Source organism: Paenibacillus sp. FW126-R14, assembly GCF_058789495.1.
This window is the reverse complement of sequence record NZ_JBYTBS010000005.1, coordinates 1-56,102: the sequence shown is the minus strand read 5'-3', so window position 1 is coordinate 56,102 and position 56,102 is coordinate 1. Positions and strand designations below refer to the sequence as shown.

Genomic DNA, 56,102 nt, shown 5'->3' with positions numbered 1-56,102 from the left:
TGCCCGCTGATAAGAACCATTTTCTTCTTGAAAAAAGCGGTAAGTCAGACCTGCGGTATGCGTCATCAATTGACGAATCGTCAGAGTCGCGAACTCGCCGTTTTGAAGACGTGGCCGAAACTCTGGAAGGTAGCGATCAACGCGGTCATCCAGCTGTAGGCGACCTTGCGCAACTAACACTAGAGCAGCCGTTGAAACGATAGGCTTAGTAACCGAGGCAAGCCGGAATAAAGCGTCTTCTTGCATGGGCTGGTTCGTCTCGCGGTCGGCATGACCAGCAGCTCGGCTATAAACCAGTACCCCATCAATCGCCACTTTAATGACAGCTCCGACCAGTCGCTTGTCTGCAAGTGTTCGATCGATTACTTCATCGATGCGACCTGGTAAACATGCTGGATTAATTTTATTTGAATGCAGCATACTCAACATTTTTCATCCTTTCGGAATAGTTAAAGCTTAAATCGCTTTACTATTGTAAGCTTATTATATAAAATAAGTTATATCGATTACATAAGGCAACTAAGTTAAATGAGTCATTTTACGATGAATTACAAGTTAGTTTATAAGAAATACCTTAAATTTAAAGGAGTCGATTCCAATGGATCATGTGGATAAGCAAATCCTTTTCCACCTTCAAAGCCAAGCGAGAATTTCTATGACGGAGCTAGGAAAATGTGTCGGTTTATCACAACCCGCAGTAACGGAAAGAGTTAGGCGCATGGAGGAAAAAGGGATCATCAGCGAGTATCGCACCATCATTTCCCCTGAAAAAATTGGAAAACATGCTGCTGCCTACATTTTGTTCCATACAAGGGATTGTAACGCATTCCTTGATTTCTGCCGCTCGACTCCCGATGTCGTCGAATGTTACCGTATAAGTGGAGAACACAACTACTTATTGAAAGTAGTAAGCGATTCCACACGAGCTCTCGAGGAGTTCGGAAATCAATGTGATAAATACGGGACCTACACGATTCTAATCGTGATGTCATCGCCTATTGATCATAAATTTCTTATACCTTCACTTGGAGAAGCAAACATAAACATGCTGAGCTAGATAGATGAAATGGAAATCACAAATAAAAAATAGAGGTGATCAGTTCATATAGTGAACTAATCATCCTCTATTTACGTAACTGCAAGGGTAAAGATTTTACCCATTACAAAATTGGTATATAATAGATTTTATCCCTTTCCTTAGTTGTTAAGGTTGTCGGAGCCCCACAGCTAGATCGAGTTAAGGAGATAATTTATATGTGCCACTTTGAAGATATGGATAAAAATTTTATTGAAAATTTAACTAGAACGGCGTATTCACGGCTAGAAGACACTCATTTTCAAGCTATTCCACCGCTGGACAGCGCGAGTAATGTAATATCCCCCATTGCACAATACTATATTGCACCGTTTATTTTTCGAGCACCGGAAATGTGTATTATAATTCCACTTACACATATCGATCTAAATGATGATGCACTCAGAAATTTGCTTTGCCATTTTCAAAATATTCATGTCGTAACGTCTAAGAGAATTCCCGTTGAACTAAGATTAGAAAATCTTAAACCTACATCGAAGGAACTCTTTACTTTGTTGTTGAGTGAAAAAAGGATTAATCCCTTCGTTTTAGATTTATACCAATTTCATGGTGAACATACCTCTTCGGGTGATTATAAGTATGTAAGATTTAATAATAAGTCTGTTAAGACTAGCTACGAAGATGCGATAAATCCAATTCACATTCAAGAATTCGACGAAATATGGAATCATATAAAACTACTATACTCTGATAAGAAATATCTGCATCACTATCCGAATTGGCTATACTCCGACCAATTAATCAACTCAATCGCATTAAATTATTTTTCAACAGTCTGCAAAGAAGTTTATTTGTGCGTAGATAATGTGACATCTCACATTATTGAATTAACGCTCTTTAACAATTAGAAACTGTCCACGAATAAAAAAAAACAGCTCGCCTATATAGGCTGAACTGTTCTTAATTTGGAAGTCAAGATTTGATAAAGTCTTGTCATAAATGCTTCAATTTGGGGCATCGGCGGCATTTTCACTGAAAGTTTTACTTCGCCTTTCCAGTAGAAGATTAAGATGCTGTTGCTTCTGCCATGAAACATTTCGACATCCCAACAAGCTTCGTTAAGCGCGTATTCTTCCAAATTGATCAGTAGCTTTGGTCCATCCGTGGATGGTACCAAACGGGCAACATGATTGCCGCAAAGCGAAATTACTTTCTGCTCTTCATGTAGTTCGGACTGCATGCTGTCTGGTCCTCCTTTTTGTTCATGTTTAATTAGCGCTATGATAGAGAAAAACCCCACCATTGTGTACCGATCGGAGGGGGTTCGAAGGTGAATGCCCAATCGTTCGGCAGCTGGCTGGCAACAAGTTCGTTCCAGAACAAGGTAGCCCCTATAGCTTTGCGTCGCTGACTTTCGTCAGTTTTGCCATGTCGTGATGTGTTGTAAAGTTTATTTACATGAAAATATCTACACTATCAAGAATAAGGGAAGTTGTTTTGAAATCGTATAGTTCTATAGTACTAATTTCGCCATTTTTATCAAGTAATTTCTTTTTTCGACGAATTTTTCAGGAAGTTTTGTAGATTGATGGCGCCTTTCCAATAGAATAGCGACCCTGCCATGACCACAACAGCCATGATCAGATACAAAACGCTTCCGCCGTAAGCTACAAGCAAAAACCCGCCTATCCACGGTCCCATGAAATGGCCGACATTCGTTAAGGTTTGAGCGCCAAAATATGTGCCTCGCATATGCTCGGGAGCTAGCTTGTCAATCAGCATGTTCGCCGCGGGATAATTTAAAATTTCGCCAAGCGTGAAGATCCCCATCGATACAATCATCGGAATCAGCGAATGCGAGAACGCAAAACCCACATCTCCTAAAGCAAACATCAAATTGCCAAAAATAATGGCGGCAAGCGGCGTATACTTATTGGAAATTCGAGTAAGCGGTATTTGTAAAGCAATGACCACAATCGCATTAACACTCATAAGGACTGCGAACATTTTGACGCCATCGGTGAAACTTTGCTCCAAATACTGCGAAAGAGTCACCATGACCTGCGAGTATCCGATCGCCCCGATGATCCCGCCAAGGATGTAGTAGCGAAACGTGACATCGCTGCGGATGACACGCAATGCGGAGGCGAACGTAACCGGTTGTTTCTTCTCTCCTTCGATCTGCTTAATGCCAAAAACGATGAGGAGAACGTATAGCGTAACCGCATAGATCAAATAAACAATTCCAGTTAGCAGGAATGGCAGAGACCCGTCCATCGTAGCAAAAAAGGCACCTAACAAAGGACCGACAGCTACACCGACATTAATGGCCATGTATCTCATCGAAAAAACGCTTAGCCGTTTGGCCGGTTCTGTCAGATCCGCCATCAAAGCTTGCGAAACCGGCTCGTAGAACGAGCGGCACAGACCGTTTAACATATTGAGCAGCATGAATAAGACCGGTAGTTTTACGAAACTGAAGCCGACAAACACAACGGCCCATCCGAAAAGAGCGGCCAGCATAATGATGCGTCTGCCGAATCGGTCCGATAAGTTGCCGCCGATAAAGCCCCCGACCGTTCCGGCCAAAGCTCCCATCCCAATGACAACTCCGATCATTACCGCGCTCATGGATGTATGTTTGGCTAAGTAGATCGCCAGAAAAGGCAGACTCATGGAAGACGCCGCTCTGGCCATGACGGTCCCCAAAATTAACGTATGTACAATCGGATGATAAGAACCAAGAAAACCGCGTAATCGATTCATCTGCCAAAACTCCTCTTGCTGCTAATTTACCAAAGGTTAAGATTATGAGATTAAGAACTCATTATACACGAAAAGCGGCAGTCCGTGTCCTTATTTCTTATTTTTTGTCGAACAAAAAAATTGGATCCCCGTACTCGAACGGGAACCCAGCTTTTTTACTCTCTTACTATGGTACCAATTGCCCATTTCAGCAAGCTGCTATAGGGAAGGACTGTCACCTCATCCGGGAAGTTATACGTTTCGCTGCTGACCGCTAACGGATAAGCCTCTTCGGTTTTGCACTTCACCAACTCGTAGGTTCTGCAGAAATAGCATTTTTTCTCATATACTGTTACGGCATCTACGGCAGAAATCCTGTCATAGTCTATCCTCGTCATAGGAAAACCAAGCCCCGTACCGATCAGCTTAACAAAACTTTCTTTCATCACCCAACGCCAACAAAGAAAGACGGCAGGGTCTTGAACACGCAGAAGCTCTTTACTTTCCGAAGGGGACAGAATGCTTTCTGCCAGCTGTGCAAACCGGGGGTCCTGCTTCTGAACATCGATTCCAACCTCACAAGAGGCCAGAACAATGGCAACCCATTCCCCTGAGTGAGAGATATTAAAGAAAATACGGGGCCAGTCGTAAAGGGCCGGTTTCCCTGAGGGGCTGTAGATGACACTCGTTTTGCTTTTATCCATACGCAGCTCATGCCGAAGCACATAGTGGAGCAAAATGTCCCCTGCCATCATTCTTTGCTGTTGATGCTTTTGCAGACATTTGGCAATTTTGGCCTTTCTGCCTTCATCGAGGAAGGAAGCGAATGAACGCCAAATGTCAACTCCCGTGCGATGACAAATCCTCGTAGCTATTACCTTCATTTGCATAGCGTTCTCCATATTGTGTGATCATGCGGCTGATGAATTTAGCATCCCGGTGTACCCATCCGATCAACGCCGATCCCCGGCAAGACTGCCAAGGCAGGCCTACAAAATACAACCCAGGAATCCATGTAACTCCCCGCTCATGAATGACCGTTTGATTGTGATCGAAAATCTCGGGAATACATATCCATGGATAGTCGAAACGAAAGCCGGTAGCCCATACTATCGTACTCGCTTCATGAAAAGACCCGTCTGCAAAAGAAACCAGTCTGCCACTCGCGCTTGTCGCTCTGGTCAATAGTTGGACCCTTCCGCTGGCAATAGCCTTTCTCAGATCAAAACCATAAAGCGGATCTTTCTTTTTCATGAACCGCCGCCCAATCCATGATTTCGGACTCTTGCTTAGCAGCCCAATCCTTTCATACCACCAAAAAAGGCTCCTGCCAAGCAAACGGTAAGGCAGATATTGAATTTGATGACCAACTGACAAATAAACTTTCCTCTGTTGAGAAATCTCAAGTGCAATCTGTGCGCCGGAATTCCCCCCGCCGATCACGAGCACATCCCCCTGTTCAGGAAGCATTTCAAGATTACGATAATTTGCTGTATGTATTTGAAACACTTCCGGGCTTAGAGACTGTGCAAGGGGAGGAATGAAAGGAGTTTGAAAAGGGCCTGTCGCCACAACGACTTGTTGAGCCAACCACGTCCCTTTGTTAGTCGTGATTAAGAATCGCCCCATAGCGTAAGAGAGCCGCCTTACTTGGGTTTCCAACTGGACGGGTATGGCAAAATGTTCTTGATATTGCTTTAAATACGCCGCCATCTCATCCTTTGCCGGATAGCCCCAAGGATCTCCCTTCAGGGGCAGCCCAGGCAAACTGCTATACTTACGAGGCGTAAAAAGGGTTAACGAGTCATATCTGTCTTTCCACGAATGCCCTATTTCCGGGCTATGATCCAAAATAATAAACTTCCGCGACTCCGAGCGTAAATAATACCCTGTCGAAAGACCTGCTTGCCCTCCGCCAATGACGACGACATCGATACTTTCCAAAGCAACTCCCCCAATTAACAAAAACAGGTTATGCCAGTTGACTCCCCCGAATGATTGCCCGCTATTTTCCAACACGATTGATGATTCCACGGGTAGCCCGGAAGCATATGAGATACTTTCCTATGTACGGAGCTTTCAGGCACATAGAGACCTTTAACAAACAATTGACACTGCAGCTGCAGTTTGCCAATTATGCTGCTGCCGTTGCAGACGATTAGTGAGTCTTCCTTCTGCGGCATCCAGGCAGGAGCTGACGAGATGCATACAACAACTTTTCCTCGAGTCTTTTCCGCCTCTGGTTTAACTAACGCAGGATAGTCCTGACGGATCAGCCGTTCGATGGCTTGCGGAAGTGACAATTGACCTTCCACGACCAACGCAGTCATACAGCCAACGCCCTCGCCCATGCAGCTTACAGGCTGCACTCCCCAATGCCGGAGCATCACAGCATGTGCATATTGTTTCGCAAAAGTTCGCCAATCTCCGAGACTCTGCAAGGACTCCGGCGCCAGTTGACGGTACAATTGGCTTACAACAAAATAAGCTTGTTGAAACACAGCATCGCCATTTAACTCTTCCAGCCCTGCATCGGCATCGCTCGTATCATGAGCCGGGAAATAATATACCGTCTGAGGCGGATTAGAAAGCACATGGCCATAGCTTTTCCACGGCAGGCTGCTGTCAGGTGTACTCACCTCATCCTGCAATGCTTTCATTAATGCCTCCTTAGATGATGCTGCAATGGCCAGTCTATGTTCATGATGCTTCCTGCCCTGCAGCAGCGTGGAACAAATAGATGGAAGATCAGGCTGACTAACATGCTTTAACCAGTCCGCATACGCTAGAGCCAAAGCCGATAAGCCCTCTTTTCTCGCTGCAGACAGCGTAAATAGGAAAGGAGCACTTTCCGCTTGCACCGGCAATCTGTGAGGCGGCCTGCCAAGAACAACATGCGCATTGGTTCCGCCAAAACCGAATGAACTGACGCCGGCATAAACCTCTTTCCCAGATCGAAGGTCCACACATTGCGTGGGAACTATAAACGGAAAGCTCTCATGCGGAATTTCGGGATTCCACTTCTGAAAATGCAAGCTCGGCGGAATAATGCCATGTTTCATGATAAGTGCCGACTTGATGAGTCCGGCTATTCCAGCTGCAGACTCCAGATGTCCGACGTTGCTTTTCACCGAACCGAGATAGACGGTACTGGTCCTGCCTCTTTCTTCGGCAAGCACTGCTCCCAATGCTTTCACTTCAATGGGATCGCCCAAATAGGTCCCTGTCCCGTGAGCTTCAATATAGCCAAGTTGACCAGGCTGAATTCCCGCGTTCGCATACGCCGATCTAAGCAGTTTCTCTTGGGCGGATTGATTTGGCGCAGTGATTCCATTGCTGCGCCCGTCCTGATTGACCGCACTCCCGGGAATGACGGCATATACCTCATCGCCATCCGCTAATGCCAGGGTTAGCGGTTTAAGTATGACGATCCCGCAGCCCTCGCCCCGAACATAACCGTCAGCCCGAATATCGAAGGTTTTACAGCGATCGTCCGCTGCAAGCATCCCCGCTTTACTCAAACTTGAAGTTACGGCATTGGAAAGAATAACATTCACGCCACCGGCAACAGCCTGTTGGCTTTCCCCCGACCATACACTGCAGCAGGCTTGATGTACCGCAACAAGCGAAGAGGAACAAGCCGTATCAATCGCCATGCTCGGTCCTTGAAGCCCCAGAAAATAAGACAGGCGATTAGCCGCTATGCAGAGCGCACTGCCTACGACCGAGTGAATATGCAGCTCATCCGCAGCTTCGAGCTCTCTCCTTCCATAATCGCTGTTGGAAATTCCGATAAATACGCCGGTACTGGTATTAACCAACGACTCCGGCAATATCCCTGCATCCATCAACGCTTCCCAGGCAACCTCAAGCAGCAATCGTTGTTGCGGGTCCATTCGGATTGCTTCCCGATAGGATAGGCTAAAGAATGGATAATCGAATCCATCGATGTGATCGAGGTAGCCGCCTTGGCGATCTATTTTCCGTTCACCCAACTTCTCTCGCTCTGCAGGATAATCGCGGACGGCATCCAAGCCTTGAAGCAGGAGCTCCCAGAATTCCCCGCTGCCAGAAACAGTAGGGAACCGGCATCCTATGCCAATAATGGCAATAGGATCACGTTGGCTTGGCACTTCGCGTGATGAGGCAGCCTCCTGCTTCCATTGATGCCTTTCATCCCTCCCCAAATAACCACACAATTCATGAATACTGGGGTAATCCCAAAATAACGTCGGGGAAACAGGCATATTAAGCGCTGCTCCCAATTCACCCGACAACAGCATGGTTTTTGCTGAATCCAACCCATAGGAGCTGAATGGTTCATGAATGTCAACCTCCTCTTCCTTCCGGTCAACGAGGAGAGCAATTTCACTTTTTAACCACTGCAACACTTCATTCGAGTTCATCATTGTTTCCTCCGAGCAGGATGCGCTCAACCTTGCTCAAGCTCACCTGTTTCATACCGTTTTTTCGTTAAACTGCGTTGAATTTTACCGCTGGAAGTCTTAGGAATCGTCCCTGTTCGAATCAACAGGAGATTGTTCAGGTGAATATCAAATTGTTCCCATAAGGCTCTGCGGGCCGCAGCCAACACTTCATTCTGAAGCTGCGTGTTTCTTTCGCCGGCTGCTTCTTCTTCCTTGCAGCGGCTCCTGAATTCCCGGTTGAGCTCGGCTACGACGACAATTTCTTCGGTCCCGTCCGAACATTGCCGCTGAAAGGCTGCAATATATTCCTTGCGCACTGCCGGATGGCAATTCTGTACGGAAAGCTCGATATCTTGCGGATATAAATTGCGGCCATTGACAATGATGATATCTTTGATTCTGCCTGTGATGAACAGTTCGTTGTCTTGAATAAAACCCAAATCGCCTGTGCGCAGAAAACGCTCGCCTGGGAAATTAGCCAACTCGCCATGAAAAGAGAGCTGCGAAGCCTCTTCATTCGCCCAATAACCTTGCGCTACGCTGGGCCCGCTCACCCAAATTTCTCCCACCATTCCATCGCTGCCCAAGGTGCCGTACTTATGACTCACGATAAGGATTCGCTGCTCGGGAACGACGATGCCGCAAGCAACAATGGCTCGGGCATTCGCCGACTCCTCAGCAACAACTACGGCAAGATCCAGTTCCAGACTTTCAGCATCAAGCCATAATGTCGTGTACGTTTGTTCCCGTTTATATCCAGAAATGTATAAAGTGCCTTCTGCTAATCCGTACGATGGCGCGAAGCTGTTAGCCTGAAACCCGTAGGGCACAAATGTGCGAATGAATTTCTTTAAGGTGTCTTCTCTTACCGGCTCCGCACCGTTGAAAGCCAATGCCCAGCTGCTAAGATCGATATCTCCGTCTATTTCCGGATTGAATTTCTCAGCGCACAGCTCGTATGCAAAATTCGGCGCACCGCTATACGTTGCTTGGTAACGCGTAATCGCTCGCAACCAGCGGATGGGCTTCTGCATGAAACTCACCGGCGACATATACACAAGCTCGCACCCTAAATATAAGGACATCAGCAATTGTCCGATCAATCCCATGTCATGATATGCAGGGAGCCAATTCATAATCCGAGTAGCTTCGGAGAGCTGAAAATACTTAGCAATCAATGACATGTTATGAATTAAATTGCCATGGCTTACCATGACGCCTTTGGGATTTGCCGTGGAGCCTGAAGTATACTGCAAGAACGCAATATCATCAGCCGTGCATGGCATGCAGTAAAATCCGCCGGTCGGGGCAAGATGATCCGTAGCTATAAGCTCCAAACGAGAAAGCAGCGAATCTTGGCTAGCACTTGATACTATGTCTAAAATCAGCTTGTCTGTGGAAAGCGCGATCTCCGTTCCCGCACTTTGGATAATCGCATCAAGTCTCGGCGTAGGACGCCTCATATGCGGAGGGTATGCCGGAATTGGAATCACTCCCGCATACAGACATCCCATGAATCCGGCAATGAACTCCAGCCCGGGCGGATAAATCAGCAGTACTGTCTTATGTTTTCTGCCGTACTTGCGAAGAGACGAAGCGATCATCATAGCTCGTTTGTTCAGCTCAGCTGCCGTCAAACTCACTTCTTGATTTTCCCCGTCAACCAAATAGGTGTACATCTTAATATCCGGAGTGACTAATGCCCGATATTGGAGCAGGTCCACAAGATTCGAATGAATAGTCGCTTTCAATAAGCCGCTGCCCATAATCTCCCTCCCCGCACTTATGAAATGGATGACGCGATACGATCGTATACATAAGCCGTTAGCGTATCAACAGACTGAAAATGGTGCCGCAGTTGGTGGAGCTTCGTTCGGTCCATGTGAAATCCGAATTGCTCCTCAATCCCCCCGGCGATATAGAAAGCCTCAACCGATTCCAAACACAGACCCTCGCCGAATAATGGCGCATGATCGATAATGTCTTCCGGAGCAATCCCTTTTAACTCCAAATTTTCAATGATAATTTTTTGTTTGATCACCTTGGCAATGGCTGCCTTATCATAAAGCCGTGATTCATTATCCATAGGAACTATCTCTCCTTATCATCAACTAGCTTGGCATACAATGATAGAAATGGACGAGTGACTGCTCCATACACTGTAGAAAATACTCAACATCCGACTCTTTCGTAAATGCCCCCATGCTTATGCGCACTGACGAGCGTATTTCGTCCTCATCCAACCCCATTTCTTGCAAAACGTAGGAGAGCTTTTTCTCTTGATTTGAACTGCAAGCGGAGCCGACAGAAACAGCAATGCCGAAGCGTTGATCCAAATAAGCGGCTAAAGCTTCTCCGCGAATACCGGGAATTCCGATATTCATGGTATTGGCCAACGTACTGTCCAAGTCCATGGACCCGTTGATCTTTAGATTTGGAACAAGCAGACGCAGCTGATCAATCATCCGATGTTTGTACGCAAACAGTCTGGCCTGCACGAACGCCATATCCATCTGAGCCAAGCGGCATGCTTCCGCCGCACCGATCAAAGAGACCACATTTTCGGTTCCGCTTCTCAAGCCCCTCTCTTGTCCGCCTCCGTGAATGAGCGGTTCCAACGCATACGCTTTATTTACGTACAGTCCCCCAACCCCTTTGGGACCGCACAATTTATGAATCGAAAAAGATAACGCGTCGACCCCCAACTCTTGCAGGCGGATTGGCATTTTCCCGACAGCCTGAACGGCATCCGTGTGGAAGAAGATGCCTCTTGATTTGGCGGCTGCGGCTATTTCTTGAATCGGTTGTATCGCACCTGTTTCATTATTAGCCAGCATGATCGTTATCAATTTGGTGTCCGGCCGAATTGCATCTATCACCGTTTGCGCGGAAATACAACCATTTTCATCAACAGGAACGTTTGTCACCTCGCCGCCAGCTGAATGACACCAATAACGAAGTGTTTCCCGTACGGACGGATGCTCAATGACAGAAGAAACGGCATGAAACGGGGACCCTAACCACCGGTTCAAGTACCCTTTAATCACCCAGTTATTGCTTTCGCTTCCACCCGAAGTGAAGTAAAGTTCATCCGGCTCACACTGCAAGAATGCCGCAATTTGCTGCCGTGCCGAAACTACCGCATCTTTGGCGCTCATGCCAACATGGTGAACGCTTGACGGATTGCCGTAGATGTCCAAAGCTTGTGTCATAACTTCGCGTACAAGAGGATGGAGCGGCGTTGTTGCATTATAATCAAAATAACGGCCAATCACGGCTTACACCCATCTGGAACATGGAAGGAGTCAAACAGTTTATTCAAAATATCCAAGCAATGCTTCTGGTTAGGCTCCAGCTCGCCAAGCAGCTCCGCCCTACTTGAAGGCGTCATGCCGCAGAATTCATCGATCGCTTTTCCTTGAACACTTTCGCTAAAAATGCTTGCTGTCGCGATCGACGTTGCACAGCCATACGCCCTATACTTAATTTCCTTTATTTTGCTTTCATGAAAATTCACAGAAACATAGATCGTATCGCCGCAGACCGGATTGCCAATTCGAAACGCCAAATCAGGATCGATAATATCGCCGATATTTCTTGGGTTCATAAAATGATCAGAAATGATTGCATTGTACATGTTTGAATTACTCTCCTTTTGTTAGGTTGAGTATCTCGCTATCCAATAGGACATTGCGTAATTCTTGCTTCCTTATCCGACATGAATTTCTCCAAATTGATTGCGCAGCAGCCTATCTCGGCCCCTTTGATGCGGTACATATAGTTCACGACCTGTCCCTTCCTGCCGCAGGGACATGGATTTTTATCCATATACACAAGATCGTCTGTCAAAATGAAACCCGGATACGATAACGAAGTAGGGTCATAAACAACTAAGCGTCCCGGCTCGCCCAGCGCCACCTCTTGATCGAATTGATCAAGACTGCGTATGGAGAAATGAACCCATGGGGGAATATGCTTGGCATGATGCTCACATTCGATGGCCATGAAATTCGTTTCGACCAATCCGAACATATCGCGAACTTGCCCTTGGTGAATGCCAAATGTTTGCGCGGTTTGCTCATAAAATTCAAGACGGTTAATCTCCCTGCCTGTGTAGCTCCTCCAACCGCCAAGCGTAATGATTTGTGATTGCCTGTCGAGTTGAATTTGGCGCCCATGTTCATGGATATAGCGTGATAGCCTTTCGACCAAGAAGGGCGGGCCGATAATATGACGAGTATGTACATGCTGCCAATCATTCAATTGCTGGAGGGCAGCCTCTGGATCAAAAGCATGACCGCTAATAAAAAATCGGCTGGAATCCAGCAATCCGGAGAACATGTTGATCAGCTTCACTAAGCCCATCTCCGGCATTTCTTCGGCAGATGGCGCCAAATAGACGCCCGCTCCGCCGAAAAATCGAAACATCTCGCGAAACATGGAGAACATACTGAGCACGCTTCGCGTCAGGGTTTGTTCGTCTCTGCGCGAGATGCTCGGTATTCCGCTTGTCCCCGTGCTTCTCAACTCATGCTCCACATCATGAATCGGCTTCGTTAATAGGAGTTGAGCATTGACGTCCTTGAATTTCCCGATTCCAATGGCCGGAATCAGAACGACATCTTCCATGCGTTGAATATCCGGCAAAGCCACCTTCTTCTCTTCGCAAATCTTCCGGTAAAGGGCATTATGCGTATAGTGATACTGAAAATTATGTTTAATTAGCTCTAGTTTCATCTCGTTATGCGACTCAATCGGCAATTGATAAATAGAACCGATAGACGCAATAACGCTGCCGACGGGATCTATTCCCATCTTTATCGATTCTTCAAATAACTCACGATATGAAGACATCATAAGCCCCCTTTGTTTTGGGTGAATTCCTCGTTCTTCCTGTTTAACAATACGAATGAAACCACCATAAATCCGATAGCTAAGAGAGCACCGCTCAAGTAGGCATGTTGAAACCCCGCCGTCCTGAATACGGGCGATGCACCGGCAGATTCAGCAGCCCTCCCGGCACTAACCGAGACGAATAGCGCAATTCCCATTGCCCCGCCAAGATTACGGAACATAGCGAAGGTACCGGAAGCTATATTCAATTGTTCTTCGGGAATGGATAGCGTGCTGAGCGTCAAACTGGCAATGGCTATTATGCCAATCCCAAATCCCGCCAAGGTCAGACAACCAATAAACAAGCCTATTGAAGAAGATTGCAAAGGAAGTGTTCCAAGCAGAACAAAACTAAGGATTGAAACGGCATACCCGATCGTAAGAGGGATTGAACTGCCGATTTTATCGATCATTTTACCTATGAAAGGCGCTATGAGCAGTAAACTGACAGATAATGGCGTCATGAGAAGGGATGCTTTGAGTGTGCTGAAATACAGGATGCGAGTTAAAAACAGGGGGGAAATCAACATGGTTCCCATTAACAGGAGACCGCCTAGCGTATTAGATAAGAGTCCGGTAACATAATGATGATTTTTAAAAATGGCTAGCTCCAATAAGGGATTTGCCCGTTTGGTTTGGGTCCATATAAATCCGCCAATCAGGAGTAAGGCGATCAGCAGCTGCCACCAGACGACCGGGCTCAACCAACCATGCTCCGCCACTTGCAGGAATCCGTTAATGCAGCAGAATAAGCCGATACTAAGCAAAATAGTGCCCCACCAGTCAAGTTTACCGGGCTGTAGTTGATCTTGATAAGATGTTAAAGCATTTCTTTGCAGAAACAACGCCATAAGGATAACAGGAATATTCAAATAAAATACCCAATGCCAGCTGAACGCTTCTGTAATCAAACCGCCAAGACTCGGCCCTACGGCAATTGCCAATGCGCCAACCGCGCTCCATATCCCCATAGCCGCTCCTACTTTTTCTTTGGGAACGATTGATCGAACCAAGCTCATGCTGGCGGGAATGGCCATTGCACCGCCGATCCCTTGGAGCGTCCTTGCTGCGATGAGAAGCGAAGCATTAGGAGCTGCAGCACATAGCAGCGAGCTCACCATGAATAACGTCAGTCCTAGTGAAAACAGCCTTTTCTTCCCGTAGAAATCTGCGATTTTCCCCATAAAGATGAGCAGAATCGCGACTGTCATGGTGTAGGCGTTCATGACCCATGCCGCCGTTTTTAGAGAAATGGCGAATTGATCGATCATCGTAGGCAGTGCTATATTGACAATCGTACTGTCAAGAAAGATAACAAATAAACCTAGACTAATCACGATTACCTGATACATTCCTGATGCTGTGGAGGGAGAACTTTTTCGTTCAACTTGCATCTGCAACTCACCTTCCGATCCTGATGTAAGCCATTCAACCGTCTTTGCAGGCAAGCAGCGAGTCCAACGTTGGTTGAATGGCTGTTAGACAAGCGCTTACCTCATTTCGACCGTTTCCGCATCTTGCTGATGACGAAAAACGCGCAGCAGCACACCAGCAAACATCCAACAACAACCATTGTGATCGTAGACACTGTACCTCCTCCTTTCACGGTTCACTTCCTCAGAGCTTCTAATTCGAAGCTACGGCATCCGAATGATAGTCAAAAGCGTTAAGCGCATTTATTCCATGCGTCAAGACATAACCTGCATTGGCAACACCGCCGACAAGCAGCCCTTCCATCAGTTCTTCCGCTGATCCGCCTAGCGCCTTAAACTTACGGGTGTGGTTGTCGATACTATACGCGCAGCCATTCACATGAGCGATCACAACTGCAATCAACTGTTTCGTTTTGGCATCGATAGCCCCATCCGCCATAGCGGTGGATTGGAATTGTTCAAAAGCGGCGAAGGTTTCTGGACGAGTTTCTTTAACCTGCGGCAGTTTGCTTGCATTACTCGTTGCATACAGCTCATTGGAAACGAGATCATGCATGGTATTCCATGCGTTTACGCTATGAAACAGCACCGTTTCCGCATTCACTGCGCCTGCCACAAGAATAGCTTCCACCACTTCTTCAACCGAGCCCTCCAGTTTCTTGAATTTTCCTGTGTGAACGTCAATGCAGTAAGGACACCCTGTGACATGCGTCACGGCAACGGCAATTAATTCTTTCGTTCTCGAAGCAATCGCTTTCCCGGCAAAAGCTTCCCCCATAAACTGAAAAAACGCTTTGGAGCCTTGAGGCACAATTTCTTGCAATTCTGCAACTCTTTTCAAATTGCTCCGCTCATACAAAGAATTAGAATGATTCATATTCATTTCCATATTCCTCCATTTCTTCGATTCGAATATTATGATATCTAACTTATTTTTGGATGTCAACACATATATATTTCGACTTTATTTTGTAAAATTTTTATAAAAATCCACACTTTTCGTACGAAATACGTTATAATTACCGTTGTAATCGTATATAACCGATTTATTTTAATTTAGATATCTAACTATATATTTAAAAAAACGCCTATAATCAAATTAGAAGCGCCCGCCAACCTAGCCTTGAAAATTGCTGTCAACACGCTTCATCCAATGCAGCATCAAAGCGATCTCTTGCTCGGAAAAACCTTGGCGTATCATCTTCTCGCCTTCCTCCACGATGGCCAAACAAGCCTCTTTAATCGAGGAGCCCTTCTCTGTCAAAAAAATCCGATTAATACGGGTATCCAACTTATCTTGCACGCGTTTGATCATCCCTCTCTCTTCTAAGCCGCGCAGCAGGAAGGTCATGGAGGCCGGTTGTATACCGAGAATTTGAACCATATCTTTCTGGGTGCAGCCTTCTTGTTCCCATAGAATCATAAGAACGCCGAGCTGAGAGTTCGTGACGCCCTGCTCATCCAGCCGCTGATCCAAATAATTGCAGGCATTGCGGTAATTCTTTTTTAACCAAAATCCAATAGACTCATGTAGTGTAGCTTTCATGTTGGTTCTCCCTTTACAAGTTGCTTCTCCGTTATATAGCCATTATATACGATCACCTCACTGATGAACATATTGGAAGCAAGCAGACTCAGCGCTCACTTCTGGACATTTTCCACTTCGCATGCCAATACGAAATCCAACCAGCCGTATAACAGATAAGACAGCCGAAAAACTTTGGCTTGAGCAGTGATTTTTGAGGATTGATCGGGCACGATTTCATGGTTGCACCCCCTTCCCCGCGATTTAATTAGATATCTAAATATATAGTAGGGCACAAAGAGGTTTATGTCAATATTTCCCACAAATAAAGGCACCTTCCCATAGGAAAGCGCCTTTATGTTCAACCTTATGCATCATTACTCGTCAAATCATTGGCAGGAATCGAGAGCCATGGACGATCGCTCCGCCAGTTGACCTCTACCTCCGTCTCGAAAAAGGAAGATAAGCCGGCGCTTGTCAGCACATCGCGTGACAGCCCCTTCGCAAACACCTCACCGCGGCGGATCAATAAGGTTTGATTGAAAATCGGGATAATTTCTTCAATGTGATGCGTCACGAACAATAATGTCGGAGCATCCGGTCCTTTCGCCAATTCTTGAATGCTGGACAACAAAGCTTCCCGGGAAAGAAAATCGAGTCCATTCGTGGCTTCATCCAAAATCAGCAGCTTCGGGGAAGCCATTAACGCTCGGGCGATCAGAAGCTTTTGCTTCTCTCCCTGCGAGCAGGATTGATAAGTGCGATCGTATAAATGCATGCAATTAAGGCGCTGCATAAGCGCTCTGGCTTGCTCGAAATCCGCCTCGCTCGGTTTCTCATACAGCCCGATGGAGGCATGCTTTCCGCTGATGACGACATGCTGGGTTTTGTCGGAGGCATACAGCTTCTCCTGCAGGGAAGAGCTTACCCAGCCGATCATTTTACGCAGTTCTCTTAAATCAACCGTTCCAAACGGATGACCAAGTACGGACATATGCCCTTGGCTCGGCCAGATGTAGCCATTGATCATATTCAGCATCGTCGTTTTGCCCGAGCCGTTCAAGCCCAGAACAGCCCAATGCTCCTGTTTGGACACCTGCCAGTTCACTTGGTTCAATATCGTTTTATTGTCTCTGTACCAAGAGACATTGTTCATCTCAATAATCGGCGTCATGTAGGATTACCTCGCAATTCATCATGCTTTTACCGCGTTTTGCGGCAAATCAACTTGGCTCAAATTCAGTTTTTTATCGGAGGGAAGGAACGCGGCCAACAGCCCGATTAACGGCAGGAAGGCACAAAGCTTAATGACGAATGAGATGCTCGTCGCATCGGCAAGTGTGCCCAGCACAGCTGAGCCTATTCCGCCTAAACCGAAAGCAAGGCCGAAGAACAGGCCTGAGACCGTGCCCACTTTGCCGGGCAGCAGCTCCTGAGCATAAACGACAATGACGGAGAAACCGGAAAGCAGAATGAACCCAATGCACGCACAGAGCACACCTGCCCAAAATAAATTGGCATACGGTAAGAGCAGCGAGAACGGAGCCGTGCCCAAAATCGAAAACCAGATCATGTTCCGTCTTCCGAATCGGTCCGCAAGCGGTCCGCCCATGAACGTGCCGACTGCTCCGGCAGCAAGCAAGGTAAAGATGAACAACTGCGCTTTTTCAACGGAGAGTTGATCGTGCTCGATTAAATAAAAAGCATAGAAGCCTGTCATGCTGGCCACATAAACGAACTTGGAAAATAAGAGCATGATCAAAATCGTAATCGCATAAGCCACTGTTTTACGCGGCAGCGTTTGTTTCAAGACCGCTGTTTTCCGTGATGAAGCAGAACGGCCGCTTCCCGCCTTGCGATACCATTTGGCTACGAAAAATTGGACGACAATCGCCGCCGCTGCGACTAGCGAGAACCAGATAATGCCGAATTGCCCGAACGGTACGAAAATCAGGGCTGTAAATACGGGAGCGAGCGCCTGGCCGATGTTGCCGCCGGTTTGGAAGATTGACTGCGCAAGCCCTCTGCGGGGTCCGGCAGCCAAATAAGCTACACGCGACGCTTCCGGATGAAGCACGGAGGAACCTAGACCGACAAGAATAACGGCCCCGAGCACTTGAACGAACGAAGACGCTACGGCGAGTAAAATCACGCCCAAAAGCGAGAAAAACACACCTGCGGGCAGCAAAAACGGCTTAGGTTTTGCATCGGTATACAGTCCGATCAAGGGCTGGAACATGGAAGCCGTTACGTTCAGCGTAAAGGCAATCCACCCGATTTGCGTAAAGCTGAGCTGGAGCGAATTATGAAGAATCGGAAACATAGCGGGAATAACGGATTGAATGGAGTCATTCAACAAATGGACTAAAGAGATGGAAAATAAAATCGCATAAACCGTTTGATTGCGTGCTGAAATTGATTCTGACATTGGTGCCAGCCCCCTTCATCATATCATCTGACGTTTAAAATGACAGGAGAGTAAATCTACTCCTTGTTTACATATTCTTTAAGCTGTGTGACGGTCTCATCCAGATTTTTCAAGGTCCAGTACTCGGCTGCCGCGACATCCTTATCTTTGATCGCTTGGTACATGTTCTCGTGGTACAAATGGTGGGGATCGTGTACCGTCTCGACACTTACCAGTTTATGCGACGCCTCCAAGAGCGCGGAAGTGAAGGAACGATACAAGTCGATGACGATGCTGTTTTTGCTGGCGATGGCGATGGCAAGATGAAATTTCACATCATAGCTTAAATACGTGACGGTATCGCCTTTCTCCAAAGCTTCAAACCGTTGATCCAGCGCACTGCGCATTTGCTCAAGGTCGTTCTCGTCGCGGCGCTCAGCGGCTAATCGGGATATTTCCAGCTCGAGCATCTTTCTCACTTCGTACACTTCGAGAATCTCGGCTCTGCGCAGCCGGTGGTCCAGCGGCTCCTGCATGACTGACTGTGCTTTCAAAAAAGTGCCGAAGCCCTGCTTTTTCTCCAGCAGACCGGCATGCACCAGCACCCTAACCGCTTCGCGGATGGTCGAACGGCCGACAGCGAACTGCTGCATCAGTTCCGGCTCCGTCGGAATCTTGTCGCCAGGCTTAATTTCTCCTTCCGAAATTTTCTTCTGCAGTTGATTCACCACATCGTCAACCAGCTTGGGTCGGTTCAGCGGCTGAAAAGACATTTTCGAATTCATCTGATCATCTCCTGTTTGGAAGAGTATAGCATAACTGATCTTGATTTTTCCAGATTAATTTTAGCATTCCCTAAAAAAAGAAAAACACTTCCCCGAGCTCTCTGAAGGAAAGTGCTTGCCGCCTTGACAGACTGCTTTTTAACTGGAACCACAGCTTGAACATGACGAACAAGAGGAGCCGGACGAACAGGAAGAGTGTGATGAGCAGGAACTGCCTCCCCCTTGATCTCCGGAGCTGTCATTGTTCCCTCCGGAATCCCAAGTGCCCCCGCAGCCCGATGAAGAACAACTGCTCTTATCTCGCGGTTCTACAGGTGAATTCTCCGGGAAGCTGGCATTCATATCGCTCGCATAGCTTGACGGATTCTGCATGGAGAAGAACATCATGGCGCCTGCGAGATAAACCATCGAGTTCGGGTTTGACATTGAATGTTCCCAGCCCGTATCCTCCAAACGGCGGCTCTTTGCGGCATTCCTTGCGTCCAGAACGGCTTGCTCAATCAAGAGGCGTATCGTTTCAGCGACCTCAGGATACCGGCGGGCTTGCTCCATATTGAACAGGCTGGCGGATATCGCATCCGCTTGGCCTTCACGGAGCAGCTCTGTGCGTTCAGCATCCAGCGGATTGCGGAAAAATCCGTTCCAGCAGCGCTTGCTGCTCGGCGCAAATTCAAACAGATGGGCATACATCCAATCAAACCAAGCGCGCTCTCCCGGGAGCTGCTTCGGTTCGCGTTCCGGAGCATGATGGATGACGCCGCCGGCGAATTGTTCACCGAATCTGTGATATTCCCGGGTGAACATCAGCATTTCATGCCAGATGTCATCAATCTCGCTGCTGAACATCGGCGTTTGTTTCATAATAAGGTTCATCAAGAAATAACGTTTAAGTTCAAACCATTTGCAGGCAAATTCATCGTCGGACATGCCCGGATTTTCTGCTTTTACCCGATATTGAAGCCTTTCGATAAAGTCCGGCGCAATGGAGCTCTCCAGCTTAGCTGCGACGCGCTCAAGCGGAATGCCTTCCAGCAAGCCTAGGCCTTGAGGCAATTCCGAGGCACGGAAGACTGGCTTAGCAGTACGTTTACCAAGTTGGCTGCGTTTGGACGGTTTAGGCGATTTTCCGAATAAAAAACGAAACATAAGCATCCCTCCTTTTTCAAATATACCACAGCCTTGTAAAGAGAAGAATAAGGCTCTTGGAAAACATTGCCTAGTAGGCCTATAATGAAAAAAAGGAGGCGTGCATAAATGAAAATAGCAGTCACCGGCGGCAGCGGGTTTATTGGAAAACATTTAATTGCGTACTTGCTTCAGCAAGGCCATGAAGTGATCAACATCTCGCGCACTCCCAAAAGCAGCGTTAGTGGCGTTCAAACGGTCACATGGGATCAACTGCAAAGCCATTCTGCTGGAATTACGGAGCTTGACGCCATTGTAAATTTGGCAGGCGAGTCCATTAATCAACGCTGGACAGCTGCGGCAAAGCAAAGAATTCTGAATTCCCGTTTACAGGCTGCTGAACAGGTAGCTCAGCTTGTTGAACGTATGAACGTTAAGCCGCAGGTTGTCGTCAACGCCTCGGGCATGTCCGTTTATGGCACGTCGGAGACGGCCACCTTCGATGAGCGCAGCCCGCACAATGCGACGGATTTCTTATCCGGTGTCGTTGAGAAATGGGAACGCGCGGCAGATCACATCCAGGGACCCCGCATCGTGAAAGTCCGCGTCGGACTTGTGCTGGATGGCAAAGAGGGCGCATTCCCCAAAATGGCCCTGCCTTATAAGCTGGGCGTTGGCGGCACCATTGGCAGCGGCAAGCAATGGCTGTCCTGGATTCACATCGAAGATATGGTGAGATTGATCGATTTCTGCATACGGAACGAGTCCATCAGCGGGCCTGTCAATGCTACGGCGCCAAGTCCCGTCACGAATAAGCAATTCGGAGCGGCACTCGCCAAAGCGCTGCACAGACCGAATTTGTTCCCACTCCCCTCTTTTATGATGAAGCTCATTTTCGGGGAATTGTCTGTCTTGCTTCTGGAAGGCCAGAAAGTGCTGCCCCGCGTACTGCTGCAGCATGGCTTCGATTTCACCTATACATCCGTTGATATCGCGCTGGCGGATATCGTGCAGCAATAAACCCAGACTTTCGAGCGACTCGAAATCTGGGTTTCCTCTTGTCCGAATTTTTCTCAAAAAAAGCTTTTCAACTCGATTAAAATTGTATAAAATTAAATTGTACAAAATAATTATGAGAAGGTGATTCTTTTGAGCGTTCATCAATTTACAGCCCGGACGATCCGCGGTGAAGAAAAGTCGCTTGCCGACTACAAGGGTCAAGTGCTGCTTATCGTCAATACCGCGACCAAATGCGGATTCGCTCCTCAATTCAAGGGACTTCAAGAGCTTCATGACACTTATAAAGATCAAGGTTTCAACGTATTAGGATTTCCGTGCAATCAGTTCAAAGACCAAGAGCCTGGCAGCGATGAGCAGGTTGAGCAGGCATGCCAGATCAATTTCGGCGTCAACTTCCCCTTGTTCTCCAAAATAGACGTCAACGGCGCTGACACCCATCCGCTCTACCGCCACTTGAAGCAGCAGGCTTCCGGACTGTTCGGTTCGGGCATCAAGTGGAATTTCACGAAATTTCTGGTGGACCAAGAAGGCAGCGTCATCAAACGATTCTCGCCGACCACCACGCCGCGCAAAATTGAAAAAGAGATTCAGAAGCTTTTAGCGAAGTCTGCGGTTCATGCTTAGTTTTCCCAATAAAAAAACCGCCTGGATACCCAGACGGTTTTTGTTATTTCACATATTTTTTCGCTTTTTCAATCGCTTCGTCTTCGGTTGCTCCAGTCACATATCGGCCATTAATGAATATAAAAGCAAAACGAGAACAAGGGCCGCAGTAAGACTTGCAGGCAACTTTGACTTCAGCATCGGGTGCAATGACTTTAATTTTTGAAAGTGCGGATTTCACCTTCATATGTTTGCATTTATCACAAATGCGAATATCATTGCGCATTAGTGATCTCCGTGGTTCCCCTTGCTTGGGTTCGTAATCATAAAGCCTTCTTCTGGTGTGTAGAAGTAGTCGATACGGATGCCGTCAAGCAATGGTTCACTTCCGTCAAGTAAAACATCGATGCCTTTATCGGTGCTTACAACGACGTCTTTGGCAGTTTTATCGTCAAGACCCAAACCATAGTGAGCATGGTCGCCATGTTGATGAGTCACTTGTACACGAACCAATAGGCCTTTGTTTTCTTCTTTATCAAGCTCTAGTTGAAGTACTTTCGCTGCATTGCGGGAAATTTTGACTTTCATATGTACACATCTCCTGAAACAATAATTTTTATTTCTTATTGTAAAGAATCTAAGACACGAAATCAACCTTTGTCCGCGTCTAACTTGAAAGCGATTCACAAACACCGTAAAAGCCGCCTTGCTATTGCTAATTGGCTTCACGAACTTTAAAATACATAGTAGTGAAAATATTCTACCCTAATTACAGGATGGTAACTTACTTACTTTGTAGATAGTAACGTACATGCCAATTGGAAAGGACGCGTTTCTGATGTCAACCCTTGAGAATGATAAAGTCGCCCCACTCAGCAACTATGTTCCTAAAGTACCCAAAGAAATCGAATGCTCCATTGAACGGACACTTGAAGTGATCGGCGGAAAATGGGCATTTCTCGTCCTTCGGGAATTATTTTGCGGTACGAAGCGTTTCGGCGAATTGCAGCGTCAAGTGACAGGAATCAGCCCGAAATCCTTAACCGATATTCTGCGTCATCTCGAAGATCATGGCGTTTTAGAGCGGATGGCTTACCCTACTGTTCCTGTTACCGTAGAGTATACATTGACACCTAAAGGCCAGGATTTGCATCAAATATTAAAAGAGATGAAGCTATGGTCTGCAAAGTGGACATAATGAATGAAATATCACCAGAGGAGTTGGACATAAGTGATTACGATCAAAACCAAAGAGCAAATAGAAAAAATGGGCAAGGCAGGGCGCATACTGGCAGACTGCCATAAAGAAATCGCCAAAATGATTCGCCCCGGCATCACAACCTGGGAAATCGACCAGTTCGTAGAAGGCTTTCTGGCGAAGCACGGCGCAACACCTGAACAAAAGGGCTATCACGGTTACCCTTATGCGACTTGCGCATCCGTTAACGACGTCATCTGCCACGGCTTTCCGAAGAAAGAGGCGCTGAACGACGGCGATATCGTCACGATTGACATGGTGGTGCGAATTGATGGCTGGCTGGCAGACTCCGCTTGGTCCTATGCCGTTGGAAACATCTCTCCAACCGCCGAGAAATTGCTGAAAGTAACGAAAGAGTCCTTGTACAAAGGCATTGAACAAGCAGTTCCAGGCAACCGCATCGGCGATGTCTCGCATGCCATTCAAGTGTACGCGGAATCGCACGGCTTCTCCGTTGTCAGAGACTTTATCGGTCACGGAATCGGCTCCGAAATGCATGAAGAACCGCAGGTTCCGCATTACGGACCGGCAGGCAAAGGACCGCGTATCAAAGAAGGCATGGTTTTCACGATCGAACCGATGCTGAATGTCGGCAAATTTCACTCTAAAGTCGATGCAGACGGCTGGACAGCAAGAACTTACGATGGAAGTCTGTCCGCTCAATATGAACACACGATTGCGATTACGAGCCAAGGACCGGTTATTTTGACGGAACAATAAACCCATAGTCCCCGGAGGAACATGCATGATTTCTTTTTACAAGAAATATTGGAGAACTGCTTTTGACATTGCTCTCATTGTTCTAACCGTCTACTTATTCATGCTGTTGTTCAGCTATTTGTATCGCATCGCTACGCCTATCTTTCTGGCTCTGATCATTTTCATGATGATCGAGCCTTTAGCTAGGTTTCTGAATCGGAAAGGAATGCGCAAGTCGATTGCATCTGCCATTTCGACCATCCTCTTCGTCTTGATCATCTTAGGCGCACTAACCGGTGCCGCCGTTATTTTCACAAGCCAGATCATGAGCCTTGTCGATAAAGTAGACGACTATCAAGCTATCTTCAATGACCAAATCGTACATAAAATCAGTGAATTAAATGATCGGTTTCAAACATTGCCTCCCGATGTCATTGTCAAAGCCAAAGAATATGCCGGGCAATTCGCAGGGAACGCTTCCAAATTCATCATATCTTTCTTATCCGGACTAGTAGCCTCGCTGACTTCCTTTTCTACCTTCATGTTCAACTTCATCGTCGGAATCATATTGGCCTACTTCCTCAGTATTGAAATCGATTCTTGGAAACGCCTGGCCAGCGAGAAAACGCCGAAAACGTTCAAATCCGTTTTCTTTTTTCTCAAAGAAAATGTCGTAAAGGGCATCGTTTCCTATGTAAAAGCACAGTTCAAGCTCATAAGTTTGACGTTCATCGTCATCTTCATTGCCCTGCTTCTGCTAGGCGTTAATAACGCTTTTTCCATCGCTCTGCTCTCTGGTGTCTTCGATGTTCTGCCGTTGCTGGGAGTTTCAACCTTGTTCATCCCATGGATCATTTATCTGTTTATCGTGGGACAAACAACACTGGCCATCTGGTTAAGCGCCCTGCTGCTTGTCGTCATTCTTGTCAGACAAATCATGGAGCCTAAGATCACTGGGGAATCGCTAGGCGTTTCGGCGTTCACGACGTTAGCTTTTATGATCGTATCCCTTTCCTTATTTGGCGTCGCGGGTGTCATTCTTTCGCCGGTCTTGATCATTCTACTCAAAGCCCTGTATACGCAAGGATACTTTCAGCGCTGGATCCGCAAGCCGGAAGACGAGTACGCTCAAAGCAGACTGCCTAATGCCGGTCCTTAATTCAAAAGCTCTGCCTCCATTCGTATGGAAGGCAGGCTTTTTTAGTTATACGCGATACATGCTTCGATACACCGAAGGAGCCATCCCTATTTTTTGCGTAAACACGCGGCTCAAATAAAATCCGTTTTCAAATCCGCATTTTGCAGCGATGGCATCCAAGGTTAATGGGGACCCTTCCAGCAAATGGCGCACCCTCGTTAAACGCATTTCGTTCAAAAATTGCGAAGGCGTTTGCGCAAAAGATTTGCGAAACCTGCGTGTCAACTGCACCGGGGTGAGCTCCAGACTTTCCGCCAAATCCAACATGGATAAGCTGCCATACGCATGATCCGTCAAATATTGGCGTGCTTTTTCCATTAGATCGTCGCGTTCTGAGGAAATTCCGTCTTTGCTGTCCCGCTCGATGATAACCAATCGGAGCAAATCGCTGAGCATATGCTGTTTATGCAGCGTGCTCTCTTCGTCCCAACCGGACATCTTTTTCAGATAATGGTAATTGGAAGCCAGTCTCTCCCTGTCGTTAACGGCAAGCTTGCCGCTCCATATGCCCGCTTCCTCCGCGCTTGGCTCTGAAAGCCAGACAAATTGCAGAAAATGAAACGACAACGGCTCCAGTGTGCGCCTTTGAAAACCAATATGAGGCGGACATACCACGATATCGCCGAATCCCGCTTCCCCCTTTTGCTCGCCGATCCCATAAAAGAATCTTCCCTCTTCCACGGCAAAAAGCGTCCAGCAGGGATACGTGTCTTCGTCATACATAAACTCCGCTTTTTCGTGCCAATACACGTGGGAGAGGAGCTTCAAAGCCACATCGCGAACGGCCATGCCCACCACTCCTTACGAATGAAATAAAGTATATGTTTATTGTAATTGACTGCATGTTCATTGGGAATAGAATCTTTTAGAATGAAACCAGAGATATTCTATTTCGAGTGAGGTGCTTATTCATGAAACATGAAATCGTGACATCCGATATTACCGTCGTCGGCGGAGGTTTGGCAGGCGTATGCGCAGCAATCGCGGCGGCAAGATTAGGGCAAACCGTTTCGCTCGTCCAGAATCGCCCTGTACTTGGCGGCAATGCCAGCAGTGAAGTTCGCGTCTGGGTGTGTGGAGCTACCTCCCATGGCGTTCACCGCAATGCGCGTGAAACCGGGATTATGGGTGAAATGTTCGTGGAGAACCAATACCGCAATATCGACGGAAATCCTTATATGTGGGACCTGATCGTGCTGGAAAAAGTGAAAGCCGAAAAAAATATTACGCTGTTCTTGAATACAGACGTACATGAGGTTGAAGCTGACGGAGAAGAGAATTCCCGAACAATTCGGTCCGTTACTGGCTGGATGATGGGCTCTGAACGCCGGATCCGTTTTGATAGCCGCGTTTATCTGGATTGCACCGGCGATGGATTAGTCGGTTTTCTGGCAGGTGCGAAGTTCCGTATCGGCCGTGAAGCGCAGGAGGAATTCCATGAAGAGTGGGCTCCTCTCGTACCGGATGATATCACGCTGGGAAGCACCTTGCTCTTCTATACCAAAGACGCAGGGCGTCCGGTTAATTACATCCCGCCAAGCTTCGCGAAAGACATCACCCAAACCTCCATTCCGATGAAGCGCGTCATTCGCAGCGGCGATAACGGATGCGCTTACTGGTGGATCGAATGGGGCGGCGAGCTGGATACGGTTCATGATAATGAAAGGATCCGCGACGAGCTGTCGTCCGTTATTTACGGGATTTGGGATTATATCAAAAATTCCCGCAAATTCGATAGCGAGAACCTCACGCTCGAATGGATCGGTTCCGTTCCCGGGAAACGGGAGTACCGTCGTTTCGTAGGTGACTACGTGCTGAATCAGAACGATGTCATTGCACAGGAGCTGTTTGAAGACCGCGTAGCCTTCGGCGGCTGGTCAATCGACCTGCACCCGCCGCAAGGGATGTATGCCACCGCAAAAGGCTCCAAACATATGCATATGGACGGCAGCTACCATATCCCGTTCCGTTCCCTCTATTCGTCCAATGTATCGAATATGTTGATGGCCGGGCGCAATATCAGCGCGTCCCACGTTGCTTTTGGCACGACGCGCGTCATGGCGACTTGCGCCGTTATCGGCGAAGCCGCGGGCACTGGCGCTGCTCTTTGCGCAGCGAAGGGCATCTCGCCTCGCGAGCTGCACGGCAGCCACCTGAGCGAGCTGCAGCAGACACTGCTGCGCCAGGATGCCGCCGTGCTCGGCGTGAGAAACGAGGATGCGTCAGACCTCGTGCTCAGCGCTTCTTTGACAGCGTCCAGCACCTTGACGCAGCTCGCTCTTGAGGAATCTGCGGCAGTCATCCCGCTTGCCGCACATACGGCGGTTCTCGTGCCCGCAGATCCGTTCATTGAGGGCATCGAGCTGCTGCTGGATGCCTCGGAAGCTACCGTGCTCACGGTTGAGCTGTGGAGCACAGGAAAGCCGCAAAACTATGTCCCGCACACCCAAATTTCGGTCGTGCAAGTCGCTGTAGCCAAGGGAACCGGGCAGTGGATAGAAGCACCGCTGAGCTGGCACCCGGACACGGCACAGAATGCGTTTATTATTCTGAAGAGCAACCCGGCTCTGTCTGTACACTTGTCCGCACAGCCTCAATCCGGCGTTCTCTCCTTCAAGAAAAAAGAAACGGATGATTCCGCGGATTTCGGCGACATGCATCATCACCAGCCCGTTATCGATTGGAGCTCCAAAGAATTCGTTCGCAAGCCGGTATGCTTCCGGCTGCTCTCGCCGACCTCCGCATTTGCGGCGGATAAAGCGGCTAATGGCTATAAACGGCCATACGGAGGCCCTAACCAATGGTCGTCGGCTGTGATGGAAGCCGGTAAGCCGGAATGGCTGGAAGTCAGTTGGCCGGCACCGGTGCCGATCCGCACCGTGTACCTTACGCTGAATGACGATGTCAATGAAGACCTCATTAATTTGCATCACCATCGGACAGAGTTCGAGATTATTCCCGAGCTGGTTAAAAACTATAAGCTGCAAGCCTATGTCGGAGGAGACTGGAAAACAGTGGCCGAAGGGGTCGATAATCATACTCGCCATCATACGCATACCTTCTTCGAAACCGTTGAAACCGACCGTCTGCGTATATTGGTGGAGTCAACGAACGGCACGGCAAAAGCTGAAATTGTAGAGATTCGCTGCTATAGTTAATTGTGGAAATCACGCTAAACCGCTCGGCATATGCTGGCGTTTGGCGTGGTTTTTTCGTTTCTGCACAAGCTTCCTTCCGACAATCTTTTCTAATAAATAGGTCTTAATATCCCTTGCTTAACCTAACATGGTATGTTATATTAAAAGTGCGTCAAATCAAGGTTTCCTCTTCAAAAAGTTGACATAGGAGTGATGAAAATGAATCAGAATTCCGTTCAAATTCCACAAGGCGAAGAGATTATTTATGTAGAAATGACTGTCAAGGAAGCGCTTGCACTGACTGGCGCGAAGTTCACCATGAATCACAAACTAGAGACAGACGCCATCAAAAAAGTAAAGCAACGTCTTGAAGATAAACTGCTCCATTCCAACCATTAATCGTAATCTTTGTCTCGGCATACAGCCCAACGAACGATCCCCATCGCTCGTTGGGTTTTTATTTTTTACGAATCCGGCCGTATCAAAATCAGTGAACTGCTTATAATAAACTCGCACTGTCCAACAACTATAACAACCATATCCAAGGAGTGAACAACCATGTCAGCAGATCATAAGCAGCAAGGCCAATCCAGAAAAAATACAACGACAAAAACACAGGATCAGAAAAGCGGCAAAGGACATAAATAAGGAAAATGGAACATCAGGAGGATGACCTATGCTGGATAATTTAGAAAGCAGCTACGACTGCGCGAATGCGAGCTCTGACTTGCATAATCTCATCCAAGAGCTGGAGCAATTTCAAGGGTCGCAAGAGCAGCGCAACCGGCTTGAGAACCAAATCCATTGGATTCAGAATAAATGCTCCATCCCGCATGAACATATCCCTTACAGGTAAAATAAAGAAAAGTCCATGCCTCCTTATTGTGGGCGCGGACTTTTTTCACTGATTACCCATTGATTTTTCTTCTTGTTAAAATGCATGGAACCCCTCTGCCGACAGCCCCCGGTTGGGCCATTAAAGCCAAGTATCGAAGTCCTCTCGCGCATTGCGTTTTACATACCGCACAGGTGGAAGACTCCACAATTTTCATCGTATACTGTTCTCTGGATGATACAACTTTCTTCTTCGCTACCTTGCCCTTCCCTTTAGGTGGTGCCATATCCTCGCCTCCCAGCCGATTCCTTATTCCAGTATATGAACTCTGGACATAACGGTTCTTGGGAAGCAAGGTATAGTTCTCATTACTTGTCTATTGGTTAACGGTTTGCAAATCCAGTGCAGTCAGAAGAATCGGAGCAATCTCAGCGTACAGCTCGGCAAAAGATTCCGCGGGCAGCGGATTGACACCAACTCCCACTTCGACGGTAAATCCGGGTTTGCGAAAATGCTGAATAAACCAATCTTTATAGCCTGCGTCGCTATCCGTTAATTTCACCGGCTCATAACCGCTAACTCTGGCTAGTTGCTCCGCAATCGCCTCGGATTCCGGCGGTTCATATCCACGGTAATTCCAGTAAATTTCCCTTCCCTGCGTATGCAGCGCAACGACGAACTCGAAGGGATGATATTCTGTAAAACGAGCGAGCGCCACGGCCTCAGGTTCCGTTAATGGCTTCTCCCCGCCATAATCGCGCGGACCGGGTCCGGGCTGCCCTCTTCGTTCCGCTTCCTCCTCCCAATGGGCAGGAAATTGGTCATTAAGGTCCACGCCTCGTATATTAGCTTTCCAGCTGCTGAAATCCGGCTCCCCTTCATTCCATTCCAGCAGGCTCGCTTGATGCGGATGCTCAGGGCTAACGCCATTCAGCACAAGCTCAACGCCATCGGGATTCACCATGGGAACGACCCAGAGCGAATACTCCGAAAGGAGACGCCTCGTGTTCCTGCCATGCCATGCCGTCCCCCGGGCATACGAGCAAGCAAGATCCTCTACAAACTGCATGATCAGGGGCGTCGTAATCCACTCATTGGCATGAACCGCTGCGTTGACATGCAGCTCTCTTGCGCCTTGACCGATGCGCAGCGCAGGGATGCCTTTCCCCATCACACTTTCCCCTATAACTTCGACATGCAGGAAAGGATAAATCCTGCCGAGCCGATTCAATTCATCGCAAAGCGTCCCATATCCGTATCCTACCATACGACCACCTCACAGCACTTTGATCTCCTACGTAGGTTATGAATATGCCTGCCGCTCCGGATTCATGCGGGGGTAATGGAGCTATCTGCCTGAAGGGGCGGGAGCTAACTGGAAATTAACATAAAAAGCTATCCCGCAAGTCATCGAGATGACTGGGGATAGCCTCTTCAAAAAATGTTAGGCACCTGCCAAACGACAGGCGTAATGGCAATCTGCTCTTTGAGCCAACTTTCTGTTATTCGTTTAAATAAAACGGGATCTCCGCTGCAGAAAAATTGATGGATTGGCAGCAATCCGGATGTTTCCATCATGTCACGGTGATACAGAATCGCACTGATTTCTCTGGCCGTTTCGTCTGCCGATGAGATCAACGTCACTTTCGGCCCCATCACCCGGGAGATCGGTTCCATCAGAAACGGATAATGCGTACAGCCCAAGATTAAGCAATCGATCGGCTTGCCAATGAGCGGGCGAAGCGATTGCTCGACAATTTCCTGCTCTTGTTCCCTGCCAAACAGCCCTTTCTCTACGAAAGGGGCCAAGAGCGGGCAAGCCTCGCTGTACACTTGAATGCCCGGAGAAATTAACCGCAGCGCATGCTCATATGCTTTGCTGCGGATCGTTCCATCGGTGCCGATGACCCCAACAATCCCGCTTCGCGTATGTTTAATCGCGGCTCTCGCCCCTGGTGAGATGACACCCAACACCGGAATCGGGACATGTTCGCGTATATCTTCTATGGCAACAGCGGTTGCCGTGTTGCAAGCGATCACTATCATTTTAGGATTAAATTGAATTAAGTAATCCACGATTTGCCGGGTAAATGTGCGTACTTCAGAGGGAGATCGCGGACCATAAGGACTTCGGGCCGTATCGCCGAAATAAATCACTTTTTCTTGCGGCAGCTGTCTCATGAGTTCTTTGACTACAGTTAATCCTCCGACACCGGAGTCCAGTACGGCTATCGCTTGCTGCACAACTATCCGCTTCCTTTGCCGGTTAATGAAATTCACAGGCCACATGGATAGAATATGAACGTACAAGCTGAAAGGTACCTAGGCTTGCGACATTGATTATTGGTCCGTCACCTATTTTGGGGGCTGCAAATCATTCACAAGCGCGAACTCATAGCCTTTCTTCTTGATCTCTTTGCAAATGCGCGAGAGCGCCTGCATGTTTTCCAAAGAGCCCTGATGCATCAAAATAACATTGCCATCATGCAAATTATTCATAATATCATTGTACGGATCCTCGGCGCCGTTCGCTCTCGGCTCCCAATCGCGCATCGCCGTTGACCAAAAGACAGAGGTATATCCCATGCTCGATACTAAACTCAAGTTATGCATATTGTAGTGGCCGTAAGGGAAGCGGAAATATTTCTCGACTTCTTTGCCCGTCAGCTTTTTGTACAGCGCTTCAAAATCCGTAATTTCCTTGCGAATCTGATCATCGCTCAGCTCATTGAAATCGTTGTGCGTCATCGTATGGTTGGCAACAAAATGGCCATCCTCCACAACTCTTTTTAAATAGTCCGGATTCTTCTTAATATTGTTGCCCGAAATGAAAAAGTTCGCTTTCACACCGTTTTCCTTCAACGATTTCAACATCAAATCCACTTCGATTAACGGGCCGCCGGCGTCGATGGTTAAGTAGACCTTTTTCCCGGTCCCCACCCATACGGCTTTCTGATCCGCGGTAAATGATTTCGTTTCTTTCGGAAAATCGGGAACCTGCCCCGTTTTCTTCTTCATGTAGTACCATGAATAGGGCACCTTGTCCCCTGCGGTTGGTTTCGTTTTTGCCGTGTCCGCTGCAGGCTTTGCTGATGCAGTCGGGCTGGGAGCAGTCGTTGGGTGCGGAGTTGCACTTGGAGCTGCTGTAGGCGTTGGAGTCGGTATGGGAGTAGCTGATGGTTTAGGAGTTGAAGTTGGAGCTAGCGTAGGCTTAGGTGCTTCCGCTTTTGCTGTCGTTTGCGGGCTTGGTGTTACAGCCTCGGCGGCAGGGGGAATCAGGCTTTTGTCTGCACAACCGACCAATGTTGCGCTTAGCAGGATCAGCAGTGCAGCACTTTTAGTAATTGGTGTCATCTTAGCACCTCGTTAGGAATGAATACGTTCGGTATTCATTTCGACAGCGCCTGACAAATTACCTGCCTATTTTTGGTGCGTGGCGTTTATTTCGTAGCTCGGTAAGTCAAATATTGGAGAATGCTGATCACAATAAAAGCCGTTCCGGCAAGCATTGGAATCGTAATAAATCCAAGCCAGTTCAAGTAATCCACGTCACAGGGAACAGGCCCGCAGCTCGTTGCGGATTCGTGAAAAACCCCGGATTGCAGCAGTACATGATACACGGAAATGCAGGCTCCCCATATCGTCAAAGGCAATACATAAATCGTCAGCTTGTAGTCTCTGCGCACGGCTGCGATCCCCAAAATAACGACCAGCGGGTACATCAGAATGCGTTGATACCAGCATAATTTGCACGGTATGAAGTGCATAATTTCCGAGAAATACAGGCTCCCTAGTGTGGCGATTAAAGCTAGAAGCCATGATAGGTGCATGCCGTTTTCCCTAAAAAATTTTTTTGACATGAGTGCTCGTCCTCCTCTTTCCCATTATTATAGAAAAATTATGCAGGGAAGTCTAACCTTTTGGGGGGGAGGAGTGGCAATGGGGCGGATATGGGGGCGCGGCCCCTCCTATCCGCATATCCTTCTCGCGAGACGGCCTTTTCGGACGGCTCACAATAAATTCCCCCCGGCCGCGCGCCCTCATCCGCGCAAGCCCAAACAAAAAAGCAGGCCGCAACCAGCCTGCTTAAACCGAAAAACTATACGCCACTTCGTTCGTCTGCTTCACCAGCTCGCGCCACTGCTCCACCGGAACGATGTCGACGACCGCTTTGATCGGGATGCTCGCAAAATCCAGCTGCGGCACAGCATCCAGCTTCATCCGGTTGGTGACCAAACGGTCCAGCCAAACGGGATACTTCATCTCCATCTGCTGCAGCCGGTAGATGGCCGTCTCAAAATCTTTGCGCGCTGCGTTCACCGAGCCGATCACGCATTTGTTCTCCAGCACCATGCTCTGATTGAGCATGTCGGATGAAATCTCCAGCTTGCGGTCAGCCGGCGTGACCCCGAGCAGCGCCAGCACGCCGTTCGGCGCAAGAACGGACATGGCCTCGAAGGCGAGCGGGCTGAAGCCCGTGCATTCGAGGATCAGGTCCAACGGCTTGCCGAGCCCCTCGGCATAAGCCGTCAAGCTAAGGCCGCCCTCATCGGCCGGCTGAAACACGCCCCCGCAGTCTTTCACAAGCTGCGCTTGCAGACTGTCCTGCGGCGATTTGGACCAGACGTACGCGTCCAGCCCCAACAGACGGCACGTCATCGCGGCGAGCAGCCCCAGCGGGCCGGAGCCGAGAATGAGCGCTGTTCTCGGCTCCCAAATTAGCCGTTGCTGTACGCGCAGCACCTGATCCCATACCTTCTCGACGATGCTCTGCGGCTCGACGAGCACGCCGTGCTCCAGCAGGTCAGACGGCACCTGCACCAAATAGCGCCCCTCCTCCTTGTAAAGCTCGGAGAGGAAGCCGTGGGCGCCTTTGATGCCGCGTTCCACAAATTCACCCGTCTGACAGAAGTCAGAGTGACCGTTGCGGCAATTGACACAGCTTTGATTTCGGCAGGGCCGCCGGACAATCGCGGTGACGAGATCGCCAGGCTGAAACCCGCTCTCCACCCCAGCCTCGGTCACGACCCCAAGGGATTCATGTCCCGTGGTCAAATCGTTTTCCCCCTGCGGGGGAACGCCGTATTTTTCCTGCAAAATCTCCTTATCCGTGCCGTCCAACCCCACTGCCAGAACCTTGACAATGACCTCTTGCGGATGAGAAATGACAGGATCGTCCACGGTCTCCAGAACAATGGAAGGGTTGCCCTGCCGCAATTCTTTAACGCGAATAGCTTTCATCACTTCATCTCCTTCCAGCTAATGAACAACCGGCTCCAGCACTTTGTCCTCGCTGGCATCCGCCGGCTGCTTCGTTCCCGCCCGGGTGAATGTCTTTAACTTTGACAAATATTCCTGCGTCACTTTAATGAAGGAAGCGTGGGACCACGTAAGCGGCGATACGGACAGCGGAGCTCCTGTGAACGGGTGTACCTGCTCAGCCATCGTGCCTGATGGCAGTGCGTGGCGAATCGCCCAGCGCATCAAATTTTCCGCTTCCTGCAAATCATCGGCGTTTTTGGCAGAAGCCACCAGCCATTCCGCATACCACAGCGTACAAATAAACCACGGATTGCCGGGCACTTTGGCAACATCGTTCGTTACCTGATGGTAGTAGTCATTTTCATACCTCGCAATGCCGCCGATATCCGTTTGTACCCATAATTTCTCTTTCAGCATCCGCATCGTTTCCACGATCCTGGGATCCTCCAGCTCAAATAACCCGAAGTCGAACAACCCGTACATGCTCATGTCCAACGTATAATCCGGCACATATTGGTTTTTTTCATAGCTCCAGTACAATGCCCGCAAAAAGCGATTTTGGTCAGCCGCGAACAGCTGTTGTTCCGCCGCCTTTTTCACCTGATCGGCAATATCCGCATAATAAACGGCACGCGCTTTATCCTGATGGTAATCAGCGAAACGGGAAGCGGCAACCAAACCTGCATGTACAGAGGCAACCGTAAAGGCAAGAACGCCATAGCGCTCTTCCCAAAGATCGTAGGAGGGCAGCGGCAAACCCGATGCATCCCGATAATGGACAAGGAAATCGGCCGCCGGTTGGACAAGCTGCTCATAGTCCTCACGGGAACTTTCCAGCGTACCTGCCAGCTTATGGTGATGCCACAGTGTATAAAGCACGAGCGCCGTTTCATCCTCTTGAATGGCAAGCTGCTTTTTGCCCTGACCATCCACCCAAGGGTGCCAACTTGAGCCTACGGAACTATCCGGATTATACTTGTGCATGAGATAGCCCTCAGGTGTCAACACTTTCTTACAAAAGTCAAAAAAGTTCCCCGACAGCTCATAGTACCCGGCCCGGTCTAAAGCGTGTGAAACAAGCGCTCCGTCCCGCGGCCACATATAGGAGTAGGTATCTTTGGCAAACTTCAAAATATCCGAGTCATTCGCTGCAATAATCGCGCCGCGATTGTCAACGTTTGTCCTTGTGATCAGCAAGCATCTTTTATAAAAAGAGGCCAAATCCGGCTTCAGCAAGGAGAGCTGGTGAGCGTCCTGGTTGACCCAATTCACCCAATGATTATGAGTGCGTTGGAGCAATGCTTGTGGCGTCTCCATACGAAGCATGCTTTCCATTTGCTCCACTTCCTGCTTCGTATGGCCAAAACAAATCCAAAACCAAGCTTCTTTGGAGCTCTTGGGAGGCAGCTGCAGCGTCAATTCAAGCGTCCCGTCAACCGAGCCTTGTGCGATCGGATTTCCCCCTAGTTGACCGTCTTCCGCATCACGCCATGTGCCTTCGAGACCGCGTATCCCTTTTTGCCCAGTTGCGTAACCGCTCGGGAATGGCTGATCGGCATCCGGGGATAAACCGGACAATGACATATAACGATGCCCCTTATAGAAAACCAGAGAATTTAGCTCAGGGTCAAAATAAATGGTGTCTCCGACCCCGTTTCCATAGATTTGCAGATCCAAATGAAAGTAAAGCTTGATCTCCCTTTCCTCTTCAAAAAGGTTTTCCAGCTTCATTTTACGCAGAAACACATTGTGCTGAACATCAACGCCATCGCGGATAACGAAGTTTAAACCCAGCCTCTCATGCGTGCCTTCCACGTTGGTAACCAGCGAATCTTCAAGGTAATTCAGCTTTTTTGAAACCTCCGGATTGTCGATCCAGAAGAAATCTTGCGCACACCAAATACCGAAATGTGAAAGATGATCGCTAGATTGATTCTCTTGACCTACTAAAGGGTAATACATGTCACGAATATTATAAGCAGCATCAAAATTAATGAGCACATTCCCATTTCCAATGGGTAAATCTCTTGCCATGCGATCAGCCTCTTTCCATGGTGATGCTACTAATTTACCAATCGCAAAGCATAAATATGCACGCACCGCCACTTCGCAGGGATTTAAGGAAAATGGCACCAATTCACGTCTACACATTTTCATTTCCATGAAACTCATTTACAATTAAACAATATGGAGGGATTTATCACTATGAAGCAATTAGAAGGATTCGGTAAGTTTTTGGAAAGCTTGAGGGGCAAAATGTCCCTGCGCGAGGCAGCTAACAAAAGCGGACTTTCACATGCCTACATCAGAGATCTGGAATTAGAGCGAAACCGCTCGACGAATGAGAAAATCAATCCATCGCCAGTTACGCTAAAAAAGCTGTCGGATGCCTACAACATACCGTACACCGATTTAATGGAGAAAGCCGGCTACCTTGAGAACGAGAGTGAATTCGCGGGCAGCAGCCAAAGCGCTATGCAGGAGCCTGTTCCCATGTCGGATACCTTGTTTATTGAAGTCAGTTCCAAAGAAATGATCTATCACACCCGATTCGAACGCATCAGCCAAGGCATGAATTCATTGCTTGATTTCAGTCTTTTCTTGGACAAGCTTGAAGAGATGGGCTTTAAGAAAATGGATACCGACCTTTTCGTCAATATGAACCAGATACAAAAATACAATGAAAAAGATGGAAAACTTTATTTTGACCCGCTCGGCATCTCCAAATGTGTAGTCATTGCTGCCATTCGCCAGAAAAAGTATCACGATCTCATTGTGCGCAGCGTTGCCCGAAATACAGGCATGGGCTTGGAGTTTCACTACGACCGTCTATCGTCGGCAGATTCCCTGCTATCTTCTGTAAAACGCCCAACCTAACAAGATTTTACAAAATAAGGGGTAAAGTTTTGAAACTTTACTCCTTTCTTTTCGTCTATCTATAAGGATTGATGAATTGATTTCTTGGTAGAGAGGGTTGGTATTGAATTCATGGCTGTACAACAGACTACCTCCCCGCTGTCTCGGCAAACGAGAATGAACAGCCGAAAGCGTTCTGCGGGCATGCGTTTTTTTCTGTATACGATTTTGAGTATTGCTCTTCTTTCCGTACTGTCCTTATGCTGGTTTTTCCTTACTGCGTCAGGCACTAGCGTACGACTCATGATGGCGGATACGTTGATTACGACGCAGCACAGGGATTGGGCCAAATTTTTAATCGGCTCCGATGAATTACAGAAGCGCGTTGAAGCTTATTGGAAGCAATTTGATGAAATGGGCGATGAGAAAGATAAAGGGATCGTTCAGCTGGAACCGGTCAGTTCCACCGCCCCGGCAGCGGTCAAGAAGGAGCTCGTCACGATCGAACCGATTTCGGGTACGAATTTCAAAGGCCAGCTTGTCACCATCTCTGATCCCAAAAAGCTGCGTATTGCCGTTCCCGAGAAAGTAGGCAAAGGCGAGAAAGTATCCTCCATGGTCAAAAGGACGGGAGCGATCCTCGGCGTCAACGGCGGAGGCTTCATCGACCCCAACTGGGAGGGCAATGGGTTTCAACCGGAAGGGATTGTGATTTCGGGGGGCAAAATCTTTTACAATGACAAAGGCATGAACGGCACGGTGCAGGTCGTCGGCATCGATAAGGAAGGACGCATGATCGCCGGCAAGTATAAAGTTTCCGAACTGGTGGAGATGGGGGTTCAGGAAGCCGTTTCCTTTTCCCCGCGGTTTATCGTCAACGGTGTCGGACAGATCAAAAGCCAAGCCGACGGCTGGGGCATTGCCCCGCGAACGAGCATGGCGCAAACCAAAGACGGCTCCATTCTGTTTGCCATCATCGATGGCAGACAAAAGCACAGCATAGGCGCTACGCTCTACGATATTCAGGAGATTTTCCTGGAACACGGCGCCGTCACGGCTGCTAATTTAGATGGCGGAGCGTCTACGGTTCTTGTCCACAACAACACCATCATCAACAAGCCTTCCAGTGAATACGGAGAACGTTATCTTCCTACGGCATGGCTGCTCTTCGAACATCCGGAAACAGCGCCTATCAAGAACGTCTGGGAAGGTCTCGATATTCGCAAGATCGATCCGTCCAAGTGGTAAACAAAAAAGCAGAAAGCTCTGCCCGAGCTTTCTGCTTTTTTGTTGCACGTTTAGCGGTTGCCTAGAATGACCAAATCTTCCGCTGCCTCTGATTCTTCCACATCATCCAGCAGGTCAGCGTCATCGTTTTTGGACTCTTTCCAAGAGCGCACCGTGTCCATCACACTCGCGGCCGTGTCTTTCGCTTTGCCTACGAAATCGGATGTCGTCGTACTTACGGATTTCGCGACATCTTGCGTTTTTTGGGAGACGGTACTGGCGATTTGCACCGTTTTGTCACTAACCGCTTTGGCATTCTCCGCGATGTCGCTTCTTAGCTCACGTCCGGATTTCGGTGCGAACAACAAAGCTGTCGCTGCGCCAAGCAAACCTCCTACAACCGCACCGATGAGAAGATCTTTTCCCTTTTTTTCGCCTGCCATGTGAAATCCACTCCTTAATGGTCTGATTTGGCTTTCCGATTCGCCTGCCATCTTTGCCACAGCTCATAGCCCGTCGTTGCCCACTCCATGACGTCCTGTATACGCTTTTGGTGGGTATGTACAACCCTTTCCGCACCATGAAGCGATTCGTTCATCATTCGCGTACCTTTGCGAAGGACAGCAGCGGCTTCCCCGATAGCTGCTCCTGTCTTCTCGATGGATTGGATAGTCGGCTCTATCGCCAGCACCTGCATGTGTACATCTTCGGTCAGTTGGCTGGCTTGCTTCAATAGCTGCCCGGCTTCCCCGGCTGCCTTCGCTACGTGCTGCTCCGTTTGAGCAACCGTAGCGCTAAGCTGATGCAGCATCTGTCTAGCCGCAATCAACGTGCGGACCATAAAGACGACGAGCACGATAAAAGCAAGGGCGGCACTGACTGCACTAATCTCCATCCAAGTCATGGGGGCACCTCCTGGGTCTAAAAAGCGGTTGGTTCGAAGGGCGGCTTCTAGACGAATGCCTATGAATTACTACAGTATAGGCAGGTGCTCTTTGTTTTGACACAAAAAAGCTGGAAAAATTTCAGGGACCTGTCATAATGAAAAACAAATCGAATTATTAACCATCTGGAGGAGCAGGATGAACCGAGAGCAAGGATTGAAGGAAATTGAACGCACCCGCATTATAGCCATTGTCCGAGGCGTGAAGGAAGCCCACATTCTTTCCGTTGCCGAAGCGCTGTTGAAAGGCGGGGTCACTGTGATGGAGGTCACGCTCAATACGCCTGGGGCGCTAACGATGATTGGCGAGCTGCAGGATAAGCTTGGCGAACAGATGTATATTGGGGCTGGTACCGTGCTCGATGTGGAGGATGCGCAGAAAGCGGTACAAGCAGGCGCCGCATTCCTCGTGACACCGAATTTGGATGAGGATGTCATTCGTTATGCTAGCCGCGAGGGGATTCCGATATTCCCCGGAGCGATGACACCGACCGAGGTCGTCAAAGCGTGGAAAGCTGGCGCTACCGCGATCAAAATTTTCCCGAGCGCCAGCCTCGGCCTCGCCTATATCAAAGAATTAATGGCGCCGCTGAACCATATTCCGATGATGGCCGTTGGCGGGGTTACCGAAGAAAACATTAAGCAATTTCTGGATATAGGCTGCTACGGTCTGGGGATCGGCGGTTCGCTGATTAATCTGAAAGAAATCGAAGCCGGCCGCTTCGATTGGGTGACGGACAAAGCTGCCCGTCTGCTTGCGGCTTCGCGATAGACGCAAAAATAACCATCTCCTCTATACCTAAGAGGAAGATGGTTATTTATTTCTGGCTGATGATATAGACGCACTTGTTTGCGCCTTTGGCTAAACATTCCGTGCGCTCAACCTTGGCATCCAGCAAATTTCGAAACAGAGCCAGCTCGCACTGGCAGGCCTGCCCGAATGTATTGGCCACCTGGGCGATCGGGCAATTGTGCTCGCTAAACGTATAGGCGTCGGTACCTGTTTGTGACCAATTGACCATATACCCATTCTCGTTCTGAATTTGCGCTAGCTCGGCTACGCGTTCTTCCAAGCTTTTGTCCTGCATGCGCGGCTGGTAACGGGATTCAAGCTTATCTTGACGGCCTTCAAAAAGCCGCTCGATCTTCTCATGCCCTTGATCTTCAAGTAATTCGTCCAATAAATCGAGTGTCAACTGCATATATTTCTTCGGAAATAGTTCGTCTGCCTTAGGAGCTAACGTATACACGTTAGTCGGCCTCCCCATCGCTTGCCGGACAAGCTTCGTTTCGAGCAGATCATCTTTTTCCATGGAATGAATATGACGCCTGACAGCCATCTCCGTAATTCCGAGCTGTTTGGACATCTCTTGAACGCTTAGAGGTCCGCTAGTTTTGAGCATGGAAAGAATCACTTTACGCGTAGATGTCTCAAGTGCTTGATTCATTAGCTCACCTACCCTCGGAACAGTCATTATGTCTCATTTTACAGCATCGCTTCCAAGAAGTAAATTAAGAAACATGGATGTATGTTATTCCAATTCACTCTTGATAAATGCTCTTACACTCGCTGCAAACTCTTCAAAAGCCGCCGGAAGTATGGCGATCAGGGGATGCAGTTCATGACGGTTCCATTCTACAAAGTCCTGAACAAGAGGCTTTCTAAGCTTCACAAGCTGAAGCAGCGTCTCCGTTAAAGACTCCGAATAAGCGCCTTCGCCGTGCACGATTTCCACGATATCCTCATAACTGCTGGCATCTCTTAAAATAAAGGCATCGATCAGCAGGCTTCCGACGTCCGTTACGGTTTCTATAGCTAAGTGCAGAACACGCTCTTGTGCCAACTGCCAAACAAGATCAACCTTGCCTTGCTCCCACTGCTGCTCCAACTGTTTACTCGACTCGGCTAATACCGAGAGAAATTGAATTCTTTGATCAATCTGTTCGTGGTTAATAAAATACATGGTGCTATCTCCGTCCTCTTTTTCGCCATTTCGTCCAAATCAGCATTGCAAAGAAAGTAATGATAACGAGAAAAATTAACAATACCGCTTGCATGAGATATTCGTAGCTCACGTGCATTCACCCTCTTGACTTTCGCTTTTAATGCTTCTCTCAGTTTATCGCGCTAGCTGGAGAGCGTCAAGCAGGTCGCCTTGCGTCGAGTATTGTCCTCCTTTGTCATTCATGTTACAGTGAAAAAGTCAAAAAGGAGAAGATCGCCGTCATGCCATCAAGGCCAAAACTACCTGAAATCGACCTCGTCCGCGCCATCGCCATTATCGCCGTTGTTCTTATTCACAGCACATCGGACGCTACTCTGCTTGCACTCGGCAGCGGCTCTCAAGCCGTTTTTTTCATGCTCAATAAGGCCAGTTTATTTACCGTTCCCTTGTTTATTTGGATCAGCGGCGTCGTTCTTTTCTATACGTATTACGATCGCTGGGAGCCTGGAATGTCACGCGTCTTCTGGACCAAACGGCTGCGAAGAATCCTCATTCCTTATGTGCTGTGCTCACTTTTCTACTATGTATATAATCAATTCATGTTTCATGGAAGCATTCAATTTGATGTCATTTACTTTATCAAACTGCTTATTTCCGGAAACGCCAGCTATCATCTCTATTATATGGTCATTATCGTTCAGTTTTATCTGTTGTTCCCGCTTCTGATCACTGCCGTTAGACGGTCAGCCTGGCTTCGTCAATGGTTGATTCCGCTCGGCATCGGCGTCCAAACTGCAGCGTATGCGTTTCACCATGAGGTGCTTCCCCTGCCGGAATATGCTTCACTTTTTGTAAGCTACTCGGCGCTGTTTGCTTTCGGAGCTTTCACGGGCATTCATTATGCGGCGATTGCTGCCTGGTCCGAGCGGTATAAGCACTTCATATGGACCATCATGGGCCTCGCAGGAGCAGCATTCGTGGGAATGCTGCTCCTCCATCAATACGGCCTGACGGCTATCGGAAATGTATGGTTTGAGCTGGCTCTCCTTGTGTACTGCATGTCCATGCCGCTATGCTGTGTCCGCTGGTCGCAAGCCCTAATGGCCAGCCGTTCAAAGCTCGGCTCCATCCTTTCCGCTCTAGGCGCGGCATCCTTCGGTATCTATCTCGTACATCCCGCACTGCTAACGCTATGGGATCGCGCCGTACCGGCTCCGGGACAGATCTGGATCTACGATCTGCACACAATCGCATCGATTCTCATCGGCCTTCTCGGGTCTTGGGTGCTCATACAACTGTATGCATTTACTCGTACCCACAGGGTGGAGAAAGCAAAGGAGCTAAGCAAGTACAAATCCGCTTAGCTCCTCTTTTCATTGGTCTATTCCTTGGAGATAGCCCTTGCTTATTTAAAACGGGCAAGCAGCGCCCAGCGCCGCTGCTGTCTGCGGCTGTATCGCGGCAAGCCGCTATAAATTTGCAGCGCTTCGCGGAACGTGCGCTTCGCGTCATCCACGCGCCCGAGCTGCTGATACAGCAGGCCAAGCCGGTAGTAAGCCTCTACCGACGAAGTGTGCAGATCGCGAAACTGTTCGATGAGCTGCGCTGCTCGTTCGGGTGCGACACGCGCCAAGGCTTCTCCTAAGCGTAAATAGGCTTCGCCGTATTTCACCCGGGGGTTCAGCTCAATCGCTTTGAGCATGAAGCTTTCCCCTTTGCCCAGATTCCCCAGCTTCAGGTAGCACAGTCCGATCTCGTAGTGGACATCGGCGGAATCTTCCATGACCGGCAGCGCTTGTTCCAAGTAGGGAAGAGCTTCTTGGAACTTGCCCCGCTGCAGCAAATTCCTTGCCAGCTCCAGCTTCGCTGACGTATTATGCGGGTTAGCGTGCAAATCGATTCGCAGCCTGGATGCTCTTCGCCTTAATTGAAACGGCTTAAAAATATTCGGTGTTAATCCGATATATCTTCTATCTAGCACATATAAAATGATTAATAGAATCAGAAGTGCAAGAAATGGATTGCCGACAAGACGCAATAAGAGACCAAAAGCAACAAGTTTGAGTAACAAAATGAACCCTCCTTTCAACTTCCTTATACTACCATAATATGAGGCTATTGGACATCTTTTCCACCAAAAAACACCCTTCCAATGACTAGCATATGAACGGATGCTTCCTCCGAATCACGGATTCGAGATTTTTTTCAAGCAATGCTATAATAAAAAGAAAAAGGGAGTTTCTACATGAACGAAGATCCACGCAAAGCCATTTGGCTGAAAAGAAAGCAGCTTGGCCGCACCAAATATTTAATAAATTTCGGCCTTCTCCCTTGGGGTGCCGGGCTAACGGTCTTATTTAGCATTATTGAACTGCTTAACACGCATGAACTTAGTTTAGTTTGGGTGCCGATTCGCTTAGTACTTTTCTTTTTCATCGGTTTTTTCATTGCAAATGCCAGCTGGATGGGGATGGAAAACCGCTACGAGCCCAGAAGCCGACGACCTTAACGGTCGTTTTTTCTTTTACCAAAAGTATTTCCAGGGTAACAAGGATTTATCATCAACCGCTAGGCGTAAACCAGATTTTCCGAAAATCAACCCAACCCAAATCGTTAATGCAGACTCCTCTGATCGAATCATGATACGTGGTCTGCTGGGAGCGGTGAAGCACGAAGAGAAAAGATCTGTCCTCCTGAAGCACTTCCACCATGTCATGAAGTCTGGCGATCCGTTCTTCGAGGTGCGGAATGGTAAGAATCCGGTCGATTTCTTCGTCTATCCATACCTTTTGCTCCGAATGCAAATGCGCACGAACATAGCTGTTGCTCTGCTTAAGCGTCTGGATAATATGAAGATCATACTCGCTTTCCAAGCAAATATGATAGAAAATAAGATCGGCTTCGTGAATCGTCTCCAGCCGCATCATATCCGACATGCTTCTCGTTGTCAGTTCAATACGAATGCCGACTTTGACGCATTGCTCGCAAATCCACAGGGCATCCTCGTTGTTATGGCTATAAATGTACATGCGAACGAGTTCACCGTCGTATCCCATGTCTTCCAGCAGGCGCTTAGCCTCTTCCAAATCAGTGCGGTACGCATCTGCACTCCCTCTGTCATTCATCGCAGGCAAAAAGGAGCTTGCCGGAGCTTCCCTGAAGCCTCCAAGCTGCTCAATCATGCGTTCCCGGTCTATGATCAAGTCAATGGCCTTCCGGAAATTGGGGTGCTGCTGAGGCCCTCTTTTCCCCTGGTTAAAAGTAAGCAAGGAGCATCCCAGAATCGATTGTTCGATCTGATGCCATTCCGAATCTTTCCCGACCGCTCCGGCCGGTTTGCGGGAATTCGTGTGGTCACACAGCACCTGAACCATATCCCAGCTGGGACCAACCTCATACAGCTCCTGCGGCAAAAGCCATATTTCCAATTGATCCAAATGCGGCCTGACCCCAAAATAGCCGTCAAACGCTCGAAGCTTGCAGATATAATCATCATTTCGCTCCAGCTTGAACGGCCCTGTTCCAATCGGCATCCGTCCGAAAATACCTTCATTGTCCCGGCAAATTTCTTCCGGCACAATCGCTAGCGAGGGGTGCGCCAGCTGCTGCAGGAACAGCTCGTTCGGCTGCCTCAGCTCGATCGCAATCGCACTGCGGTTCAGCACCCTTATGTTCTCGATGCTTTCCGTCATCCAACCTTGACAAGCCGAGAGACCATGGTCCCGCAGCCTTGAAAAGGAGTAACAGACATCGTTTGCCGTCATCTCCCTGCCATGGTGGAAAAGGACCCCTTTTCGCAAATAAAACGTATAATGGAGACCGTCCTCGCTCTTCTCCCAATAATGCGCCAGGTGCGGCTCCGCAATCTGTGTACGGGGATTGTACTGCACAAGCGTATCGAAAATTTGATTGATGAGATGGGTGTCAAACGCGAAAAAACTGTAAGCGGGATCAAGCGAAACAAGCCATTTATAGACCGGAAACCGCAGTGTATCCCTGTAGCACTCCGCTTGGACGACGGTGCGATAGCCGAAATAGCTAAACAACCAATCGACGAAAGAGTCCTGCAATGCTTCTCCCCTGCCCAATTGGTGAATAAGTTCGATCGTCCCTTTGTAATCCCCTTGAGCCGCAAGCTCCATCGCCTGTTTGGAAATCATATCCTCAGCGGAAACCAGGAACGTTAGTTCCGAAACATTGCCCCTTCCTCTGCCGGGCTTCCAGTTAATCCAGTCCTGCTCCATCATTTTTTTCAGCAAAATCTTTACATTCCTTGTTGTGCAATACATCCGTTCTGATAATTCTTCTAACGTGATAGGCTGCGGTTCATGCTCTACACCATGTGCAAAGCTCGAACGAAGCTCCAAAAAGTGTGACAGAAGCTGCATGATCCGTTCCTTTCTCAAAAGGGGAAATTGTTAAAGTGAATTATACACTTTTTGTTCCCCTTATTCTAGATGTAAACTAGATCTAACAGGAAATGAAAGGAAGGTGATCGAACGATGCAACCAGCCAACCTATACGCAGCTGAGAAATTAATGCAATGGCAGCAGCACGAATTGGAAGTCGAGGCTCGCGAATTATGGAAATTAAAAGCCATCAAAAAAAGAAAAGTTTATGTGATGATTAGCAGCTTCTTCTTCTTCATCGTCTAATGGCAGAGCGAATCCACCCAATCGCAAGGACCAAAAGAACTGCCAGAAACACTCCGATGGTATCAACGGCTACATCGATCGCATGACCCGTACGACCTTCAACAAACGTTTGATGCCATTCATCGGTAGCCGCATAAAGTACCGAAATGATTGAGGAGGTGAGCAAAGCCATGATCATCCGTACCGGCTTGCAAAGCAAAGCCACGATCCAGAGCAGGGCCAGGATAGCGAACTCGCTAACGTGCCCTGTTTTTCTTATGAAGAATTCAATGACACCGATCGGATCTTGCCACGTGATCTGTTGACCGTCATAGGTGAATGCCACATGCGGGAAGTGATTTAAAAGTGCTGTTCCTGCAAGCTTTGTTTCCAGCAACGGCCGCAGGCTCTGCTGCTGATACGTCTGGCCGGATTTGAAAAAAATAAAGGCCATCCATAGGACGGCAGCAAAAGTAAACACATAATAATAAAGCTTGGAAGAAGATTGCGTCATGTAGAAACCATCCCCTCTACGAATTCATTTTTTTACGAATACTGAATAGCGCAAAAAACTCGATTACCATCAAATTCACCGCCGACACCCCATAGAACGCCATCCCAAACATCATGCGGAACGGATCCTCCGTCACTGATTTCCACCAGAACGCCGCAGCCAGCGTCATTACGATATTTAAGGCTGTCGTTATCCAGAAAGAGAATCCCAGCCGATTCGTTTTCCGCATTAACCACACGCCGATCACAAACGGCAATACAAAAGATATCCCTAAGAAAACCCAATACCACACCGCGTTTGACACTCTTTCGTCACTCCTACACGATCAACTAGTTTCTGCTACTAGGTTAGCATGAATATAGGAATGAAAACAACGTTTGGCACGGTCTGCAACAGAAACGTCGCAGGCATTCAACACAAAAAGAATTATTTGCAGAAAGGGCTTGCCTACCTCAAATAATTCATGTATAATACGAAAAGTCGGCATAACTTATACGACATTTCGGGGCCTTAGCTCAGCTGGGAGAGCGAGTAAGCTTCGTGTACTGCCCATCAACTGAGTCAATCAAGTCTGTTATCTTGACTTTAATTTTTAATTCAATACGATCTCTGTAAACTGTGATGTAATCCACGATTGTGCGGAGCATCTTTTTTTGTTTTTCATGAGGAGCTTCCCTAAAAAGATCTTTCCAGACGGGAATGTAACTCACGAGGTTTTCTAATTCTACTTGCTCGATCTTTTTAGATTTAATCTTTTTCTCCAGTCTTGCCATGTGTTCCTCTATCGTACTTAACTCCGCTTCTTTTTGCTCAATCAAGCTATTCAACAATTCCGGTTTAAAAGAACTGTTCCCCAATATACTTTTCGCCACTTCATCCGTTAGAGTTTTAAGTTCCTTCTTCGAACCTTCTGCGGTTTTAACCAATTTCTTATATTCGACCTCTTCATTGTTTGAAGTTTTTTTCTTGATGTTTTTAAGTTGATCACTTAAATCAACTGATGCTAACCTTTCAAGGAACTTCTCAATTTCCTCGAGGGCAGTTTCTTCAATCTTCGGTTGCGAATATATTGTTTGACCATTACATTCTGTTCTCCCCATCGCTTTACCGCTGCAACGATATTTTGCTTGTCTCCATTTTTGTACTGTTCCATCAGCAAGTATATATTTTTCGAGTTGTACGTAGTCGTTAGCGGAGATCCACAATGACCGCATTTGATTAATCCAACAAAAAGCAATTGGCTGCTTGTTATATTAATCTTCTCTATATCGGGGTTATTGGTGTTTTTTTAATTTCGTCCGGATCTAATTTCTTGGACCCTATCCCACATATGCTCTGGAACAGTAACTAAGTTCAGGGATTATCTGTTTGAAAAAAGTCCATTCTTCCTCAGGTACAGTCACTCTATTCCCTTCTTCATCTTGCGCTTTTTTTCCATGTGAAGGATACCCTATGTAAAGTGGGTTCTTGAGGATAAAGTTAACGACTCCTGTTGTCCATTTACCACCTGTAGGGCCAGGTATATTAACTTCAGGACTATTAAGATACATTACTATTTTTTTCGAACCAAATCCCATAGAATAAACTAAGTCGTAAATAAGATAAGCAATATGGTTCGTTTCTTCATTCTTTTCACGTTTGAACAGCTCTTTGCCTTTTTTATTGAATACACCAGACGGAACTAACTTATAACCGTACGCAGCTCTCCCGCCAGTAAATAGGCCGTCCTCTGCCATTTGCTCATGGTTCTCGCTCACACGTTGGGAGGTTTTCTTGCTCTCCCCGCCAGCTTGCCAGAATCTAATATAGTTCATGAGATCGTCAACGTGCTCAGTGAATTTTTGTTGTCCCTCCATGACTGACCATATATCCACCCTTTGTGCGAACCACTTAACTACAAATGGAGTCTCGTCCTCTTTTCTTCCAAGGCGATCAAACATGAAACATAGCAGAACATCGAATTCCCCTTTCTCGGCATCCCGTTTAGCTTCTTGAATGGCATCACGATCGGCCGCTTTAACCTTAAAGCCAGATACCCCCTTTTCAACGAACTCTTTAACAAAAATCCACCCTTTTGCCTCGATGAACTCCATACACGTCTCTGTGATGGGATATCGTCGCCACTAAGCTGCCCCTTAGTCGAAACTCTATAGACACATGCGACTCGTTTCTTTTTATTGGTTACTTCTAAATTCTTTTTTTAGTTTACGAACTGCCATCGTCCAGACCTCCGATTAAGCTAGTTTCACTACCAGTAACTTTATTAAAAGTCATCAATTTTTGCAATTGTTTTTTTGATGTTGCATTCAACATTTATTTCGTGTTATATTACTTAGGCAAGTCCAATACGGGGTTATGGCGCAGCTGGGAGCGCGCTTGCATGGCATGCAAGAGGTCAGGGGTTCGATCCCCCTTAACTCCATATATTAAAAGTCCAACACATTTGAGTGTTGGACTTTTTCGTTATTGAAACTTTTTTATAAACTCAGATGTCAGCATTTGTATAAGTTCTTCCGTTTCTGAAGTCCTCCTTAAGTTAAGGGGGCTTTTAAGATTTGACTCATTGTAAATCATACAAACTATTTTCACGGTTCTGATCAAGCAAAAGGCTCTTATTAAGTTCTCTAAAAAATTCATATTTTTTAAACAAAAGAAGATCGAATTGATTATTGAAAAAATAATAATAAATCAAAACAAGTTCGAAAGAAGATAACTGTGCCTTGAAGAAACTAATGTAGGTCTCCTTGTCATTATCTGGGATTTCCTTTTGACTCTCTACGAACTCAACTATAGTTTTAACGTTTTTACAGTAATGGGGCAGGATATGATGAAAGCTCTCAAGTATTCTTTTCATCGATTCAGTCTCTGAGATATTACTGGATCTGGAGTGATAAGATTCTGACAGAGACCTATGCAGTTTTGAAAAAACAGCCTTTCCAGAAGATTCTCCAAGATTCAAAGCACTTGTCAATTCTGTATGTTGCGACAATAAATTAAAGAAAGTATGCTCGAATCTTTGAATTTGCATTTGTTCTTTCTGTCCAGCAAGTTCTTCTGTTGACTTCTTTATTTCATCCCTTTGAAGAGCCAATTCTTCTCTCTGTAAGCCAAGTTCCTTTTTCTGGATGATTATTGTATAAATGATCCCAGAGAACGCAAGTCCTGAAAACAGTGCATTCACGGCACCAAACATATCTCCAAAAGTACCCCGTTCATCCGATGGTATCCCCTTTAGTGTGTACCAGGAAAATAACCATAAAACTAAAACAGCCCCCATGAGGCCAAACAAACTTAGAATAGAATCTCCTTTATCTTTCACAGTTACCCCTCTCATTTCCTCCAAAATTAATATCAACCTTAACATTTTGCGTCAAATCAGTTCGCTTGTCTAATCAAGTTTTTATAAAGAAAAAAGCACCCACGAGGTGGATGCCTACTCTATTGCATTTCGCTCATATATTTTCGTGTAATAAGCTCTGAAGAAATCCAATGAATGGTCAAATCAATTAACTCCTTCAAATGGGTTACATCTTTATTTTCCCACTTTTTAATGTAATGTGTCTCGTCATTTCCCAACCAAGCAGCTCTCTCAGCACACATTTTAATTCTTACGTCTGTTACTAAATCTTTTATACAACTACCAAGCAGTTTTTTCTTAATTTCTTCTTCTCTTTCAGGGTACTGATCAATTAAGTAATCCTTAATGAGAAATTCTAATGATTTACGGTAACCAACTCCACAAATCTGATCAAGTCCGCCTATTTCTGCTTTGTAAGCTTGATTGTAGATGGTCGAAAAATTCGGAGATATTTTATTTATCTCTTCGTTAAAAACTTTCTCTTCAACTTTGGATGGTTCTGCTCCAATATACTCAAATCTAAAAGGTGGATTTTGTCCTATCATTCTGAAATATCCGATAAAAAGACTTTCGCATCCTGGCTTCGTACACTTAAACACAACTTCACAACTTCTGGGAATTAAAAAGTTCTCAGCAATTTTTTTGGGACTAATATAATGGTTACATACCGGGCATTTGCTTGGTATATTATTTCCGCTTAGAACATGATTCCCTATCTGTATTGCACTCATTTAGGATCATCTCTTTTCAACGCATATTTTGTAGGTAAAATAATTCGATGAAAGAGACATAAATCCTTTATTACCATATCAACCATTTGTCAACATGTTAACGGACAAAACGGATTGTTTGGAGTAATCCTTTTTCAAGCGCTTGATAATTTTTGGGATTTCTTCATGCTCCTCGTATCTCGGCTTATTAACTTGAAGTAGCCTTTCACTTGTTTTCTTCATCACCGGCACACTCCCTTATAATTTGTCCTTATCCCTCATCATACGCTTCAACTTCTTTTCCATATGCAACTTAAGTAATCCACGCCGTTCTAGTGCTTCATAACGCTTATGCATAAACTTAACCTTCTGCTGCTGCGGTGTGATCAGTCCGCCGAATAGCGTGTTCCTGGTCATCACTTGCTCCGGTAAGCATTAATTAATCCAATGAGACTTAATAGCAGCGCGGCCACAATAATTATCCAAGTAATGGTGTTCATGATTTTTTTACCTCCCAAACTTGATTTGTGAAGCATATATGTTAAGATTGGGTGGGGAGGTCTTATGACCCCTCCGAGGAACCTTTTAACGTTTGCGCCGCCCGCACCGTATGGTTCCTTTTTTGTTTTTCTTACGGCGATTGTTTCGTTCAAATGTGATGGCTGTCCACAATTGAATGATAGCCGTAAGGAGTAGCACCCAATCTTTCATTGTCTCACCCTTTCAGGAAGTTTGAATGTTTCACTTCCTGTATTAAATATATCATTAACTGTAAATCATAGATTCGGACATCCCTTGATTTGTTCTTTTAATATATAGACCATATAAGGCTCAGTGACCTTGAGCACGTATCGTTATTTTGATAAAATAACGATATATACTGACCGAAGGAGAAATAATATGCCAAATATTCGACCAAGTTCAGATCTAAGAAATCATTACAACGAGATATCTGAGTTTTGCCATAAATATGATGAACCTGTCTACATTACAAAAAATGGCCAAGGCGATTTAGCTGTAATGAGTATTGAAACATACGAAAAAATAGTTGGAAAGTTCGAACTTTATAAGCTGCTGGATGAAGGTATGGATGAATTGAAAAAGCAGAAGGTACGACCTTTTCATGAGGCACTTGCAGACATCGAGAAGGGAATTTCGGAGTGAGCCAAAAATATCGTTTAGTGATCACTGAGCTGGCAGAAGCGGATTTGCGGAACATCGCCGACTATATCGCAAACGAATTATTGGAACCTACTACAGCGCGAAAAATGATTGCCAAAATCGCTGAGGCCACTTTTCAATTGGAGCAAATGCCTTTTAGAAATGGATTAGTTCGCGATGAACGATTGGCAGCAGATGGCATCCGGCATATACTCGTGGACTCGTACATCGTGTTCTATGTCATCTCAGAAAAAGAAGAAACCGTTACAATAATTCGGATTCTTTACGGAAAGAGGCAATGGAGCAGCTTGCTCTAAACTTTTTGGTAGTGTAAACAGCTCACTCGGGAGAGCGCATCGCTGGCAGCGATGAGATTAGGGGTTCAATCCCCCCTAGGCTCCATACTAAACAAAGGCGTCACCACGATTCGTGGTGGCGTCTTTGTTTTATGGTGCCTTCTTAGGGGTAACCTCAGGATTCGCCCGCACGGACGGAACGAATGCTGATCTGTATCGGGCATTAAGAGAGCGACGGTCGATGCCATTCACTACTCATTGAGATTGAGAAAAGTTAGTTTTTATCAGAGCACATTTATCATCACAAACATACTATTTATAGGTAAACGTCATCAAATAAGACTTTAAGCAGGACCATTCTGAATGAAATCGGAGTTGAAATCATGGATAGAAAAAAAGCAAAATTAACCGCGAAAATCATACTTCCAGCGGATGGTTTTCCAGTTCGATTGAGGAATTCAGGGATTTACCGTGGCAAAGGAGTACCTCAAAAATACAACAAAATTTTTTTCAAAAGTGAAAATGATCCCGAGAAGACAGTATATCGAGACGATCGCAGCATACTTAATCATCCGATTGGGTCAAGTGCCAACCGTTTAATTGGTCAGGGAACAAAAGTTCATGCCAAAGGGAGTATTACCGATGTTCCGGGTGTCCTAGTGGGGCACGCAGAGGATAAAAGCGGTCGTACCGGTTGTACGGTTATTTTGTATCCGGAAGGCGCAGTTCCCGGCGTCGATGTCAGAGGCGGTTATCCGGGTACGGAACAGACAGATGCTATTAAGCCCGGAACTGCAACGGACCTCATACAGGGGGTTCTTCTTACGGGCGGCAGCAACTTCGGTCTTGCGGCAACAGCAGGGGTCGTGAATTGGCTTGCAGAACATGGGTATGGTACCCCGACAGGTGTTGGACCGCTTCCTACTGTGCCTGCGGCTGTTATTTTTGACCTTTATTATGCGAAAGGCTCCCGCAGGCCTGACGCACAGCTGGGCTACAAAGCAGCCAAAGCTGCGAAAGCCGGTTCCGTGGCGCAAGGCAGTGTTGGTGCTGGAGCGGGTGCGACGGTAGGGAAAATCTACGGTACACCGATGAAGGGTGGCGTTGGAACCGCCTCTTGGCAAATCCCGGGCGGGCCAATAGTAGCCGCTATTGTAGTAGTCAATGCCCTTGGAGATATTTGGGATAATGATCATATCATAGCCGGGGCGCTCGAGCCTGATGGTAAATTCGTTAACCAAACTAGGGCAATTCTTGAAGGAATACCCCCAATGCCGAGCTCGATCCGGAGCAGAAGCACAACCATCGCTGTTATCGCAACCACTGCCAAACTAGACAAAGCTGAGGCTGGGAGGATAGCGACACTCGCCCATGACGGAATGGCGCGGGCGATTTCCCCTGTTCATATTCAAGGTGACGGGGACACAATATTTTGCATCGCTACCGGAACCGATACTAGCGGGCTTATTGGCAATGCTGCGGTGACCGCAGTCGGCACAGTAGCAGCTGTGGTGCTCGAGCAGGCCATCGTCAGGGGAGTAAAGGCAGCCCAAGCAGAAATTAAACATCAGCAAAGTACGAAGTGAAATATGTTTCAGCCCCGTGTGATTATCCGAAGCCATATAGAGAAATCAACTTATGTACGTTACTATTATGTGATTAGCTCCTTTTTAGCATAAGAAAAAGCCTACCTTTTGGAAGACTTTGGATGATATAATAGATAGGTACAATGCAACTTGTGGTGTGGCTTCCCTCGGAAAGGGGGAGTGCCTATGGAGATTTCTCTTCGAGATGTAATTGCAATGGGTGTGTTTCTACTCGCATTGCTTACTTATATCGAAAAAAGAAAATAACCCACCTTTGAGTTGATCGCCGAAGTGTGGGTTATTCTTACCGGTTTCTTATCTTAGAGGGATACCCATCCAAGAAGTTTGTGCAGGAGACGGACCGCGAATCCGTCTCTTTTGTTATTTATATCCTAACATGTACGCGATATACCGAGCAATAATATTTTTACTGTCTTTTTATTTCTGCGCTTCGAGAGCAGCGATTTGTGCTTCGAATTCGGTGATTCGATTCTCCCGTTATCTTCCTTCTCTTTATGGTGCATAGGGATGAGACATCCATCCCATGATATCTACAACTCAAAACTGCTTAGCATACAAATTTGCATACACGCCATCGCACGCAAGCAAGGCCTCATGCGTTCCTTGTTCCACAATTCCGTCCTCCGTCAATACAAGAATTCGCCCTGCATGGCGGATTGTGGAAAGGCGGTGGGCAATGATGATGGTTGTACGCCCTTTTGCCAACAGTTCTAATGATGCCTTAATGATTTTTTCGCTCTCATTATCCAGTGCGCTTGTCGCCTCATCCAGAATAAGAATAGGCGGATTTTTCAAGAATACGCGTGCAATGCTTAGCCGCTGCTTCTGTCCGCCGGACAGCTTGACACCCCGCTGGCCAATCTCGGAATCATAGCCATTTGGCAAGTTCATAATAAAATCATGGGCATTGGCATGCTTGGCTGCTGCGATAATTTCTTCATCGCTGGCTGCTTGATTTCCATAACGGATATTTTCCATCACCGTCCCTGCAAAAAGGAAAACATCCTGCAGCACGAAGCCGATTTGTTTTCTTAACGACTCCAGGTCGATATTACGGACGTTGATCCCGTCTATGAAAATCTCACCGTCTATCGCATCATAAAAGCGAGGGATGAGCGAACATAATGTTGTTTTTCCCGCACCAGACGGACCCACTAATGCAACATATTCCCCCGGCTTGATGCGAAGCGAAAGGTTTTGCAAAACGCTGTCCAAATGTTCTTCATAGCAAAAGGAAACTTGCCTGAACTCAATCTCGCCTTGTATATCCGGCAGGATGATGGCATTCGGCTTGTTTGCGATTGACGGTTTCATATTCATGATTTCCATAAAGCGCTGAAAGCCGGTGACTCCTTCTTGAAGTTGCGTGCTCATATGATTCAGTCGTTGAATCGGCTCGATCATAAAACTGATATAGAGTAAAAAAGTTATCAAATCCGATAAGTCTAAAGTAGCATTGACGATACTGGCACTGCCAAAGATGACCACCGTAATCGTAATCAATTGAATAATCGTTTCAAAGCTATTGTAGAAAAGCGCCTCCGCTCTATACGTATCCTTTCGGCTTTCGAGGAAACGGGCATTTTCCCGGTTAAACTTCCCGATCTCTACGGACTCGTTGGCAAACGATTTTACATCGCGGATACCTGAGAGACTGTCCTCTACTTGGGCGTTTACATCCCCGATTCGCTCTTTGTTTTTATTGATTGCCTTGTTCAACATTTTATTAAAATACAAAGCCAAGAGGCCTAGAATCGGTAAAAAGCAGAATACGGCGATCGTTAATGGCGCGTTAATAAAGAACAAAATCGTAAATGCTCCAACAAAGCGGACGAGATATTTCATATAATCTTCCGGACCGTGATGGTACAGCTCGGAAAGTAGCAGCAGGTCGTTCGTTATCCGGGACATGAGCCGACCTGTCTTTTCCTTATCGTAGAAGCTAAGAGGAAGCTTTTGCATGTGGGCGAATAGCTCGCTGCGCATGTCGCTTTCCATGCGAGCGCCTATTTCATGGCCTTTATAGTCCACGAAATAATTACTGATATTCTGAATCGTGACTAGAACCAGCATTAGCCCTCCAACCCAATACACCTCACTAAGTGCAGTTGATAAATCTCCTTCCAGAACATCTTTCGTAATGTACCGAACGAGCAGCGGAAATACCAAGGTTACAAATGATGTGATGAAGGAGCAGGCCAACACCGTAATAAACAAGCTTAAATATGGTTTGTAATATGAGAAAAATTTACGAACTGGAGCACGCATCGAATTTCCCCTTCTTAGTGTTATTTAAAACACATATAAGGGATAAACCGTTTATGATTTAAAAATGTGTTTTCCCCTGTTTCCCCTTATATGTCTGCACATTAGAAATCATCATTTTTTTCATGTCGATTGCCTCCTTGTTTTTTTATAAGTCCATCGTAAATCATTTCATGATGAACCTCATGGTCTTATTT

The 56,102-nt window shown here is 47.1% G+C and carries 61 protein-coding genes, 2 tRNA genes and 1 riboswitch (1 of these 64 running past the window's edge); of the genes, 21 read left to right on the top strand and 42 right to left on the bottom strand.

What is annotated here, in order from left to right:
• Positions 1–420: the 5' portion of a serine hydrolase domain-containing protein gene (locus AC3WRW_RS04875; RefSeq protein ID WP_492545390.1), read on the bottom strand. Its footprint begins 750 nt before the window's first position; only the first 420 of its 1,170 coding nucleotides appear in the window; its start codon is at positions 418–420; the stop codon falls past the left edge of the window.
• Positions 421–598: 178 nt separating this feature from the next.
• Here AC3WRW_RS04875 and AC3WRW_RS04870 point away from each other — a divergent pair, with 178 nt between their 5' ends.
• Positions 599–1,057, top strand: coding sequence for an Lrp/AsnC family transcriptional regulator (locus AC3WRW_RS04870; RefSeq protein WP_492545236.1), 459 nt, complete (start codon positions 599–601; stop codon positions 1,055–1,057).
• Between the two features lie 215 nt (positions 1,058–1,272).
• Positions 1,273–1,944: a hypothetical protein gene (locus tag AC3WRW_RS04865; protein WP_492545235.1), complete on the top strand. Its 672-nt coding sequence runs from the start codon at positions 1,273–1,275 to the stop codon at positions 1,942–1,944.
• A gap of 32 nt (positions 1,945–1,976) precedes the next feature.
• On the opposite strand, the gene AC3WRW_RS04860 is transcribed toward AC3WRW_RS04865, so the two are convergent.
• The 17 genes from AC3WRW_RS04860 to AC3WRW_RS04780 all read right to left on the bottom strand — a co-directional run bounded on the left by AC3WRW_RS04860 (position 1,977) and on the right by AC3WRW_RS04780 (position 20,397).
• Positions 1,977–2,276: a hypothetical protein gene (locus tag AC3WRW_RS04860; RefSeq protein WP_492545234.1), complete on the bottom strand. Its 300-nt coding sequence runs from the start codon at positions 2,274–2,276 to the stop codon at positions 1,977–1,979.
• Positions 2,277–2,381: 105 nt separating this feature from the next.
• Positions 2,382–2,474: riboswitch (cyclic di-GMP riboswitch) on the bottom strand.
• 101 nt (positions 2,475–2,575) lie between these two features.
• On the bottom strand, positions 2,576–3,802 hold the full coding sequence (locus AC3WRW_RS04855; protein WP_492545233.1) for an MDR family MFS transporter: 1,227 nt from the start codon (positions 3,800–3,802) through the stop codon (positions 2,576–2,578).
• Between the two features lie 155 nt (positions 3,803–3,957).
• A complete protein-coding gene (locus AC3WRW_RS04850) occupies positions 3,958–4,665 on the bottom strand; it encodes a 4'-phosphopantetheinyl transferase family protein (protein WP_492545232.1) in 708 nt (235 codons plus the stop codon).
• The gene (locus AC3WRW_RS04845; protein WP_492545231.1) at positions 4,622–5,725 is read right to left on the bottom strand and encodes a flavin-containing monooxygenase; all 1,104 of its coding nucleotides are present in this window, start codon (positions 5,723–5,725) and stop codon (positions 4,622–4,624) included. Before AC3WRW_RS04845 ends, AC3WRW_RS04850 begins: the two co-directional genes overlap by 44 nt.
• A 14-nt stretch (positions 5,726–5,739) precedes the next feature.
• Positions 5,740–8,187, bottom strand: coding sequence for a type I polyketide synthase (locus AC3WRW_RS04840; protein WP_492545230.1), 2,448 nt, complete (start codon positions 8,185–8,187; stop codon positions 5,740–5,742).
• A 26-nt stretch (positions 8,188–8,213) separates the two neighbouring features.
• The gene (locus AC3WRW_RS04835) at positions 8,214–9,974 is read right to left on the bottom strand and encodes a fatty acyl-AMP ligase (protein WP_492545229.1); all 1,761 of its coding nucleotides are present in this window, start codon (positions 9,972–9,974) and stop codon (positions 8,214–8,216) included.
• A gap of 17 nt (positions 9,975–9,991) precedes the next feature.
• The gene (locus tag AC3WRW_RS04830) at positions 9,992–10,294 is read right to left on the bottom strand and encodes an acyl carrier protein (RefSeq protein WP_492545228.1); all 303 of its coding nucleotides are present in this window, start codon (positions 10,292–10,294) and stop codon (positions 9,992–9,994) included.
• Positions 10,295–10,319: 25 nt separating this feature from the next.
• Positions 10,320–11,483 carry a cysteine desulfurase family protein gene (locus AC3WRW_RS04825; RefSeq protein WP_492545227.1) on the bottom strand — a complete coding sequence of 388 codons (1,164 nt, stop codon included), beginning with the start codon at positions 11,481–11,483 and terminating at the stop codon, positions 10,320–10,322.
• The gene (locus AC3WRW_RS04820) at positions 11,480–11,845 is read right to left on the bottom strand and encodes an iron-sulfur cluster assembly scaffold protein (RefSeq protein WP_492545226.1); all 366 of its coding nucleotides are present in this window, start codon (positions 11,843–11,845) and stop codon (positions 11,480–11,482) included. Before AC3WRW_RS04820 ends, AC3WRW_RS04825 begins: the two co-directional genes overlap by 4 nt.
• A gap of 38 nt (positions 11,846–11,883) precedes the next feature.
• A complete protein-coding gene (locus tag AC3WRW_RS04815; protein WP_492545225.1) occupies positions 11,884–13,062 on the bottom strand; it encodes a LuxE/PaaK family acyltransferase in 1,179 nt (392 codons plus the stop codon).
• Positions 13,062–14,495 carry an MFS transporter gene (locus tag AC3WRW_RS04810; protein WP_492545224.1) on the bottom strand — a complete coding sequence of 478 codons (1,434 nt, stop codon included), beginning with the start codon at positions 14,493–14,495 and terminating at the stop codon, positions 13,062–13,064. The genes AC3WRW_RS04815 and AC3WRW_RS04810 overlap by 1 nt, the downstream gene beginning before the upstream one ends.
• A gap of 232 nt (positions 14,496–14,727) precedes the next feature.
• Positions 14,728–15,417, bottom strand: a complete 690-nt coding sequence (locus tag AC3WRW_RS04805; RefSeq protein ID WP_492545223.1) for a carboxymuconolactone decarboxylase family protein — start codon at positions 15,415–15,417, stop codon at positions 14,728–14,730.
• 234 nt (positions 15,418–15,651) lie between these two features.
• Entirely contained in the window at positions 15,652–16,080 is a 429-nt protein-coding gene (locus AC3WRW_RS04800) for a MarR family winged helix-turn-helix transcriptional regulator (RefSeq protein ID WP_171683670.1), read from the bottom strand.
• 346 nt (positions 16,081–16,426) lie between these two features.
• Positions 16,427–17,233 (bottom strand): ABC transporter ATP-binding protein, encoded by an 807-nt coding sequence (locus AC3WRW_RS04795; RefSeq protein ID WP_492545222.1) that lies wholly within the window; start codon positions 17,231–17,233, stop codon positions 16,427–16,429.
• Between the two features lie 21 nt (positions 17,234–17,254).
• Positions 17,255–18,487, bottom strand: coding sequence for an MFS transporter (locus tag AC3WRW_RS04790; RefSeq protein WP_492545221.1), 1,233 nt, complete (start codon positions 18,485–18,487; stop codon positions 17,255–17,257).
• Positions 18,488–18,543: 56 nt separating this feature from the next.
• Positions 18,544–19,251, bottom strand: a complete 708-nt coding sequence (locus AC3WRW_RS04785) for a FadR/GntR family transcriptional regulator (RefSeq protein WP_492545220.1) — start codon at positions 19,249–19,251, stop codon at positions 18,544–18,546.
• Between the two features lie 138 nt (positions 19,252–19,389).
• Positions 19,390–20,397 (bottom strand): UCP032817 domain-containing protein, encoded by a 1,008-nt coding sequence (locus AC3WRW_RS04780; RefSeq protein ID WP_492545219.1) that lies wholly within the window; start codon positions 20,395–20,397, stop codon positions 19,390–19,392.
• Between the two features lie 108 nt (positions 20,398–20,505).
• Between AC3WRW_RS04780 and AC3WRW_RS04775 the strand changes: the two genes are divergently transcribed.
• Positions 20,506–21,396, top strand: a complete 891-nt coding sequence (locus AC3WRW_RS04775; protein WP_492545218.1) for a TIGR01777 family oxidoreductase — start codon at positions 20,506–20,508, stop codon at positions 21,394–21,396.
• 129 nt (positions 21,397–21,525) lie between these two features.
• Complete coding sequence (locus AC3WRW_RS04770) at positions 21,526–22,020, top strand: glutathione peroxidase (protein WP_492545217.1); 495 nt, start codon at positions 21,526–21,528, stop codon at positions 22,018–22,020.
• Positions 22,021–22,063: 43 nt separating this feature from the next.
• Here the strand turns inward: AC3WRW_RS04770 and AC3WRW_RS04765 are convergent, their stop codons facing one another.
• Positions 22,064–22,285, bottom strand: a complete 222-nt coding sequence (locus tag AC3WRW_RS04765) for a YuzB family protein (protein ID WP_127454674.1) — start codon at positions 22,283–22,285, stop codon at positions 22,064–22,066.
• Positions 22,285–22,587 carry an iron-sulfur cluster assembly accessory protein gene (locus AC3WRW_RS04760; protein ID WP_171683677.1) on the bottom strand — a complete coding sequence of 101 codons (303 nt, stop codon included), beginning with the start codon at positions 22,585–22,587 and terminating at the stop codon, positions 22,285–22,287. Before AC3WRW_RS04760 ends, AC3WRW_RS04765 begins: the two co-directional genes overlap by 1 nt.
• 250 nt (positions 22,588–22,837) lie before the next feature.
• Here AC3WRW_RS04760 and AC3WRW_RS04755 point away from each other — a divergent pair, with 250 nt between their 5' ends.
• The 3 genes from AC3WRW_RS04755 to ytvI are packed head-to-tail and all read left to right on the top strand — an operon-like array spanning position 22,838 to position 25,115.
• Positions 22,838–23,197 (top strand): winged helix-turn-helix transcriptional regulator, encoded by a 360-nt coding sequence (locus tag AC3WRW_RS04755; protein ID WP_167060660.1) that lies wholly within the window; start codon positions 22,838–22,840, stop codon positions 23,195–23,197.
• Positions 23,198–23,230: 33 nt separating this feature from the next.
• A complete protein-coding gene (map, locus tag AC3WRW_RS04750; protein ID WP_492545216.1) occupies positions 23,231–23,977 on the top strand; it encodes a type I methionyl aminopeptidase in 747 nt (248 codons plus the stop codon).
• A 25-nt stretch (positions 23,978–24,002) separates the two neighbouring features.
• Positions 24,003–25,115 carry a sporulation integral membrane protein YtvI gene (gene ytvI / locus AC3WRW_RS04745; RefSeq protein WP_492545215.1) on the top strand — a complete coding sequence of 371 codons (1,113 nt, stop codon included), beginning with the start codon at positions 24,003–24,005 and terminating at the stop codon, positions 25,113–25,115.
• 45 nt (positions 25,116–25,160) lie between these two features.
• On the opposite strand, the gene AC3WRW_RS04740 is transcribed toward ytvI, so the two are convergent.
• Entirely contained in the window at positions 25,161–25,943 is a 783-nt protein-coding gene (locus AC3WRW_RS04740) for a helix-turn-helix domain-containing protein (protein WP_492545214.1), read from the bottom strand.
• A gap of 122 nt (positions 25,944–26,065) precedes the next feature.
• On the opposite strand from AC3WRW_RS04740, the gene AC3WRW_RS04735 reads away from it, so the two are divergent.
• From AC3WRW_RS04735 to AC3WRW_RS04725, 3 genes are all read left to right on the top strand, one after another.
• Positions 26,066–28,312, top strand: coding sequence for an FAD-dependent oxidoreductase (locus tag AC3WRW_RS04735; RefSeq protein ID WP_492545213.1), 2,247 nt, complete (start codon positions 26,066–26,068; stop codon positions 28,310–28,312).
• Between the two features lie 198 nt (positions 28,313–28,510).
• A complete protein-coding gene (locus AC3WRW_RS04730; RefSeq protein WP_492545212.1) occupies positions 28,511–28,690 on the top strand; it encodes a hypothetical protein in 180 nt (59 codons plus the stop codon).
• 277 nt (positions 28,691–28,967) lie between these two features.
• Positions 28,968–29,147, top strand: a complete 180-nt coding sequence (locus AC3WRW_RS04725; protein WP_171683683.1) for a DUF2524 domain-containing protein — start codon at positions 28,968–28,970, stop codon at positions 29,145–29,147.
• A gap of 52 nt (positions 29,148–29,199) precedes the next feature.
• Here AC3WRW_RS04725 and AC3WRW_RS04720 read toward each other — a convergent pair whose 3' ends face one another.
• From AC3WRW_RS04720 to AC3WRW_RS04690, 7 genes are all read right to left on the bottom strand, one after another.
• The gene (locus AC3WRW_RS04720; protein ID WP_492545211.1) at positions 29,200–29,412 is read right to left on the bottom strand and encodes a hypothetical protein; all 213 of its coding nucleotides are present in this window, start codon (positions 29,410–29,412) and stop codon (positions 29,200–29,202) included.
• A gap of 90 nt (positions 29,413–29,502) precedes the next feature.
• On the bottom strand, positions 29,503–30,393 hold the full coding sequence (locus AC3WRW_RS04715; protein ID WP_492545210.1) for a M14 family metallopeptidase: 891 nt from the start codon (positions 30,391–30,393) through the stop codon (positions 29,503–29,505).
• A gap of 167 nt (positions 30,394–30,560) precedes the next feature.
• Positions 30,561–31,370 (bottom strand): glutamate racemase, encoded by an 810-nt coding sequence (racE, locus tag AC3WRW_RS04710; protein ID WP_492545209.1) that lies wholly within the window; start codon positions 31,368–31,370, stop codon positions 30,561–30,563.
• 111 nt (positions 31,371–31,481) lie between these two features.
• Positions 31,482–32,480, bottom strand: coding sequence for a polysaccharide deacetylase family protein (locus tag AC3WRW_RS04705; RefSeq protein WP_492545208.1), 999 nt, complete (start codon positions 32,478–32,480; stop codon positions 31,482–31,484).
• An 86-nt stretch (positions 32,481–32,566) separates the two neighbouring features.
• Positions 32,567–32,986 (bottom strand): disulfide oxidoreductase, encoded by a 420-nt coding sequence (locus AC3WRW_RS04700; RefSeq protein ID WP_492545207.1) that lies wholly within the window; start codon positions 32,984–32,986, stop codon positions 32,567–32,569.
• 226 nt (positions 32,987–33,212) lie between these two features.
• Positions 33,213–34,367 carry a glucose 1-dehydrogenase gene (locus tag AC3WRW_RS04695; protein ID WP_492545206.1) on the bottom strand — a complete coding sequence of 385 codons (1,155 nt, stop codon included), beginning with the start codon at positions 34,365–34,367 and terminating at the stop codon, positions 33,213–33,215.
• Between the two features lie 18 nt (positions 34,368–34,385).
• The gene (locus AC3WRW_RS04690; protein ID WP_492545205.1) at positions 34,386–36,422 is read right to left on the bottom strand and encodes a glycoside hydrolase family 15 protein; all 2,037 of its coding nucleotides are present in this window, start codon (positions 36,420–36,422) and stop codon (positions 34,386–34,388) included.
• A gap of 171 nt (positions 36,423–36,593) precedes the next feature.
• Between AC3WRW_RS04690 and AC3WRW_RS04685 the strand changes: the two genes are divergently transcribed.
• The gene (locus tag AC3WRW_RS04685) at positions 36,594–37,265 is read left to right on the top strand and encodes a helix-turn-helix domain-containing protein (RefSeq protein ID WP_492545204.1); all 672 of its coding nucleotides are present in this window, start codon (positions 36,594–36,596) and stop codon (positions 37,263–37,265) included.
• Positions 37,266–37,376: 111 nt separating this feature from the next.
• A complete protein-coding gene (locus AC3WRW_RS04680) occupies positions 37,377–38,492 on the top strand; it encodes a phosphodiester glycosidase family protein (RefSeq protein ID WP_492545203.1) in 1,116 nt (371 codons plus the stop codon).
• A gap of 50 nt (positions 38,493–38,542) precedes the next feature.
• Here the strand turns inward: AC3WRW_RS04680 and AC3WRW_RS04675 are convergent, their stop codons facing one another.
• A complete protein-coding gene (locus tag AC3WRW_RS04675) occupies positions 38,543–38,914 on the bottom strand; it encodes a YtxH domain-containing protein (RefSeq protein WP_492545202.1) in 372 nt (123 codons plus the stop codon).
• Positions 38,915–38,928: 14 nt separating this feature from the next.
• Positions 38,929–39,375, bottom strand: coding sequence for a DUF948 domain-containing protein (locus AC3WRW_RS04670; RefSeq protein ID WP_492545201.1), 447 nt, complete (start codon positions 39,373–39,375; stop codon positions 38,929–38,931).
• 178 nt (positions 39,376–39,553) lie between these two features.
• Between AC3WRW_RS04670 and AC3WRW_RS04665 the strand changes: the two genes are divergently transcribed.
• On the top strand, positions 39,554–40,186 hold the full coding sequence (locus AC3WRW_RS04665) for a bifunctional 4-hydroxy-2-oxoglutarate aldolase/2-dehydro-3-deoxy-phosphogluconate aldolase (RefSeq protein ID WP_492545200.1): 633 nt from the start codon (positions 39,554–39,556) through the stop codon (positions 40,184–40,186).
• A 46-nt stretch (positions 40,187–40,232) separates the two neighbouring features.
• Here the strand turns inward: AC3WRW_RS04665 and AC3WRW_RS04660 are convergent, their stop codons facing one another.
• Both AC3WRW_RS04660 and AC3WRW_RS04655 read right to left on the bottom strand, forming a co-directional pair.
• On the bottom strand, positions 40,233–40,862 hold the full coding sequence (locus tag AC3WRW_RS04660) for a helix-turn-helix transcriptional regulator (RefSeq protein WP_492545199.1): 630 nt from the start codon (positions 40,860–40,862) through the stop codon (positions 40,233–40,235).
• 84 nt (positions 40,863–40,946) lie between these two features.
• Positions 40,947–41,378 (bottom strand): DUF86 domain-containing protein, encoded by a 432-nt coding sequence (locus tag AC3WRW_RS04655; RefSeq protein ID WP_492545198.1) that lies wholly within the window; start codon positions 41,376–41,378, stop codon positions 40,947–40,949.
• Positions 41,379–41,641: 263 nt separating this feature from the next.
• On the opposite strand from AC3WRW_RS04655, the gene AC3WRW_RS04650 reads away from it, so the two are divergent.
• A complete protein-coding gene (locus AC3WRW_RS04650; RefSeq protein ID WP_492545197.1) occupies positions 41,642–42,724 on the top strand; it encodes an acyltransferase in 1,083 nt (360 codons plus the stop codon).
• Between the two features lie 41 nt (positions 42,725–42,765).
• On the opposite strand, the gene AC3WRW_RS04645 is transcribed toward AC3WRW_RS04650, so the two are convergent.
• Positions 42,766–43,431, bottom strand: a complete 666-nt coding sequence (locus tag AC3WRW_RS04645; RefSeq protein WP_492545196.1) for a tetratricopeptide repeat protein — start codon at positions 43,429–43,431, stop codon at positions 42,766–42,768.
• 174 nt (positions 43,432–43,605) lie between these two features.
• Between AC3WRW_RS04645 and AC3WRW_RS04640 the strand changes: the two genes are divergently transcribed.
• On the top strand, positions 43,606–43,869 hold the full coding sequence (locus tag AC3WRW_RS04640) for a hypothetical protein (RefSeq protein WP_492545195.1): 264 nt from the start codon (positions 43,606–43,608) through the stop codon (positions 43,867–43,869).
• Positions 43,870–43,921: 52 nt separating this feature from the next.
• On the opposite strand, the gene AC3WRW_RS04635 is transcribed toward AC3WRW_RS04640, so the two are convergent.
• The gene (locus AC3WRW_RS04635; protein ID WP_492545194.1) at positions 43,922–45,748 is read right to left on the bottom strand and encodes an ABC transporter substrate-binding protein; all 1,827 of its coding nucleotides are present in this window, start codon (positions 45,746–45,748) and stop codon (positions 43,922–43,924) included.
• Between the two features lie 114 nt (positions 45,749–45,862).
• Here AC3WRW_RS04635 and AC3WRW_RS04630 point away from each other — a divergent pair, with 114 nt between their 5' ends.
• Positions 45,863–46,015: a hypothetical protein gene (locus AC3WRW_RS04630; RefSeq protein WP_492545193.1), complete on the top strand. Its 153-nt coding sequence runs from the start codon at positions 45,863–45,865 to the stop codon at positions 46,013–46,015.
• Here the strand turns inward: AC3WRW_RS04630 and AC3WRW_RS04625 are convergent.
• The 5 genes from AC3WRW_RS04625 to AC3WRW_RS04605 form a co-directional block, all read right to left on the bottom strand.
• A complete protein-coding gene (locus AC3WRW_RS04625; RefSeq protein ID WP_492545192.1) occupies positions 46,005–46,508 on the bottom strand; it encodes a VanZ family protein in 504 nt (167 codons plus the stop codon). The two genes, AC3WRW_RS04630 and AC3WRW_RS04625, sit on opposite strands and share 11 nt — an antisense overlap.
• A 16-nt stretch (positions 46,509–46,524) precedes the next feature.
• Entirely contained in the window at positions 46,525–46,812 is a 288-nt protein-coding gene (locus AC3WRW_RS04620) for a hypothetical protein (protein ID WP_492545191.1), read from the bottom strand.
• Positions 46,813–47,023: 211 nt separating this feature from the next.
• Positions 47,024–47,608, bottom strand: a complete 585-nt coding sequence (locus AC3WRW_RS04615; protein WP_492545190.1) for a hypothetical protein — start codon at positions 47,606–47,608, stop codon at positions 47,024–47,026.
• Positions 47,512–47,745: a recombinase zinc ribbon domain-containing protein gene (locus tag AC3WRW_RS04610; protein ID WP_492545189.1), complete on the bottom strand. Its 234-nt coding sequence runs from the start codon at positions 47,743–47,745 to the stop codon at positions 47,512–47,514. Before AC3WRW_RS04610 ends, AC3WRW_RS04615 begins: the two co-directional genes overlap by 97 nt.
• Positions 47,746–47,827: 82 nt before the next feature.
• Entirely contained in the window at positions 47,828–48,601 is a 774-nt protein-coding gene (locus AC3WRW_RS04605; RefSeq protein WP_492545188.1) for a recombinase family protein, read from the bottom strand.
• Positions 48,602–48,857: 256 nt separating this feature from the next.
• On the opposite strand from AC3WRW_RS04605, the gene AC3WRW_RS04600 reads away from it, so the two are divergent.
• Positions 48,858–48,930 (top strand) — tRNA-Ala (locus AC3WRW_RS04600).
• A 138-nt stretch (positions 48,931–49,068) separates the two neighbouring features.
• Here AC3WRW_RS04600 and AC3WRW_RS04595 read toward each other — a convergent pair.
• The gene (locus tag AC3WRW_RS04595; RefSeq protein ID WP_492545187.1) at positions 49,069–49,827 is read right to left on the bottom strand and encodes a putative phage abortive infection protein; all 759 of its coding nucleotides are present in this window, start codon (positions 49,825–49,827) and stop codon (positions 49,069–49,071) included.
• Between the two features lie 119 nt (positions 49,828–49,946).
• The gene (locus AC3WRW_RS04590; protein WP_492545186.1) at positions 49,947–50,411 is read right to left on the bottom strand and encodes a hypothetical protein; all 465 of its coding nucleotides are present in this window, start codon (positions 50,409–50,411) and stop codon (positions 49,947–49,949) included.
• A gap of 1,065 nt (positions 50,412–51,476) precedes the next feature.
• Between AC3WRW_RS04590 and AC3WRW_RS04585 the strand changes: the two genes are divergently transcribed.
• From AC3WRW_RS04585 to AC3WRW_RS04570, 4 genes are all read left to right on the top strand, one after another.
• Positions 51,477–51,740: a type II toxin-antitoxin system Phd/YefM family antitoxin gene (locus AC3WRW_RS04585; protein WP_147945877.1), complete on the top strand. Its 264-nt coding sequence runs from the start codon at positions 51,477–51,479 to the stop codon at positions 51,738–51,740.
• Positions 51,737–52,054, top strand: a complete 318-nt coding sequence (locus AC3WRW_RS04580) for a type II toxin-antitoxin system RelE/ParE family toxin (RefSeq protein ID WP_492545185.1) — start codon at positions 51,737–51,739, stop codon at positions 52,052–52,054. Before AC3WRW_RS04585 ends, AC3WRW_RS04580 begins: the two co-directional genes overlap by 4 nt.
• Before the next feature lie 19 nt (positions 52,055–52,073).
• Positions 52,074–52,139 (top strand) — tRNA-Ala (locus tag AC3WRW_RS04575).
• A 277-nt stretch (positions 52,140–52,416) separates the two neighbouring features.
• Entirely contained in the window at positions 52,417–53,619 is a 1,203-nt protein-coding gene (locus AC3WRW_RS04570; RefSeq protein WP_492545184.1) for a P1 family peptidase, read from the top strand.
• Between the two features lie 558 nt (positions 53,620–54,177).
• On the opposite strand, the gene AC3WRW_RS04565 is transcribed toward AC3WRW_RS04570, so the two are convergent.
• Positions 54,178–55,908 (bottom strand): ABC transporter ATP-binding protein, encoded by a 1,731-nt coding sequence (locus tag AC3WRW_RS04565; protein ID WP_492545183.1) that lies wholly within the window; start codon positions 55,906–55,908, stop codon positions 54,178–54,180.
• Between the last annotated feature and the right edge of the window lie 194 nt (positions 55,909–56,102).

What these genes read in the sequence shown, in the direction of transcription:
- AC3WRW_RS04630 (WP_492545193.1), top strand. Translation starts at nt 45,863, where the DNA reads ATGCAACCAGCCAACCTATACGCAGCTGAGAAATTAATGCAATGGCAG.
- AC3WRW_RS04865 (WP_492545235.1), top strand. Translation starts at nt 1,273, where the DNA reads ATGGATAAAAATTTTATTGAAAATTTAACTAGAACGGCGTATTCACGG.
- AC3WRW_RS04680 (WP_492545203.1), top strand. Translation starts at nt 37,377, where the DNA reads ATGGCTGTACAACAGACTACCTCCCCGCTGTCTCGGCAAACGAGAATG.
- AC3WRW_RS04720 (WP_492545211.1), bottom strand. Translation starts at nt 29,412, where the DNA reads ATGGCACCACCTAAAGGGAAGGGCAAGGTAGCGAAGAAGAAAGTTGTA.
- AC3WRW_RS04870 (WP_492545236.1), top strand. Translation starts at nt 599, where the DNA reads ATGGATCATGTGGATAAGCAAATCCTTTTCCACCTTCAAAGCCAAGCG.
- AC3WRW_RS04790 (WP_492545221.1), bottom strand. Translation starts at nt 18,487, where the DNA reads ATGTCAGAATCAATTTCAGCACGCAATCAAACGGTTTATGCGATTTTA.
- AC3WRW_RS04570 (WP_492545184.1), top strand. Translation starts at nt 52,417, where the DNA reads ATGGATAGAAAAAAAGCAAAATTAACCGCGAAAATCATACTTCCAGCG.
- AC3WRW_RS04700 (WP_492545207.1), bottom strand. Translation starts at nt 32,986, where the DNA reads ATGTCAAAAAAATTTTTTAGGGAAAACGGCATGCACCTATCATGGCTT.
- AC3WRW_RS04800 (WP_171683670.1), bottom strand. Translation starts at nt 16,080, where the DNA reads ATGAAAGCTACACTACATGAGTCTATTGGATTTTGGTTAAAAAAGAAT.
- AC3WRW_RS04820 (WP_492545226.1), bottom strand. Translation starts at nt 11,845, where the DNA reads ATGTACAATGCAATCATTTCTGATCATTTTATGAACCCAAGAAATATC.
- AC3WRW_RS04605 (WP_492545188.1), bottom strand. Translation starts at nt 48,601, where the DNA reads ATGGAGTTCATCGAGGCAAAAGGGTGGATTTTTGTTAAAGAGTTCGTT.
- AC3WRW_RS04695 (WP_492545206.1), bottom strand. Translation starts at nt 34,367, where the DNA reads ATGAAAGCTATTCGCGTTAAAGAATTGCGGCAGGGCAACCCTTCCATT.
- AC3WRW_RS04765 (WP_127454674.1), bottom strand. Translation starts at nt 22,285, where the DNA reads ATGCGCAATGATATTCGCATTTGTGATAAATGCAAACATATGAAGGTG.
- AC3WRW_RS04760 (WP_171683677.1), bottom strand. Translation starts at nt 22,587, where the DNA reads ATGAAAGTCAAAATTTCCCGCAATGCAGCGAAAGTACTTCAACTAGAG.
- ytvI (WP_492545215.1), top strand. Translation starts at nt 24,003, where the DNA reads ATGATTTCTTTTTACAAGAAATATTGGAGAACTGCTTTTGACATTGCT.
- AC3WRW_RS04705 (WP_492545208.1), bottom strand. Translation starts at nt 32,480, where the DNA reads ATGACACCAATTACTAAAAGTGCTGCACTGCTGATCCTGCTAAGCGCA.
- AC3WRW_RS04615 (WP_492545190.1), bottom strand. Translation starts at nt 47,608, where the DNA reads ATGGGGAGAACAGAATGTAATGGTCAAACAATATATTCGCAACCGAAG.
- AC3WRW_RS04785 (WP_492545220.1), bottom strand. Translation starts at nt 19,251, where the DNA reads ATGAATTCGAAAATGTCTTTTCAGCCGCTGAACCGACCCAAGCTGGTT.
- AC3WRW_RS04690 (WP_492545205.1), bottom strand. Translation starts at nt 36,422, where the DNA reads ATGGCAAGAGATTTACCCATTGGAAATGGGAATGTGCTCATTAATTTT.
- AC3WRW_RS04840 (WP_492545230.1), bottom strand. Translation starts at nt 8,187, where the DNA reads ATGAACTCGAATGAAGTGTTGCAGTGGTTAAAAAGTGAAATTGCTCTC.
- AC3WRW_RS04640 (WP_492545195.1), top strand. Translation starts at nt 43,606, where the DNA reads ATGAACGAAGATCCACGCAAAGCCATTTGGCTGAAAAGAAAGCAGCTT.
- AC3WRW_RS04850 (WP_492545232.1), bottom strand. Translation starts at nt 4,665, where the DNA reads ATGAAGGTAATAGCTACGAGGATTTGTCATCGCACGGGAGTTGACATT.
- AC3WRW_RS04685 (WP_492545204.1), top strand. Translation starts at nt 36,594, where the DNA reads ATGAAGCAATTAGAAGGATTCGGTAAGTTTTTGGAAAGCTTGAGGGGC.
- AC3WRW_RS04635 (WP_492545194.1), bottom strand. Translation starts at nt 45,748, where the DNA reads ATGCAGCTTCTGTCACACTTTTTGGAGCTTCGTTCGAGCTTTGCACAT.
- AC3WRW_RS04715 (WP_492545210.1), bottom strand. Translation starts at nt 30,393, where the DNA reads ATGGTAGGATACGGATATGGGACGCTTTGCGATGAATTGAATCGGCTC.
- AC3WRW_RS04815 (WP_492545225.1), bottom strand. Translation starts at nt 13,062, where the DNA reads ATGTCTTCATATCGTGAGTTATTTGAAGAATCGATAAAGATGGGAATA.
- AC3WRW_RS04810 (WP_492545224.1), bottom strand. Translation starts at nt 14,495, where the DNA reads ATGCAAGTTGAACGAAAAAGTTCTCCCTCCACAGCATCAGGAATGTAT.
- AC3WRW_RS04730 (WP_492545212.1), top strand. Translation starts at nt 28,511, where the DNA reads ATGAATCAGAATTCCGTTCAAATTCCACAAGGCGAAGAGATTATTTAT.
- AC3WRW_RS04795 (WP_492545222.1), bottom strand. Translation starts at nt 17,233, where the DNA reads ATGACGCCGATTATTGAGATGAACAATGTCTCTTGGTACAGAGACAAT.
- AC3WRW_RS04775 (WP_492545218.1), top strand. Translation starts at nt 20,506, where the DNA reads ATGAAAATAGCAGTCACCGGCGGCAGCGGGTTTATTGGAAAACATTTA.
- AC3WRW_RS04805 (WP_492545223.1), bottom strand. Translation starts at nt 15,417, where the DNA reads ATGAATATGAATCATTCTAATTCTTTGTATGAGCGGAGCAATTTGAAA.
- AC3WRW_RS04660 (WP_492545199.1), bottom strand. Translation starts at nt 40,862, where the DNA reads ATGAATCAAGCACTTGAGACATCTACGCGTAAAGTGATTCTTTCCATG.
- AC3WRW_RS04665 (WP_492545200.1), top strand. Translation starts at nt 39,554, where the DNA reads ATGAACCGAGAGCAAGGATTGAAGGAAATTGAACGCACCCGCATTATA.
- AC3WRW_RS04650 (WP_492545197.1), top strand. Translation starts at nt 41,642, where the DNA reads ATGCCATCAAGGCCAAAACTACCTGAAATCGACCTCGTCCGCGCCATC.
- AC3WRW_RS04855 (WP_492545233.1), bottom strand. Translation starts at nt 3,802, where the DNA reads ATGAATCGATTACGCGGTTTTCTTGGTTCTTATCATCCGATTGTACAT.
- AC3WRW_RS04755 (WP_167060660.1), top strand. Translation starts at nt 22,838, where the DNA reads ATGTCAACCCTTGAGAATGATAAAGTCGCCCCACTCAGCAACTATGTT.
- AC3WRW_RS04740 (WP_492545214.1), bottom strand. Translation starts at nt 25,943, where the DNA reads ATGGCCGTTCGCGATGTGGCTTTGAAGCTCCTCTCCCACGTGTATTGG.
- AC3WRW_RS04565 (WP_492545183.1), bottom strand. Translation starts at nt 55,908, where the DNA reads ATGCGTGCTCCAGTTCGTAAATTTTTCTCATATTACAAACCATATTTA.
- AC3WRW_RS04675 (WP_492545202.1), bottom strand. Translation starts at nt 38,914, where the DNA reads ATGGCAGGCGAAAAAAAGGGAAAAGATCTTCTCATCGGTGCGGTTGTA.
- AC3WRW_RS04670 (WP_492545201.1), bottom strand. Translation starts at nt 39,375, where the DNA reads ATGACTTGGATGGAGATTAGTGCAGTCAGTGCCGCCCTTGCTTTTATC.
- AC3WRW_RS04725 (WP_171683683.1), top strand. Translation starts at nt 28,968, where the DNA reads ATGCTGGATAATTTAGAAAGCAGCTACGACTGCGCGAATGCGAGCTCT.
- AC3WRW_RS04860 (WP_492545234.1), bottom strand. Translation starts at nt 2,276, where the DNA reads ATGCAGTCCGAACTACATGAAGAGCAGAAAGTAATTTCGCTTTGCGGC.
- AC3WRW_RS04590 (WP_492545186.1), bottom strand. Translation starts at nt 50,411, where the DNA reads ATGATAGGACAAAATCCACCTTTTAGATTTGAGTATATTGGAGCAGAA.
- AC3WRW_RS04780 (WP_492545219.1), bottom strand. Translation starts at nt 20,397, where the DNA reads ATGTTTCGTTTTTTATTCGGAAAATCGCCTAAACCGTCCAAACGCAGC.
- AC3WRW_RS04625 (WP_492545192.1), bottom strand. Translation starts at nt 46,508, where the DNA reads ATGACGCAATCTTCTTCCAAGCTTTATTATTATGTGTTTACTTTTGCT.
- AC3WRW_RS04835 (WP_492545229.1), bottom strand. Translation starts at nt 9,974, where the DNA reads ATGGGCAGCGGCTTATTGAAAGCGACTATTCATTCGAATCTTGTGGAC.
- AC3WRW_RS04735 (WP_492545213.1), top strand. Translation starts at nt 26,066, where the DNA reads ATGAAACATGAAATCGTGACATCCGATATTACCGTCGTCGGCGGAGGT.
- AC3WRW_RS04655 (WP_492545198.1), bottom strand. Translation starts at nt 41,378, where the DNA reads ATGTATTTTATTAACCACGAACAGATTGATCAAAGAATTCAATTTCTC.
- AC3WRW_RS04830 (WP_492545228.1), bottom strand. Translation starts at nt 10,294, where the DNA reads ATGGATAATGAATCACGGCTTTATGATAAGGCAGCCATTGCCAAGGTG.
- AC3WRW_RS04585 (WP_147945877.1), top strand. Translation starts at nt 51,477, where the DNA reads ATGCCAAATATTCGACCAAGTTCAGATCTAAGAAATCATTACAACGAG.